At 66.3% G+C, this 57671-nt stretch carries 51 protein-coding genes and 1 tRNA gene (1 of these 52 running past the window's edge); 27 read left to right on the top strand and 25 right to left on the bottom strand.

Annotated features, from left to right (window positions below):
- The 4 genes in view from lysX to A5707_RS03740 are tightly spaced (at most 52 nt apart) and all read left to right on the top strand, a layout consistent with a single transcriptional unit that may run on beyond the window.
- Positions 1-929, top strand: the 3' portion of a protein-coding gene (lysX, locus tag A5707_RS03755) for a bifunctional lysylphosphatidylglycerol synthetase/lysine--tRNA ligase LysX (RefSeq protein WP_065013167.1). The gene continues 2395 nt to the left of window position 1, outside the view; only the last 929 of its 3324 coding nucleotides appear in the window; its start codon lies off the left edge, out of view; the stop codon is at positions 927-929.
- Between the two features lie 52 nt (positions 930-981).
- Positions 982-2415, top strand: coding sequence for an alpha/beta hydrolase (locus tag A5707_RS03750; protein ID WP_232000616.1), 1434 nt, complete (start codon positions 982-984; stop codon positions 2413-2415).
- Between the two features lie 9 nt (positions 2416-2424).
- Positions 2425-2841: a DUF6653 family protein gene (locus A5707_RS03745; RefSeq protein WP_331713113.1), complete on the top strand. Its 417-nt coding sequence runs from the start codon at positions 2425-2427 to the stop codon at positions 2839-2841.
- Between the two features lie 9 nt (positions 2842-2850).
- On the top strand, positions 2851-3069 hold the full coding sequence (locus tag A5707_RS03740; RefSeq protein WP_065013166.1) for a hypothetical protein: 219 nt from the start codon (positions 2851-2853) through the stop codon (positions 3067-3069).
- Here A5707_RS03740 and uvrA read toward each other — a convergent pair.
- A complete protein-coding gene (uvrA, locus tag A5707_RS03735) occupies positions 3066-5966 on the bottom strand; it encodes an excinuclease ABC subunit UvrA (protein ID WP_065013202.1) in 2901 nt (966 codons plus the stop codon). The two genes, A5707_RS03740 and uvrA, sit on opposite strands and share 4 nt — an antisense overlap.
- Before the next feature lie 91 nt (positions 5967-6057).
- Here uvrA and A5707_RS03730 point away from each other — a divergent pair, with 91 nt between their 5' ends.
- The 3 genes from A5707_RS03730 to lnt are packed head-to-tail and all read left to right on the top strand — an operon-like array spanning position 6058 to position 9748.
- Complete coding sequence (locus A5707_RS03730; protein ID WP_065013203.1) at positions 6058-6735, top strand: MBL fold metallo-hydrolase; 678 nt, start codon at positions 6058-6060, stop codon at positions 6733-6735.
- A 41-nt stretch (positions 6736-6776) separates the two neighbouring features.
- Complete coding sequence (locus A5707_RS03725) at positions 6777-8288, top strand: Hsp70 family protein (protein WP_065013165.1); 1512 nt, start codon at positions 6777-6779, stop codon at positions 8286-8288.
- Positions 8289-8320: 32 nt separating this feature from the next.
- Complete coding sequence (gene lnt, locus A5707_RS03720; protein ID WP_065013201.1) at positions 8321-9748, top strand: apolipoprotein N-acyltransferase; 1428 nt, start codon at positions 8321-8323, stop codon at positions 9746-9748.
- A gap of 6 nt (positions 9749-9754) precedes the next feature.
- On the opposite strand, the gene A5707_RS03715 is transcribed toward lnt, so the two are convergent.
- From A5707_RS03715 to A5707_RS03705, 3 genes are read right to left on the bottom strand one after another with little or no spacing between them, the layout of a single operon-like run.
- Complete coding sequence (locus A5707_RS03715) at positions 9755-10228, bottom strand: nuclear transport factor 2 family protein (RefSeq protein ID WP_082969226.1); 474 nt, start codon at positions 10226-10228, stop codon at positions 9755-9757.
- Positions 10225-11013 (bottom strand): SDR family NAD(P)-dependent oxidoreductase, encoded by a 789-nt coding sequence (locus A5707_RS03710; RefSeq protein ID WP_065013199.1) that lies wholly within the window; start codon positions 11011-11013, stop codon positions 10225-10227. Before A5707_RS03710 ends, A5707_RS03715 begins: the two co-directional genes overlap by 4 nt.
- Before the next feature lie 16 nt (positions 11014-11029).
- Complete coding sequence (locus A5707_RS03705; protein ID WP_065013164.1) at positions 11030-11476, bottom strand: universal stress protein; 447 nt, start codon at positions 11474-11476, stop codon at positions 11030-11032.
- Positions 11477-11821: 345 nt separating this feature from the next.
- On the opposite strand from A5707_RS03705, the gene A5707_RS03700 reads away from it, so the two are divergent.
- Positions 11822-13192 carry a DUF2254 domain-containing protein gene (locus tag A5707_RS03700; protein ID WP_065013198.1) on the top strand — a complete coding sequence of 457 codons (1371 nt, stop codon included), beginning with the start codon at positions 11822-11824 and terminating at the stop codon, positions 13190-13192.
- On the opposite strand, the gene A5707_RS03695 is transcribed toward A5707_RS03700, so the two are convergent.
- From A5707_RS03695 to uvrB, 3 genes are read right to left on the bottom strand one after another with little or no spacing between them, the layout of a single operon-like run.
- Positions 13189-14058: an SCO6745 family protein gene (locus tag A5707_RS03695; protein ID WP_065013163.1), complete on the bottom strand. Its 870-nt coding sequence runs from the start codon at positions 14056-14058 to the stop codon at positions 13189-13191. The two genes, A5707_RS03700 and A5707_RS03695, sit on opposite strands and share 4 nt — an antisense overlap.
- 10 nt (positions 14059-14068) lie before the next feature.
- Entirely contained in the window at positions 14069-15490 is a 1422-nt protein-coding gene (locus tag A5707_RS03690) for an MFS transporter (RefSeq protein ID WP_065013162.1), read from the bottom strand.
- Complete coding sequence (uvrB, locus tag A5707_RS03685; protein WP_065013161.1) at positions 15487-17655, bottom strand: excinuclease ABC subunit UvrB; 2169 nt, start codon at positions 17653-17655, stop codon at positions 15487-15489. Before uvrB ends, A5707_RS03690 begins: the two co-directional genes overlap by 4 nt.
- A gap of 124 nt (positions 17656-17779) precedes the next feature.
- On the opposite strand from uvrB, the gene A5707_RS03680 reads away from it, so the two are divergent.
- The 5 genes from A5707_RS03680 to A5707_RS03660 are packed head-to-tail and all read left to right on the top strand — an operon-like array spanning position 17780 to position 21349.
- Positions 17780-18220, top strand: a complete 441-nt coding sequence (locus tag A5707_RS03680; RefSeq protein WP_197495237.1) for a DUF402 domain-containing protein — start codon at positions 17780-17782, stop codon at positions 18218-18220.
- A 49-nt stretch (positions 18221-18269) separates the two neighbouring features.
- Complete coding sequence (gene ligD, locus A5707_RS03675) at positions 18270-19259, top strand: non-homologous end-joining DNA ligase (protein ID WP_065013160.1); 990 nt, start codon at positions 18270-18272, stop codon at positions 19257-19259.
- Positions 19259-20149: a non-homologous end-joining DNA ligase gene (gene ligD, locus A5707_RS03670; protein ID WP_065013159.1), complete on the top strand. Its 891-nt coding sequence runs from the start codon at positions 19259-19261 to the stop codon at positions 20147-20149. The genes ligD (A5707_RS03675) and ligD (A5707_RS03670) overlap by 1 nt, the downstream gene beginning before the upstream one ends.
- Positions 20142-20921: an Fpg/Nei family DNA glycosylase gene (locus A5707_RS03665; protein WP_065013158.1), complete on the top strand. Its 780-nt coding sequence runs from the start codon at positions 20142-20144 to the stop codon at positions 20919-20921. Before ligD (A5707_RS03670) ends, A5707_RS03665 begins: the two co-directional genes overlap by 8 nt.
- 14 nt (positions 20922-20935) lie before the next feature.
- On the top strand, positions 20936-21349 hold the full coding sequence (locus tag A5707_RS03660; protein WP_065013157.1) for a hypothetical protein: 414 nt from the start codon (positions 20936-20938) through the stop codon (positions 21347-21349).
- Here the strand turns inward: A5707_RS03660 and coaE are convergent.
- The 3 genes from coaE to polA form a co-directional block, all read right to left on the bottom strand.
- Positions 21342-22559: a dephospho-CoA kinase gene (gene coaE, locus A5707_RS03655; RefSeq protein WP_065013156.1), complete on the bottom strand. Its 1218-nt coding sequence runs from the start codon at positions 22557-22559 to the stop codon at positions 21342-21344. The two genes, A5707_RS03660 and coaE, sit on opposite strands and share 8 nt — an antisense overlap.
- 5 nt (positions 22560-22564) lie before the next feature.
- On the bottom strand, positions 22565-24001 hold the full coding sequence (gene rpsA, locus A5707_RS03650; RefSeq protein ID WP_065013155.1) for a 30S ribosomal protein S1: 1437 nt from the start codon (positions 23999-24001) through the stop codon (positions 22565-22567).
- 108 nt (positions 24002-24109) lie between these two features.
- Positions 24110-26773 carry a DNA polymerase I gene (gene polA / locus A5707_RS03645; protein ID WP_156657540.1) on the bottom strand — a complete coding sequence of 888 codons (2664 nt, stop codon included), beginning with the start codon at positions 26771-26773 and terminating at the stop codon, positions 24110-24112.
- 164 nt (positions 26774-26937) lie between these two features.
- Here polA and A5707_RS03640 point away from each other — a divergent pair, with 164 nt between their 5' ends.
- Entirely contained in the window at positions 26938-27378 is a 441-nt protein-coding gene (locus A5707_RS03640; protein ID WP_065013153.1) for a Zn-ribbon domain-containing OB-fold protein, read from the top strand.
- Entirely contained in the window at positions 27375-28577 is a 1203-nt protein-coding gene (locus A5707_RS03635) for a lipid-transfer protein (protein WP_197495235.1), read from the top strand. The genes A5707_RS03640 and A5707_RS03635 overlap by 4 nt, the downstream gene beginning before the upstream one ends.
- A gap of 76 nt (positions 28578-28653) precedes the next feature.
- Here the strand turns inward: A5707_RS03635 and A5707_RS03630 are convergent, their stop codons facing one another.
- Positions 28654-29289, bottom strand: a complete 636-nt coding sequence (locus A5707_RS03630) for an ANTAR domain-containing response regulator (RefSeq protein WP_065013152.1) — start codon at positions 29287-29289, stop codon at positions 28654-28656.
- A gap of 112 nt (positions 29290-29401) precedes the next feature.
- Here A5707_RS03630 and A5707_RS03625 point away from each other — a divergent pair.
- Positions 29402-29475: transfer RNA gene (locus A5707_RS03625), tRNA-Leu, on the top strand.
- A gap of 3 nt (positions 29476-29478) precedes the next feature.
- Here A5707_RS03625 and A5707_RS03620 read toward each other — a convergent pair.
- A complete protein-coding gene (locus A5707_RS03620; RefSeq protein WP_065013151.1) occupies positions 29479-30315 on the bottom strand; it encodes an alpha/beta fold hydrolase in 837 nt (278 codons plus the stop codon).
- Positions 30316-30375: 60 nt separating this feature from the next.
- Here A5707_RS03620 and A5707_RS03615 point away from each other — a divergent pair, with 60 nt between their 5' ends.
- The 9 genes from A5707_RS03615 (at position 30376) to A5707_RS03575 (ending at position 40038) form a co-directional block, all read left to right on the top strand.
- Positions 30376-31005, top strand: coding sequence for a TetR/AcrR family transcriptional regulator (locus A5707_RS03615; RefSeq protein WP_065013150.1), 630 nt, complete (start codon positions 30376-30378; stop codon positions 31003-31005).
- Positions 31005-31511: a DUF488 family protein gene (locus A5707_RS03610; protein WP_065013149.1), complete on the top strand. Its 507-nt coding sequence runs from the start codon at positions 31005-31007 to the stop codon at positions 31509-31511. The genes A5707_RS03615 and A5707_RS03610 overlap by 1 nt, the downstream gene beginning before the upstream one ends.
- A 23-nt stretch (positions 31512-31534) precedes the next feature.
- Positions 31535-32866 carry an adenylate/guanylate cyclase domain-containing protein gene (locus A5707_RS03605; protein ID WP_065013148.1) on the top strand — a complete coding sequence of 444 codons (1332 nt, stop codon included), beginning with the start codon at positions 31535-31537 and terminating at the stop codon, positions 32864-32866.
- A 23-nt stretch (positions 32867-32889) separates the two neighbouring features.
- Positions 32890-33525 (top strand): HdeD family acid-resistance protein, encoded by a 636-nt coding sequence (locus A5707_RS03600; protein WP_419866384.1) that lies wholly within the window; start codon positions 32890-32892, stop codon positions 33523-33525.
- Between the two features lie 110 nt (positions 33526-33635).
- A complete protein-coding gene (locus A5707_RS03595; RefSeq protein WP_065013147.1) occupies positions 33636-35093 on the top strand; it encodes a cytochrome ubiquinol oxidase subunit I in 1458 nt (485 codons plus the stop codon).
- 14 nt (positions 35094-35107) lie between these two features.
- Complete coding sequence (gene cydB / locus A5707_RS03590; RefSeq protein ID WP_065013146.1) at positions 35108-36148, top strand: cytochrome d ubiquinol oxidase subunit II; 1041 nt, start codon at positions 35108-35110, stop codon at positions 36146-36148.
- Between the two features lie 53 nt (positions 36149-36201).
- Positions 36202-37815: a thiol reductant ABC exporter subunit CydD gene (cydD, locus tag A5707_RS03585; RefSeq protein ID WP_082969229.1), complete on the top strand. Its 1614-nt coding sequence runs from the start codon at positions 36202-36204 to the stop codon at positions 37813-37815.
- A complete protein-coding gene (gene cydC / locus A5707_RS03580; protein ID WP_065013194.1) occupies positions 37802-39466 on the top strand; it encodes a thiol reductant ABC exporter subunit CydC in 1665 nt (554 codons plus the stop codon). The genes cydD and cydC overlap by 14 nt, the downstream gene beginning before the upstream one ends.
- A 35-nt stretch (positions 39467-39501) precedes the next feature.
- Positions 39502-40038, top strand: a complete 537-nt coding sequence (locus tag A5707_RS03575) for a DUF4190 domain-containing protein (protein WP_065013144.1) — start codon at positions 39502-39504, stop codon at positions 40036-40038.
- Between the two features lie 3 nt (positions 40039-40041).
- Here A5707_RS03575 and A5707_RS03570 read toward each other — a convergent pair whose 3' ends face one another.
- From A5707_RS03570 to A5707_RS03520, 11 genes are all read right to left on the bottom strand, one after another.
- The gene (locus tag A5707_RS03570; protein WP_065013143.1) at positions 40042-41439 is read right to left on the bottom strand and encodes a bifunctional lysylphosphatidylglycerol flippase/synthetase MprF; all 1398 of its coding nucleotides are present in this window, start codon (positions 41437-41439) and stop codon (positions 40042-40044) included.
- Positions 41440-41575: 136 nt separating this feature from the next.
- Entirely contained in the window at positions 41576-42418 is an 843-nt protein-coding gene (locus A5707_RS03565; RefSeq protein ID WP_065013193.1) for an acyl-CoA thioesterase II, read from the bottom strand.
- 42 nt (positions 42419-42460) lie between these two features.
- Positions 42461-43879 carry a pyruvate kinase gene (gene pyk / locus A5707_RS03560; RefSeq protein ID WP_065013142.1) on the bottom strand — a complete coding sequence of 473 codons (1419 nt, stop codon included), beginning with the start codon at positions 43877-43879 and terminating at the stop codon, positions 42461-42463.
- Positions 43880-43908: 29 nt separating this feature from the next.
- Positions 43909-44295, bottom strand: a complete 387-nt coding sequence (locus A5707_RS03555; RefSeq protein ID WP_065013141.1) for a DUF2752 domain-containing protein — start codon at positions 44293-44295, stop codon at positions 43909-43911.
- The gene (locus A5707_RS03550; protein WP_156657531.1) at positions 44285-44680 is read right to left on the bottom strand and encodes an NINE protein; all 396 of its coding nucleotides are present in this window, start codon (positions 44678-44680) and stop codon (positions 44285-44287) included. Before A5707_RS03550 ends, A5707_RS03555 begins: the two co-directional genes overlap by 11 nt.
- A gap of 27 nt (positions 44681-44707) precedes the next feature.
- Complete coding sequence (locus A5707_RS03545; RefSeq protein WP_065013140.1) at positions 44708-46282, bottom strand: prolipoprotein diacylglyceryl transferase; 1575 nt, start codon at positions 46280-46282, stop codon at positions 44708-44710.
- Positions 46279-47091 carry a tryptophan synthase subunit alpha gene (gene trpA / locus A5707_RS03540; RefSeq protein ID WP_065013139.1) on the bottom strand — a complete coding sequence of 271 codons (813 nt, stop codon included), beginning with the start codon at positions 47089-47091 and terminating at the stop codon, positions 46279-46281. Before trpA ends, A5707_RS03545 begins: the two co-directional genes overlap by 4 nt.
- On the bottom strand, positions 47088-48347 hold the full coding sequence (gene trpB / locus A5707_RS03535) for a tryptophan synthase subunit beta (RefSeq protein WP_065013138.1): 1260 nt from the start codon (positions 48345-48347) through the stop codon (positions 47088-47090). The genes trpA and trpB overlap by 4 nt, the downstream gene beginning before the upstream one ends.
- Before the next feature lie 28 nt (positions 48348-48375).
- Complete coding sequence (gene trpC, locus A5707_RS03530; protein ID WP_065013137.1) at positions 48376-49194, bottom strand: indole-3-glycerol phosphate synthase TrpC; 819 nt, start codon at positions 49192-49194, stop codon at positions 48376-48378.
- A gap of 80 nt (positions 49195-49274) precedes the next feature.
- On the bottom strand, positions 49275-49889 hold the full coding sequence (locus A5707_RS03525; RefSeq protein ID WP_065013136.1) for a TIGR02234 family membrane protein: 615 nt from the start codon (positions 49887-49889) through the stop codon (positions 49275-49277).
- A complete protein-coding gene (locus A5707_RS03520; protein ID WP_065013135.1) occupies positions 49882-51417 on the bottom strand; it encodes an anthranilate synthase component I in 1536 nt (511 codons plus the stop codon). Before A5707_RS03520 ends, A5707_RS03525 begins: the two co-directional genes overlap by 8 nt.
- 125 nt (positions 51418-51542) lie before the next feature.
- Between A5707_RS03520 and A5707_RS03515 the strand changes: the two genes are divergently transcribed.
- Both A5707_RS03515 and A5707_RS03510 read left to right on the top strand, forming a co-directional pair.
- Positions 51543-52007, top strand: coding sequence for a peroxiredoxin (locus A5707_RS03515; RefSeq protein WP_065013134.1), 465 nt, complete (start codon positions 51543-51545; stop codon positions 52005-52007).
- Positions 52008-52078: 71 nt separating this feature from the next.
- Positions 52079-53374, top strand: a complete 1296-nt coding sequence (locus A5707_RS03510) for a serine hydrolase domain-containing protein (RefSeq protein ID WP_065013133.1) — start codon at positions 52079-52081, stop codon at positions 53372-53374.
- 1 nt (position 53375) lies between these two features.
- Here A5707_RS03510 and A5707_RS03505 read toward each other — a convergent pair whose 3' ends face one another.
- The gene (locus A5707_RS03505; protein ID WP_065013191.1) at positions 53376-54935 is read right to left on the bottom strand and encodes an HNH endonuclease signature motif containing protein; all 1560 of its coding nucleotides are present in this window, start codon (positions 54933-54935) and stop codon (positions 53376-53378) included.
- A 195-nt stretch (positions 54936-55130) separates the two neighbouring features.
- On the bottom strand, positions 55131-57671 hold a 2541-nt coding region (locus tag A5707_RS03500; protein ID WP_156657529.1), incomplete at its 5' end, for an SDR family NAD(P)-dependent oxidoreductase.

Below are 57671 nucleotides of genomic sequence, written 5' to 3'. Positions count from 1 at the left end.
GGTTCCTTGAAGTCGAAACCCCGATTCTGCAACAGATCCACGGCGGCGCGACGGCGCGACCGTTCGTCACGCATATCAACGCCTACGACTTGGACTTGTACTTGCGCATCGCGCCGGAGCTGTACCTCAAGCGGCTGTGTGTCGGCGGTGTCGAGCGGGTGTTCGAGCTGGGTCGGGCATTTCGCAACGAGGGGGTCGACTTCAGCCACAATCCGGAATTCACCTTGCTCGAGGCCTACCAGGCGCACGCCGACTATTTGGTGTGGGTCGATGGCTGCCGGGAACTGATTCAGAACGCCGCGGCAGCGGCCAACGGTGCGCCGGTGGTGATGCGACCGCGGCCCGGCGACGCCGACGGCAACCTGGAACCGGTCGACATCTCCGGGGTGTGGCCGGTGAAGACCGTGCATGAGGCGGTCTCGGAGGCGCTCGGTGAGCAAGTCGACACCGGGACGGATCTGGCGACGCTGCACAAACTGTGTGATGCCGCCGGCATCCCATACCGGCCCCGCTGGGATGCCGGTGCGGTGGTGCTGGAACTGTACGAGCAGCTGGTCGAGGCGCGTACCGAACTGCCGACCTTCTACACGGATTTCCCGACGTCGGTGTCCCCGCTGACCCGGCCGCATCGCAGTAAGGCCGGGGTCGCCGAGCGTTGGGATCTGGTGGCCTGGGGCGTCGAGCTGGGCACCGCCTACAGCGAGTTGACGGATCCGCTGGAACAGCGGCGTCGGCTGCGGGCGCAGTCTCTGCTGGCCGCCGGCGGGGACCCGGAGGCGATGGAGCTCGACGAGGATTTCCTGCAGGCGATGGAGTACGCGATGCCGCCCACCGGTGGCCTGGGGATGGGTGTCGACCGGGTGGTCATGCTCGTCACCGGCCGCAGCATCCGTGAGACGCTGCCCTTTCCGTTGGCTAAACCGCGTTGATTTCGGCGCGTTTCACAGCCGGCGCTCAGAATCGCAGATCAGAATAGGTCTTGTGTCTGCATCGACGGCGATCGTCGCCGCGCCGCTGCTGGTGGGCCACCACACGTCGTTGATGCATGGCTGGGTTCCGATCACCGTGCAGGCCGTCGCTGCGGTTGTCCTGGTGCTGGCGGTCGGCTGGCGATCGCGCCGCTGGCGGCTGGTATGGCTTCCCGTGGCAGCCGCGGTCGGAATCGCAGTGACGTGTTGGGCGTACTGGCAGATCGCCGACGACGGTCTGGCCGGTGAACCGGCGCCCCGCACGCTGTGGATGTGGATTGCGTTGACCGGTGTCGCCGCCGCCGTGCTGTTGTTGGGGTGGCCGGGCGCGCGCTGGTGGCGACGGGCCGTGTCGGTGTTGGCCGTGCCGCTGTGCCTGGCCAGTTCGGCGCTGACGCTCAACGAGTGGGTGGGCTATTTCCCCACGGTGCAGACGGCGTGGAACCAGCTCACCGCCGGTCCGCTGCCCGACCAGACCGACGCTGCCACCGTCACCGCGATGGCCGGTAAGGGTGTCCGACCTCCGCGCGGCAGCGTGGTGCAAGTGACGATTCCCGCCGATGCGTCGCACTTCAAGCATCGTGGCGAGTTGGTATATCTGCCGCCGGCCTGGTTCACCTCGGACCCGCCCCCGCAGCTGCCGACCGTGATGATGATCGGCGGCGAGTTCAACACCCCAGCCGACTGGCTGCGGGCCGGCAACGCGGTCAAGACGATCGACGACTTCGCCGCCACCCATGACGGCAACGCGCCGGTGCTGGTGTTCGTCGACTCCGGCGGGGCATTCAACAACGACACCGAATGCGTCAACGGCAGCCGCGGCAATGCTGCCGACCATCTCACCGAAGATGTTGTGCCCTATATGGTCTCGCGTTTCGGAGTCAGTCCCGAGCGGACGAAGTGGGGCATCGTGGGCTGGTCGATGGGCGGCACCTGTGCGGTGGACCTGACAGTGATGCACCCCGACATGTTCAGCACCTTCGTCGACATCGCCGGGGACCTCGCCCCGAATACGGGCACCAAGGCGCAGACGATTGCCCGACTGTTCGGTGGCAGCTCCCAGGCCTGGGCCGCTTTCGACCCGACCACGGTGATCACCAGACATGGGCGCTACAGCGGGGTTTCGGGCTGGTTCGCGGTCAACTCTACCGGCCCGTCGACCTCACACACTGTCACAGTGGCCGACACCGGCACGACAGGCACAGACCACCGAGGCGGCACGGCCAAACTCAGTGACACCGCGGCGGCTGCTGATTCTCTTTGCACGCTCGGGCGCGCCCACGGTATCGACTGCGCGGTGGTCGCTCAGCCGGGCAAGCACGATTGGCCGTTCGCGGGCCGGGTCTTCACCACGGCCCTGCCCTGGCTGGCCGGTCAACTCGGCACGCCGGGAGTGCCGCGCATCGCGTTGCCGGCCCCGCCAGGACCGCACGCCGGCGGCCGATAACCTCGCCTGATGACATCGATCGCACGCATCCGCCGCGCGATATTCGCGCGGCACAGCAATCCGTGGAGCGCATGGACCCGTTGGGCGAGCACACCGCTGGTCTTGCTGCCGGTGTGGACCCGCAAGTGGAGCCATGCGGCAGCGGTCGGGCTGTGGTTTGCGGTCAACCCGGTGGTGTTCCCGGAACCGGTCGACCAGAGCAACTGGGCTACTCGCGCCATGCTGGGCGAGGAGCTGTGGATCACCCACCGGCCTAAGGACAGCGCCGCGGTGGTGAGCGCCGCGACGTCGGTTGCCACTGTCGTTGCGATCGTCGCCGCGCGTCGCCGCCGCCTCGTCGCAGCGGCAACGGCGACCGCGGTCGCGATGGCGCTGACGATGGTGTACTGGCAGCAGATGGTGCGCTACCTCGACCGCGGCAGGTAGCCTGGCGCCATGCCCGACCCGGATTACGACGACTCCGGTACGCCGACGTTCGAATCGGTTCGCGAGAAGATCGAGACCCGCTACCAAACATCCGCCGGCGCAGCCGAACTGGACGCTGAAAGCGCCGAGGGCCGCAGCGTCGACGAGCAGTACCGGGAGCGGGAACAGGCGGCGGCTGAGCGACTGGCCGAAATCCGCGCGTCGATGCGCAAGGACACACGTCGTTAGGCGCTGACGCGGCGCCGCCGTCGTGGTGCCGGAGTGGCCGGCACGCCGAGCGTCTCAGCCAAAAACTTGCCGGTATAACTCTCCGGCACCGCGGCGATGTCTTCGGGCGTTCCCTCGGCCACGACCGTCCCACCCTCGGCGCCGCCCTCCGGCCCCATGTCGATGATCCAGTCCGACGTCTTGATCACGTCCAGGTTGTGCTCGATGACGATCACCGTATTGCCTTTGTCGACAAGGCCGTTGATGACACCCAGGAGTTTGCGGATGTCGTCGAAATGCAAACCGGTGGTGGGCTCGTCGAGGATGTAGACCGTGCGCCCGGTCGAACGCTTCTGCAACTCGGAGGCCAGCTTGACCCGCTGCGCCTCGCCGCCGGACAGGGTCGGCGCGGGCTGGCCGAGCCGCACATAGCCGAGCCCGACGTCGACCAGCGTGCGTAGATAGCGGTGGATCCCGGTGATCGGCTCGAAGAACTCCGCGGCCTCCTCGATGGACATGTCCAGCACTTCGGAGATGGTCTTGCCCTTGTAATGCACCTCGAGGGTTTCCCGGTTGTAGCGGGCGCCTTGGCACACCTCGCACGGCACGTAGACGTCGGGCAAAAAGTTCATCTCGATCTTGATGGTGCCGTCACCCGAACACGCCTCGCAGCGGCCACCTTTGACGTTGAACGAGAACCGCCCGGGTTGGTAGCCGCGGACTTTGGCCTCGGTGGTGGCCGCAAATAGGGTGCGGATCTTGTCGAACACCCCGGTGTAGGTGGCCGGATTGGAGCGGGGGGTGCGCCCGATCGGCGACTGGTCGACCCGCACCAGTTTGTCGACGTGGTCCAGCCCGGTGACCCGGGTGTGCCGGCCCGGAACCTGGCGGGCGCCGTTGAGTTTGTTGGCCAGCACCGCGGCCAGGATGTCGTTGACCAGCGTCGACTTGCCGGAACCGGAAACTCCGGTCACCGAGGTGAGCACACCGAGCGGGAACGCCACGTCGATCTCACGCAGGTTGTGCTCGCGCGCACCGACGACGGTCAGCCGTCGTCGCTTATCGACGGGACGCCGGATCGCCGGTGCCTCAATGCTTTCCGCGCCGGACAGGTAGGCTCCGGTGATCGATTTCTTGTTGCGCAGCAGCTCGGCGTAGGTCCCGCTGTGCACAATCTGGCCGCCGTGCTCACCGGCCGCCGGGCCGATGTCGACGATCCAGTCGGCATGCGCGATGGTGTCCTGGTCGTGTTCGACCACGATCAGCGTGTTACCCAAAGCCCGTAACCGGGTCAGGGTTTCGATGAGCCGACGGTTGTCGCGTTGATGCAGCCCGATCGACGGCTCGTCGAGTACGTACAGCACGCCCACCAGCCCGGAGCCGATCTGGGTGGCCAGCCGGATGCGTTGCGCCTCACCGCCGGACAGCGTGGCCGCCGCCCGCGACAGCGACAGGTATTCCAATCCGACGTCGAGCAGAAAGCCCAGCCGCGACTGGATCTCCTTGAGCACCTGCCCCGCGATGGCTTGCTCGCGCTGGCCCAGGGTGAGCGCGTTCAAGAAGTCCGCGCAGTCGGAGATCGACAGTTCACAGACCTCGGCGATGGATTTCTTGCCGCGATTCCCCGCGGCCAGGGTGACCGCCAGGATTTCCGGCTTCAACCGCGTGCCGTCGCACTCCGGGCACGGAATGTCCCGCATGAAGCCCTCGTAGCGCTCCTTCATCATCTCGGACTCGGTCTGGTCCATCTTGCGCTGCAGGAACGCGAGCACGCCTTCGAAGTCGGCGTAGTAGGAGCGGGTGCGGCCGTAGCGGTTGCGGTAGCGCACGTGCACCTGCTCGTCGCAGCCTTCCAGAATTGCCTTGCGCGCCTTGGCCGGCAGCTTGCGCCACGGGGTGTCGACGTCGAAGCCCATGGTGTCGCCCAGGCCGGCCATCATCCGGGTGAAGTACTCGGCGGTGTGGCCCATCGACCACGGCGCCACCGCGCCCTCGGCCAGCGTGAGTTCGGGGTCGGGCACCACCAGGTCGGGATCGACCTCCTTGCGGATGCCCAGCCCGCTGCATTCCGGGCAAGCCCCGTATGGCGAGTTGAAGGAGAACGACCGCGGTTCCAGGTCGTCGACGGCCAGCGAATGTCCGTTGGGACACGCCAGCTTCTCGGAGAACCGCTGTTCGCGGTTGTGGGCGTCATGTTCGTGATCGACAAACTCCAGCACCACGATGCCGTCGGCCAGGTTCAACGCGGTTTCCACCGAATCGGTGAGCCGTTGCTTGGCGCTGGCTTTGACGGTGAGGCGGTCCACCACCACCTCGATGTCGTGCTTCTCCTGCTTCTTCAGCTTCGGTGGCTCGGTCAGCGGGTGCACCACACCGTCGACGCGGACCCGGCTGTACCCCTGGGAGTTGAGTTTTTCGAACAGGTCGACGAACTCGCCCTTGCGGGTACGCACCACCGGGGCCAGCACCTGGAATCGGGTGCCCTCGGGCATCGCGAGCACCTGGTCGACGATTTGCTGTGGGGTCTGGCGGGCGATTCGTTCGCCGCAGACAGGGCAGTGCGGGGTGCCGGCGCGGGCGTACAGCAGCCGCAGGTAGTCATACACCTCGGTGATGGTGCCGACTGTCGACCGCGGGTTGCGGTTGGTCGACTTCTGGTCGATGGACACCGCCGGTGACAGGCCTTCGATGAAGTCGACGTCGGGTTTGTCCATCTGGCCCAGGAATTGACGCGCGTAGGCCGACAACGACTCCACGTAGCGCCGCTGCCCCTCGGCGAAGATCGTGTCGAACGCCAGCGAAGACTTTCCCGAACCGGACAGGCCGGTGAAGACGATCAACGCGTCGCGCGGCAAATCAAGATCAACACTGCGGAGGTTGTGCTCACGCGCACCCTTGACGATCAGGCGGTCAGCCAACGCGTTCCTTTCCAACGACTCATCACACACGTCGTTTTCCATGCTATGTGCCGGTACCGACAAGCAACTCCCGACCAGTACCGTGACCGGTATGACCACCCTCGACGACAACTACACCGGGCACGTCGAACCGGGCTCCGCCGCCCGTCGCACCCTGCCGGGCGCGACGATCGTCAAGACGTCGGTCGGCCCCATGGACAACAACGCCTACCTGGTGACGTGTTCCGAGACCGGCGAAACGCTGCTGATCGACGCCGCCAACGACGCCGAGATCCTGGTCGACCTGGTGCGACGCTACGCCCCCACGGTGTCGCTGATCGTGACCAGCCACCAGCACTTCGACCACTGGCAGGCGCTGAAAGCCCTGGCCGACGCCACCGGCGCCCCGACGGCCGCGCACGAGATCGACGCCGATCCGCTGCCGGTCAAACCGGATCGTCTGCTCGCCGGCGGCGACACGGTGCAGATCGGCAAGCTGACCTTCGACGTCATTCATTTGCGGGGCCACACCCCCGGCTCGATCGCGTTGGCGCTCGACGGCCCCGCCGTCGGCGGCGCCACTCAACTGTTCACCGGCGACTGCCTGTTCCCCGGCGGAGTCGGCAAAACCTGGCAGCCGGGCGACTTCACCCAGCTGCTCGACGACGTAACGACCCGGGTGTTCGACGTCTACGACGACGCCACCGTCGTCTACCCCGGCCACGGCGACGACACCACGCTCGGTGCCGAGCGGCCCAACCTCGCCGAGTGGCGCGAGCGCGGCTGGTAAAAGCGCCGCGAAACGCGCTGCACCGCCTACACTCTGGCGAGATGAGGGTGGGCATCGACTTCGGCACAACGCACACGGTCGCGGCAGTCGTCGACCGGGGCAACTACCCGGTGGCGTCGTTCGACGGTGTGGACACCTGGCCGTCGGTGATCGCCGCCCACGAGTCCGGGGAACTGCGCTTCGGCCTGGACGCCGCCGCGGTGCGCCACGAACCGGGCTGGTCGCTGCTGCGATCGTTCAAACGGCTGCTCAACGACGCCGGGCCGCGGACAACGGTGCAACTGGCCGGTCGCCCCCACCGGGTGGCCGACCTGTTCGCGGGACTGCTCGCCCAGTTCAAGAGGGATCTGCAGCACCGCTCCAACGTCGACCTGGCCCCCGGCGAGCGGATCGAGGCCGCGGTCAGCGTGCCGGCCAATGCGTCGAGCGCCCAACGGTTTTTAACCCTGGACGCCTTTGCCCAAGCCGGCTTCGAGGTCATCGCCTTGCTCAACGAGCCCTCGGCGGCCGGCTTCGAGTATGCGCACCGATATCGCTCGACGATCAGCGCCAAACGCGAGTATGTGCTGATCTACGACTTGGGCGGCGGCACGTTCGACGCGTCGCTGCTGAGGATGACGGGCCGGCTCAACGAGGTCGTCACCAGCGAAGGCATCCAGCGCCTTGGCGGCGACGACTTCGACGCGGAGATCCTCACGCTGGTCCGCAACGGCGCCAAACTCCGCAACCTCGACGCCGCAGCGCAGGACCTGCTGCTCGAGGAGTGCGCGGCGCGCAAAGAAGCCGTCGGCCCGAACACCCGCCGCTTTCTGGTCGACCTCGACGCGGTCGGCAAGCCGCCGTTCTCGTGTCCGATCGACGACGTCTACGCGGCTTGTTCACCGCTCGTCGCCAAGACCATCGACGTCCTCGGGCATGTGTTGCACGGCGCACAGTGGTCCGAGGTGGCGGGCATCTACGTGGTGGGCGGGGCCGGCAGTTTCCCGCTGATCGCCCGGATGCTGCGCGCCGACCGCAATGAAAAGTTCGACGAGAAACGGGTCAAACGCTCACCGCACCCCTTCGCCGCGACCGCGATCGGACTGGCCGTCTTCCTCGACAGAGAAGCGGGATTCGCGCTGTCCGAACGGCTTTCGCGGCACTTCGGGGTCTTCCGGGAGGCGCATGCGGGCGCCGACGTCAGTTTCGACCCGATCGTGCCCAAGGGCGTGCAATTGCCCGCCGACGGCCAGCCTCCCCTGGTGGTCACCCGAAGCTATCGGGCCGCGCACAACATCGGGCATTTCCGGTTCGTGGAATGCAGTCGGCTGCGCGACGGCCGCCCCGACGGCGACGTGATGCCCTACGACTCGGTGTTCTTCCCGTTCGACCCGGACCTGCACGACGACCACGACCTCGGACACCGGCCGGTGCGCCGGCGCGACGACGGGCCCGATGTCGAGGAGCGCTACATCGTCACGCCGGGCGGAGCTGTCGAGGTCACCTTGTCGACGCAACCGGACCGGCTGACCCGAACCTTCCGGCTGACGCGGCACGCCCTCGCCAGCGCGTGACCTTCCGTCGCTTGCGGGGGTACGCGGCGGCGTTGGTTCTCGGCGCGCTGCCGGCGCTTGCCTTCCCGGCGCCGTCCTGGTGGTGCCTGGCCTGGTTCGGTGTGGTTCCGCTGTTGCTCGTCGTGCGGGCCGCACCGACTCCGGCCGACGGCGCGGTACGGGCGTGGTGCGGCCTGGCCGGCTATGTGCTGGCCACGCAGTACTGGCTGCTGCCCAGCAGCGGTCCCCTGCTGCTACTGCTGGCCGCCGGACTCGGCGCGTTGTGGCTGCCGTGGGGTTTTGCCGCCCACCGGCTCTTGGCCCCGCCCGGCACGGTGCATCGACCGCTGGCGGCCATGGTCGTGTTGCCCAGCGCCTGGGTGGCGGCCGAGGCGGTGCGGTCGTGGCCCGCGCTGGGCGGTCCGTGGGCCGCGCTGGGTGCGTCACAGTGGAACCAGCCCGTCACGTTGGCGTCGGCCTCGCTCGGCGGGATGTGGCTGACCAGCTTTCTGGTGGTCGCCGTCAATACCGGTATCGCCGGGGCAATTGTGCACCGGAGGCGCGCCATCCCGATGGTCGCCGCGGCGGCGGTGTGTGCAGGTGTCGGGCCAGTCAGCTTCGTACTCGAAGCGCCGACCGCCGGCAGCCCCACAGCCCGGGTGGCGCTGGTGCAGCCCGGCGTGATCGACGACTCGACCGCCCGAGCGGCGGCCAGTGCGGCGCTCACTCGCACGCTGGTAGGTCAACGACCGGATGTGGTCGTGTGGGGCGAAAGCAGCGTCGGAGTGGATCCCGCCGACCACCCGGACACCATGCAGGAGCTGACGGACCTGTCCCGGCGGGTGGGTGCGGACCTGCTCGTCAACGTCGACGCCCGCGCGCCGACCGGCGGCATCTACAAGTCGTCTCTGTTGATCGGGCCGCACGGCGCACTGGGCGGCTACCGCAAAACCCGGCTGGTGCCGTTCGGCGAATACGTGCCGCTGCGTTCGCTGCTGGGGCCGATCACCGGGCACACCAAGGCCGCCGGCGAGGACCGGCACCGCGGCAGCGACCAGGTGGTGCTGCACGCTGGCGACCTGGCACTCGGACCGCTGATCAGTTTCGAGGCAGCGTTTCCCGACCTGCCCCGCCGCGAGGTGGAACTCGGGGCGCAGCTGCTCGTCTACCAAAGTTCGACCTCGACATTTCAAGGGAGTTGGGCCCAACCGCAATTGGCGGCGATGGTCGCGGTACGCGCCGCCGAAGTCGGCCGCCCGGCGGTACACGCCGGATTGTCGGGCGACAGCGCTGCATTCGACGCGCGCGGCCGCAGGCTTGCCTGGTGCCCGTCGAGTTACCGCGGCGCGGTGGTCGTCACTGTTCCGCTCGACGCGCGCGACACCGCCTACCAGCGGCTGGGCGACTGGGTTCTGGTGCTGGCGTTCACCGTCCTCGCCGGCACCGGTGCGCTGGCTGTCGTGCGCGCTCGCCGCCGCTGAGCCGGTTCAGTGGCGCAGCAACGCCCGCGCCTCCTCCGAGCCGTCGAGCGCTCGGGTCATGCGCTTGACGATCTGCCAGCCCGACGCCGCCCGTCGCAGCGTGATCCGGTTGGCCCCGGCTCGCCACACCCGGTAGCCGCTGCCGTCATCGCTGCGGCGAACCAGGATCGACTCGCACACCGCAACGGCATCGTCGCCGTCGACGTCGACGTGGACCGGGCCCAGGAAGTGTGCCGAACCGCCCCGAATCAGGCCTTGATGGGCCGACGAGCGGACCATGTCGGCGACGTCGGCGCGGCTGCGCATGTGCCAACCTTCGACGTCGTATTCACCGTCCTCGGCCCATAACTCGGCCACCGCATCGGCGTCGCCGGCGTCGACCAACGGGCCGTAGGAGGCCAGCAGCCGGCTGATCGCCAGCTCGTCCTCCACCCGGCGCAGCCGCTGCTCCAAGGCGGCCAGTCGCTCCTCGGCGGTCACGAGCCCATCAGCCGCTGCATCGTTCGGTGCGCGCCCAGCACCGCCGCAGCCCGGTCGGGGTCACTGCGCATGGCCACAATCTCCTCGTTTCCGCTGACCACACGCACAGGTCCGCGCGACAGCCACTCCAGCCCCTCGCGCGCGACGTCGGCAGGATCGGACACGGTCATGCCGGGAACATCGAAATTCAGGCCCACCCGTTCCATCGCCGGTGTCCGGGTCACGCCCAGCACCAACTCCAGCACGTCGACGCCGTGCTCGCGAAGCTCCAGCCAGAGCCCTTCAGCGAAGATGCGTCCGAATGCCTTGACACCGCCGTAGACCGTGTGCCGCACCGAGCCCAGGTAGCCAGCGAGCGATCCGATCAACACAATGCCGCCCCGCCCGCGGGCGCGCATCGGCTGCCCGTAGTGGTGAATGAGCGCCAGCGGTGTGGAGAGGTTGAGATCGATGACGCGCTGGAACTCCGCCAGATCGCCGTCGAGGAACTCGCGGCTGTGCGTGTTGGCGCCGGCGTTGAGGATCAACAACCCGACGTCGAGGCCCGCGGTTGCCTCGGCGATGCGGACGCTGGCAGCGGTGTCACTCAGATCGATCGGCACAGTGCGGACCTCGTGGCCGTACCGGCGGCAGCGCTCAGCGGTCTCGGCCAACGGGTCGGGCTTGCGGGCAATCAGCACCAGGTTCAGACCCGCTTCGGCCAGCAACCGGGCGAATTCGGCGCCAACACCTTCCGAGCCGCCCGCGATGACCGCCCACGGGCCGTATTTGGCGGAATCGATCACGAACGCAGGAGGCAACTCACGTGGTGGTGTGCACGATCAAGACGTCGACTTTGGCCCGACGCGAGACGTTGGCCGGCACCGAGCCCAGCAGCCGGCCGGCGATCGTGTTCAGGCCGACATTGCCGACCACCAAGAGGTCGGCTTTGACCTCCTCGGCGAGGCCGACCAGCGCGTCGACCGGGGCGCCGACGACCGATCGCTCCTCGATGTTCTGCGCGCCCGCGGCGTTCGCCCGCTCCTTGGCTTCGCGCAGGATCGCATAGATCGGGGCGCTGCCCGCCACCTTGTAGCTTTCGTCCTTCAGGGCGTCGGCCGCGCGCGGGTCCTCGTGCTGGGGCAGGTAGGCCGTCGCGATGATCAACTGCGCGTTCGCCCCGGCGGCGATGGTGCCTGCGCGGTCCACCGCGCGCAGCGACGAGTCCGAGCCGTCGGTTCCTACCACCACGGTCCGATAGGCGCTCATTTACCCTCCCAGGTGTCGGTTGCTACGCCAACCCAAGACAGTATCGCTTTGCCGGATCAGATGGTTGATTTGCGACACACCGAATGGGCGGCGCCCACGGGCGTGCGGTCGACGCTGTGAGCGCCACTGTAATCGACGCAGACCCCCCACGGATGAAATTCCTTGCCCGGCAAAAGGGTTGTTGACGCGCTGCACCACGGGTAATCCCCATCACCAAAGGAGTCTTAGGGTGACAGACATCATGGCTGCAGCGCTAGTCGAGGAGTCCGCGACGCAGACCCGGCGCTCGGGCACGCCGAGCGCTGGCAATGCCGCTTCGCTGCGTGGCCTCAGGTCGGCGTGCTGATGGGTAAACCGTTGCTGCGTAGAGCTTTTCGTATCCGAGCTGATCGGGGGTTGCGCGGGTCCGCGGCGGCCTACCGGTTCCGGGAGAGCCTATTCCTGTTGCCCGTCGTCATTGTGATCGGCGGCATCGTCCTGGCCCTCGTCACCGGGACGGTCGACAACGCGTTGGGCGCCCAGACGCGGGTGCCGTTGACGATGGCGATGGACATCGATGTCGCCACCTGGCTCTTGAGCACCATCGCCGGCGCGACGATCACCACCGCGGGCGTCATCTTCTCGCTGACCATCGTGAGCCTGCAGCTGGCGAGCTCGCAGCTGTCGCCCCGGGTGATGCGGTCGTTCATCCGGGACCGGCTCAGCCAGGTCGTCATCGGACTGCTGGTGGCGACGTTCGTGTACTGCGTGCTCACGCTGCCACGCATCAACGGTCATGCCATGCAGCTGGCGCCGCGGGTGTCGGTGACGGTGGCCGTCGTGCTGACCATCGTCACGGTGATCACGATCATCGCGCACCTCGACCACCTCGCCCACCGCTTGGAGGTGGGCCGAGTGGTGCGCGACATCGCAGCGGAGGGCCGGGCGGTGATCGACGCTGTCGCGGACACTGCCCGACGCGAGCAACCAGCACCCGATGTCGACATGACGCCGCCTGCGGAGTCGTTGCGAGTCAGCTCGCGCGTCGACGGTTGGGTGAGCCGAATCGACACCGACCGGCTGCTGGCCACGGTGCCCGAGCGGACGACAGTGCGGCTCGACACCCGGGTGGGTGCCTACGTGCATCAGGGTGAACCGCTGGTGACCGTGTGGCCGTCTCCGGCGCGGGCGGACCGGGTTCGACGCCGGCTGGCCGCCGCGATCGCGGTGACCGGCGGCCGGACCATGCAACAGGACGTCGACTTCTCGTTTCGGCAATTGGTCGACATCGGGCTACGGGCGCTCAGCGCCGCGATCAACGACCCGACCACCGCGGTGGAGGCCACCCTGCGGGTCGGCAGCCTGCTTCGCCGACTGCTCGTCGCCCCGCCGCTGGGGCGGGCGATATCCGGGCCAGGAGGTCGAATTCTGTTGCGGCCCTGGGAACTCGACCCCGAGGAGTACATCGCGCACGGATTCGACCAACTACGTCACGTCGCGCCGACGCAGCCGTTGGTCGCAGCGACGATCCTTCGCGTGCTGCGGATGTTGATCGCTCACGTCGACGATGCCGGCCGAGCGGAACTGGTGCCGGCTTTGCGCAAGCAAATCGACATGCTGCTCGGGTCACTCGACGAAACTCCGGGGCTTCACGCCGATGACCTGGCTCGGTTACATGCCATCGGTGCCGATACCACCGATCCGGCCGATCACAGCCACCGCCGCTTGACGCCTTAGCGGTGCTCGCCGTGACGGGGGCCGAACAGCCCGCTGGGAAACACGTCGGCGGATTGGACCGCCGTACGGATCATTGTGGCGAAGCTGACCAGTTGGTCAGCCTGGTCGGCGGTCACCGTCCGCCACGGCGCGTATCCCAGCTCGTCGGTGAGATCCTCGATGGCGGACCGCAACTCGGTGCCGGCCGACGCCAGCTCACCGGCACTGCCCAGAATGCCTCGTGACATCAGGTCCTGTGTCGCGGCATCCCATTGATCGACGCTCCACCCGCGCATCCGCCGCGCATAGTCGGCGTTGAAGCCGATTCCCGTTGCGGTATGGGTGATCAACGCGTGCAGACCGCTGAGGCCGTTGGCCACCAACGCGGCGATATGCCCGTCGCCGCGGTATTCCCGCAACAACGTGATCGCGTGCCACAACTGGGCGATCGGGCTATCGGGCCAGGGCAGCTCGGCGTGCCCGGCGTACAACGGTCGGCCATCGGCGTTGGGGATCGCTTCCGCGATGGCCCGCAGCAATGCCGCCGCATGCGCCAATTCCGTGGATTGCGTGAGCTTCTCACCGAGCACCCGCGGCAACGCCGTCGCAACGATCTGGTAGCGCACCTTGGTCACCGTCGCCGGCGATGCCAGCTCCCAGGCGGCCGGAATGGCGCTGGCGACCAATTCGGGGTTGAAGTTATAGAACGTGGCCGCAACGACATTCGCTGAAACCGCGCCCATCGCCGCGGATCGGCCGGCGAAGTAGTGCGTCCGGAAGTCCATGCCCAGCTCGCCGAACTTCTCGTTGGCCTCGGGCAGGAAGTAGACGACGGAGTGCAATGCGTCCAGGGAGCGGGTCAGTCGTCCGGCGGCGAAGGCGTCCACGGTGCTGAGACTAGCCCGGCGCCGCCGCCGTGCAGCGGTGTCCCCGGGTGGCCCGATAGGAGGCCAGCACTCCGACTGCGGCCAGCACCGTGAACACTGCGAACAGCCAGCGCGCCGCCATGACCGCGCCGCCCTCGGTGCTGTTGACCACCACGCCGGCCAACCCCGCGCCGAAAGCTCCGGAAATCAGTTGCACCGTGTTGATCGCCGCTGCTGCGGCACCGCCCTCGGCCGGATCGTCGACGCAGTCCATCGCCCAGGCCGACAGGTGCGGCCACGCCACCCCGATACCACTGCCGGTGATCAGCAGGGCCAATGCCCACAGCACGACGACGCCGACCGGGGCGTTGTCGACTTGGGTGACCGCACCCAACCCCAAGCCCACCGCCGTGATCAGCGGGGCAGCCGCAACCACGCGAGCAATGACGCGGACGCTTTTCAGTGATGCACTGGCGATCTCGCTGACCGTCCATCCGACGGCCAGTGCCGCGCCCAGAAAGCCGGCCGCTACCGGAACCAGGTGGGCCAGCCGTTGACCGAACAACGGCACGTACATGTCGACCATCGCGGCGCCCATCAGCAGCGCCATAGTCAGATAGATCCATTTCAGCGGACCCGATCCGAACGCGCTGCGCGGCAACACCGCGGCGGCCATCCGCCGATCGACCACCACGAAGCCCGCGACCAGCAGCACGCTGACGGCCAGCAACGCGACGGTGGCGAGGTTGTTGTGCGGGATCTCCGCGACGCTGATCGCCAGCGCCGCAGCACCGAGCAGCAACAGCGACCACACCGGCACTTTGAGGGCGGGCGGGCGCTGGCTCTGGTCGACCCGGCGCGCCGACAATACGGCGGGGACCAGCGCGCCCATCGCCGCGGTCAGCACCGCGACCGCGCCGAACGCCCAGCGCCACTGCCCGAACTGAGCGAAGATGCCACCCATCGCCGGGCCGACCACCGTCGCGACACCCCACATCGCCGAGACCAGCGCCGAGGCGCGGGTCCACAGCGCCCGCGGCAGGGCCGAGTTGATCACCGCGTAACCCAGTCCGGCCAGCAGGCCTCCCGCCGCGCCCTGCACAGTGCGGCCCGCCAGCAGGACTTCCATGGTGGGAGCCGCCGCGCACACCACGCTGCCGATGCCGAACACGACCACCCCCAGCAGGTAGGACGCGCGGGCGCCGAACCGCTGCAGCGAGGCGTAGACCGTGGTGGCGGCCACGACCGAACCCACGAGGTACAGCGTGGTCACCCAGGCGTAGAGCCGCTCACCGCCGATGTCGGCGACGGTGCTGGGCAACAGGCTGATCGTCAGGAACTCGTTGGTGGCGCACAGCGCCACCCCGCCGGCCAGCAACGTTGACGTCCCCAGGTATCTGCGGCCCAGTAGCGCACGCCAACTGCCGGCGGCCTCGATGGCAGGTGAGCTCACTTGAGACCGGCAGCGTCCATACCGCGCAGCTCTTTCTTCAGGTCGGCAATCTCGTCGCGGAACCGCGCCGCCAGCTCGAACTGCAGATCGCGGGCGGCGGCCATCATCTGTGCGGTGAGGTCCTTGATCAGATCGGCCAGCTCGGCGCGCGGCATGTTGGCGGTGTCGCGGCCCTCGACGATGCCGGCACTGACCACCCGGCCTGGTTCGCCCTGCGCGCGCCGACCGCGAGAAATGCTGCGTCCGGAACCCATTTCGACGGTGTCAGAGTCGTCGGCCTCCCGGTACACCTGGTCGAGAATGTCGGCGATCTTCTTGCGCAGCGGTTGCGGATCGATGCCGTTGGCCTCGTTGTAGGCGATCTGCTTGGCGCGCCGCCGCTCGGTCTCGTCGATGGCCTCTTTCATCGAATCGGTCATCGTGTCCGCGTACATATGCACCTCGCCGGACACGTTGCGGGCCGCGCGGCCGATGGTCTGGATCAGGCTTCGCGACGAGCGCAGGAAGCCCTCCTTGTCGGCGTCGAGGATCGACACCAGCGATACCTCCGGCAGGTCCAGGCCCTCACGCAACAGGTTGATGCCGACCAGCACGTCGTAGTCGCCGAGGCGCAGCTGGCGCAGCAGCTCGACCCGGCGCAGCGTGTCGACCTCGGAGTGCAGATAGCGCACCCGGATGCCCATCTCCAGCAGATAGTCGGTGAGGTCCTCGGCCATCTTCTTGGTCAGCGTCGTCACCAGCACCCGCTGGTCGGCCTCGGTGCGTTTGCGGATCTCGCCGATCAGGTCATCGATCTGGCCCTTGGTCGGTTTGACCACGACCTTCGGGTCGACCAGCCCGGTAGGCCGAATCACCTGCTCGACGAACTCCCCGCCGGACTGGCTGAGCTCGTAGGGGCCCGGGGTGGCCGACAGATACACCGTCTGCCCGATCCGCGACGCGAATTCCTCCCAGGTCAGCGGGCGGTTGTCGACGGCTGACGGCAACCGGAAACCGTAGTCGACCAGGTTGCGTTTGCGCGAGATGTCGCCTTCGTACATGCCGCCGATTTGCGGCACGGTCACATGCGACTCGTCGATGACCAGCAGGAAATCCTCGGGGAAGTAGTCCAGCAGCGTCGCCGGCGCCGAGCCGGCGGGGCGGGCATCGATATGCCGCGAATAGTTTTCGATGCCGGAACAGAACCCGACTTGGCGCATCATCTCGATGTCGTAGTTGGTGCGCATCCGCAGCCGTTGAGCCTCCAGCAGCTTGCCCTGACCTTCCAGTTCGGCCAGCCGCTCGGCCAGCTCCTCCTCGATGGTGGAGATCGCGTGTGCCATCCGCTCCGGGCCGGCGACATAGTGGGTGGCTGGGAAGATCCGCAGCGAGTCGACCTTGCGGATCACCTCGCCGGTCAGCGGGTGCAGGTAGTACAGCGCCTCGATCTCGTCGCCGAAGTATTCGATGCGGACCGCCAGCTCCTCGTAGGAGGGGATGATCTCGACGGTGTCGCCACGCACCCGGAACGAGCCGCGGGTGAAGGACAGATCGTTGCGGGTGTACTGCACATCTACCAGCAGCCGCAGCAGACCGTCCCGGGGAACCTCGTTGCCCACCCGCAGTTCGACGGAGCGGTCGAGGTAGGACTGCGGCGTGCCCAGCCCGTAGATGCACGACACTGACGCCACCACCACCACGTCGCGCCGCGACAGCAGCGCCGACGTGGCGGAGTGCCGCAGCCGCTCCACGTCGTCGTTGATCGAGCTGTCCTTCTCGATGTAGGTGTCGGTTTGCGCGATGTAGGCCTCGGGCTGGTAGTAGTCGTAGTACGATACGAAGTACTCGACCGCGTTGTGCGGCAACATTTCTCGAAGCTCATTGGCCAACTGCGCGGCCAGCGTCTTGTTGGGCGCCATCACCAGGGTGGGCCGCTGCAGCCGCTCGATCAGCCACGCGGTGGTGGCCGACTTGCCGGTGCCGGTGGCGCCGAGCAGCACCACGTCGCGCTCCCCCGCCTGGATCCGCCGCTCCAACTCGTCGATGGCGGCCGGCTGGTCTCCGGCCGGCGCGTGCGGGCTGACCACCTCGAAGCGGCCGCCGGTACGCACCAACCCCTCCACCGCCTCTTCGGCCGGGCGGTACTCCGAGTGCGCGACCACCGGATGTTCGGTAGCAAAAGCCATATCAAAAGCCTAGAACGAGATGCCGACAACGATCGTTCCCGCGGCTACAGTCACTGCTATCCATCCGCCCAAGCACGAGACGTTCGACCTGGTAGCCCGCACCAACACCGATCCAAAGGGCATCGTGCGGGCCGTCGACCAGTACACCGTGTGCCCGTGGGGCCTGTATATGGCGCGGCCCACCCCCGGCCGCGCCCAATTTCACTACCTCGAATCGTGGCTGCTGCCCTCGCTGGGCGTGCGTGCCAGCGTCTTCCATTTCAATCCGGGCCACGAACGCGACCACGACTACTACCTGGACATCGGCGAATACACCCCCGGCCCGGCCATCTGGCGCTCCGAAGACCGCTATCTCGACCTGGAGATCCGGACCGGTGTCGCGGTGCAGCTTGCCGACGTCGACGAGTTACTGGTCGCTGTACGACACAACCTGCTGAGCCCTGATGCCGCCGAACAGGCGGTGCGACGCGCCGTAACCGCCGTCGACGGGCTGTCGCGGCACGGCTACGACTTGAACCGCTGGCTGACCAGCCAGGGCATGACGCTCCACTGGCGTGACGCGTAGTACACGATCGAGCCGGGTACCTCCCCCACATGGCCCTCAGCGAGTCGTCGTGATCGAGTTGCCGGGCGAGCTTCGCGGGGTGTTGCGAGACGAGCCGGTGCCCAGCTGGCGGACGCCTACTCTGGCCACCCTTACCGACCGGCGGTTTTCAGATCCGCGCTGGATCTTCGAGCGGAAATTCGACGGCGAACGTTGCCTGGCGTTTCGCGACGGCGACCGGGTGCGGCTGCTGTCGCGCAACCGGCAGTCGCTCAACGGAACCTATCCCGAGCTGGTGGACGCCCTTGCCGCCCAGCCGACATCCCGCTTCGTCGTCGACGGCGAAGTGGTGGCGTTCGAAGGACGGCGCACCAGCTTCGCCCGCTTGCAGGGCCGGTTGGGCATCACCAACCCCCAACAGGCCAGGACCACCGGCATTCCGGTCTACTACTACATTTTCGACCTGCTGCACCTGGATGGGCAGCGCACTACCGAGCTGCCATTGACCTGGCGTAAGCGACTGCTGCGGAACGCTTTTCAATACAGCGACCCGCTGCGGTTCACGCCACACCGGGTGAAGAACGGTGAGGCCGCATACCAGGCTGCCTGCGCCCGCGGCGACGAGGGAGTGATCGCCAAGCTGGCCGACGCGCCCTATGCGGGTCGCCGATCGGCGGACTGGCTGAAGTTCAAATGCGTCCGCGATCAAGAGTTCGTGATCGGCGGCTACACCGCACCGAAGGGCAGCCGAGTCGGGCTGGGCGCGTTGCTGGTGGGCTACTACGACGGCGCTGAGCTGGCCTACGCCGGCAAAGTCGGGACCGGGTTCGACGACGCGACGCTGCGCAGCCTGCACAAGCGGTTGTCGGCCATCGAGCGGGACACGTCGCCGTTCACCCGCGGCCGGGTCCGAGAACTCAAAACGCATTGGGTACGACCAACACTCGTCGCCGAGGTGGGGTTCACCGAGTGGACCCGCGAGGGCAAACTGCGCCATCCCCGCTACATCGGGCTGCGGACCGACAAGGCCGCCGACGAGGTGGTGCGGGAGACCCGCTGATGCCACGCATCGACGTCGCGATCACCCACCCGGACCGGGTGCTGTTTCCCGCCGACGGGATCACCAAAGGCGATCTCGTCGACTACTACTGCCAAGTGGCCGATGTGATGCTGCCGCACCTGCGGGACAGACCGTTGACGTTGCAGCGGTTCCCACGTGGCATCGATGAAAGCGGGTTCGTCCAGCAAGACTTCGCTGACTCGATGCCGGCGTGGATGAGCTCTGCGGAGGTCGCCAAAGAGGGTGGCAGTGTGGTGCATCCGGTGGCTCACCGACCAGAAGCGCTGGCATGGCTGGCCAACCAGAACTGCATCACCCTGCACGCCTGGCAGTCGCGACGGGACCGCCTGGATAGGCCGGACCGACTGGTATTCGACTTCGATCCGTCCGGCAACGATTTCGCGGTGGTGCGGGCGACGGCCCGCGCAACCGCCGATGTGCTGGCCGACCTCGGTCTGGCAACTTACGTGCAAACGACCGGATCGCGCGGTCTGCATGTCGTCGTGCCGTTGCGCGCAGACGCTGACTTTGATGCGGTTCGGCAATTCGCCCGCGACGTCGCCGACATCGTCGTGGCCGACGATCCGGCGCACCGCACGCTTGAGGCCCGCAAGAGCAAGCGCGGCGAACGGGTATACCTCGATATCATGCGAAATGCCTACGCACAGACCGCGGTCGCGCCGTATTCGGTGCGGGCCCGCCCGGGTGCGCCGGTGGCCACGCCGCTGGAATGGGACGAACTGGACGGCCGGGGTATGCGACCCGACCGGTTCACGCTGCGCGACGTCCCCAAACGACTGGCCGGGCAAGGCGATCCGTGGACCGATATGCGCCGGCATGCGCGTTCGCTGACCGGCCCGTTGCAGCGCTTGGCCAAACGCCGTGCCTGAACTGCCCGATGTGGAGGGTTTTCGCCGCGAACTGGCCGGCACGCTACCAGGCCGTCGGGTGCACCACGTCGAAGTGCGCGACCCGGGCATTCTGCGCAACACCACTGCCCGGGCACTGGAGCGGGCGTTGAAAGGCCGTCGCTTCGCAGCGCCGTGCCGGCACGGCAAGTGGCTGATCCTGCCGACTGATGGCCCGACACTCATGATTCACAGCGGTATGACCGGACATCCATACTATGCGCCTGACGGCGCCAAGGCGGAAGGCCAAGAGCGACTGGTGGTCTCGCTGGACCGCGGCGAGCTGCGCTACCTCGACCAGCGCAAGTTGCGCGGAGTCTGGTTGGCCGACTGCGACGAGGACGTCGCCAACGTGATGGGTTCGCTGGGCCCAGATGCCATGGACATCAACCTGGCGGAATTTCGCGCCATATTGGCGGGCCGGCGTGGTGGGTTGAAAGCGACACTGTTGGATCAGTCCGTGATCGCCGGACTCGGCAATCTGCTCGTCGACGAAATCTGCTGGCGGACACGGCTGCCTCCGTCTCGACCGGTCACCGCGCTTGATGCTGACGAAATCAAGCAGCTGCACACCGCCATGCGGCGGGTGCTGCGAACCGCGATACGGCACGGTTGCGTGCCCGGTTTGCCGCGGTGGCTGACCGGTGTGCGCGACGAACCGGATCCAAGCTGTCCGCGCTGCGGCACGCGGCTGGTTCGCGGTAAGGTCGGCGGCCGAACGTCAGTGTGGTGCCCGCACTGCCAGCCCCGGTAGTAATCTCTGCAGTCATGAGCTCCACCACGCGTAAAGCCATGACGTTCGGCATTTCTGTGGCCGCAGCGGCGGCGTCGCAGTTAACTCCCCCGGCCGCGATGGCCGACCTGCACAACGTCACCTACATCGCCCGAGTCGACGGGGTGGCCCCCGGCGCGCAGGCCACCTTCCAGATCCATGACAACGAGACCAGCAGCTCGGGCCTGGGCTCCATGCCCGGCAACACATTCGAGGCCAATACGGTGCTGGCCGACCCCGCGAAGGCCGGCATGCAGGTGTCGATCCGCTGGCCGTATTCGGCGAATGTGCACTGCGAGGTCGACGTGGACGACAACGTCGCCGCACAGGTCGACCAGTTCGTCCGGCCCACGCCGGGCAATGCCGACCCGATGAACGGAGTGCTGTCCTGCGGCGCGCCGCTCAGCTAGGCCGCCACTTAACCGCATCGGCCCACTGCCAGGCCCGCCGGTAGCCCTCGGCGAACCAGGGCTCCTTCGCGTCGGCGTAGGACGCGCTGGTCGGATGCTCTTGGGCGGCGATTTGGCGCTTGGCGGCCAGATAGCTGGTTTGCTCGTCGGGATTGGCCGTGAGCCAGTCGACGAATAACAGCGCGAACTGCTGGTTGGGCCAGCCGTCGACCCGCAGATGGATGTAGGTCGGCCGCCCCGGATCTGCTGAGCCGTGAATCCGCTTGTGCCACATAACCGCATCGTCACTGTGATCGTAGTTTTCCACGGTGCTTCGAGCGTCGGGTTTGACGGTGTCGCCGACAGTGTTGGCGATCCTCGGGTATCCCATCGGGAGCAGCGTCTGGGCGAGTTCATCGGCGACTGCTAATGATTCGACGGTGACCTGGATGTCGATGACGTCCTTGGCGTCGAGTCCCGGAACCGCGGTCGATCCGATGTGGTCGACGCGCAACGCCTTTGCGCCGCACGCCGCTTCGATGCGGGCGATGATACGTCGGGCCTGGGCGGGCCACGTCGGGTCGGCCGGCGCGAGGCGCGCCGGTGCACGGACCACTTCTCCGGCGCTCAGATTGCGGGCGAACGGCAGAATTCGGTGATTCCACACCTCGGATGCACGCTCGGCCAGTGCCTCCGGCGTACTCGAGTTGTCCAGCCAGACGTCGGCGACGGCGCGTCGCTGCTCGTCGGTGGCTTGGGCGGCGATGCGGGCGCGGGCGTCGGAGTCGGCCATGCCGCGTTGTTCGACCAGCCGCTGAAGCCGGAGTTCGGCGTCCGCGTACACCACGACGACCAGCGGGAACAGCGGCGCCATCCCGGACTCCACCAGCAGCGGAATGTCTTCGACGATGACCGAGTCTTCGGGAACGGCCGCGATGATCTCCTCGCGGCGCCTGCCCACCAGCGGGTGGACGATGCCATTGAGGACCGAGCGGGATGCGTCGTCCTGAAATGCCTTGGCTGCCAATGCCGGCCGGTCCAGTGCACCGTCGGGCAGCAGAATGTCCTCACCGAACGCGTCGACGAGCGCCGAGAGCCCTTCGGTGCCCGGCTCCACCACCTCGCGGGCGATGACGTCGGCATCGACGATGACTCCGCCGCATTCCCCGAAAGTCGCAGTGACCGCCGATTTACCGGCGCCGATCCCTCCGGTCAGCCCGATCCGAAGCATTCGGGCTAGGCGCTGCCGGCGAGCTTCTCCCGCAGCGCCGCAAGCTGCGCGTCGCTGGCCAGTGAGCCGCCCTGCTGCTCTTCGGACGGCGCACCGTTGGCCGGTGCATGCTCGGCCTCGGCGTGCTCGGCAGCAGCGAACTTCTCCATCTGCGCGGTGTGCATCTTGTGCCGGCGCTCGGCCTCGGCGTACCGGGCCTCCCACTCCTGGCGTTGCGCGTCGAAGCCCTCGAGCCACTCGTTCGTCTCGGAATCGAAGCCCTCGGGGAAGATGTAGTTGCCCTGGTCGTCGTAGCTGTCGGCCATGCCGTACTTGGCCGGGTCGAACTCTTCGGTGTAGTCCTCGTTGGCCTGCTTGAGCGACAACGAAATCCGGCGGCGCTCCAGGTCGATGTCGATGACCTTGACCATCGCGTCGTCGCCGACGGCGACCACCTGGTCGGGCACCTCGACGTGGCGCTCGGCCAGCTCGGAGATGTGCACCAGACCTTCGATGCCCTCTTCGACACGGACGAACGCCCCGAACGGTACGAGCTTGGTGACCTTGCCCGGCACGATCTGGCCGATGGCGTGGGTGCGGGCGAAGTGCCGCCACGGGTCTTCCTGAGTTGCCTTGAGCGACAACGACACCCGCTCGCGGTCCATGTCGACGTCGAGCACCTCGACGGTGACCTCGTCGCCGACCTGGACCACCTCGGACGGGTGGTCGATGTGCTTCCAGGACAGCTCGGAGACGTGCACCAGACCGTCCACACCGCCGAGATCGACGAACGCGCCGAAGTTGACGATGGAGGAGACGACGCCCTTGCGGATGGCACCCTTTTGCAGCTGGTTGAGGAACTCGCTGCGCACCTCGGACTGGGTCTGCTCCAGCCAGGCCCGGCGGGACAGCACCACGTTGTTGCGGTTCTTGTCCAGCTCGATGATCTTGGCTTCGATCTCCTTACCGATGTACGGCTGCAGATCGCGAACGCGGCGCATCTCGACCAGCGAGGCGGGCAGGAAGCCCCGCAGACCGATGTCGAGGATCAGGCCGCCCTTGACGACCTCGATGACGGTGCCCTTGACCGCCTCGTCCTTCTCTTTGAGCGCCTCGATCGTGCCCCAGGCGCGCTCGTACTGGGCGCGCTTCTTGGACAGGATCAGCCGACCCTCTTTGTCCTCCTTGGTGAGGACCAGGGCCTCGACCTCGTCGCCGACGGACACCACCTCATTGGGGTCGACGTCGTGCTTGATGGACAGTTCGCGGGACGGGATGACGCCTTCGGTCTTGTAGCCGATGTCGAGCAGGACCTCGTCCCGGTCGACTTTGACGATGGTCCCTTCGACGATGTCGCCATCGTTGAAGTATTTGATTGTTTTGTCGATGGCGGCGAGAAAATCCTCGCTCGAGCCGATGTCGTTGACGGCTACTTGGGGCGAGGTGACGGTGGGACTCGGCATATGGTGGGTTGCTCCGGACAGGTTTGGTCGTAGGGACAGGTCGCTAAAAAAGATCGTGTACCCGTCGAGGCTACTCGACTTGCTACATGCTGGCCAAACTCGCCCTGCTCAGTGCGCCGCCGCGTCCCAGCTGCGGCCGTAGCCCAGGGATACCTCCAGCGGCACGTCAAGCGGGTAGGCGCCGCACATTTGGTCGCGCACCAGGGCTTCCAACTGCTCCCGCTCCCCGTCGGCGACCTCGAACAGCAGTTCGTCGTGCACCTGCAGCAACATCCGTGATGCGAGGCCGGCGTCCGTGAGCGCTTTGTCGACGTGAATCATCGCCACTTTGATGATGTCGGCGGCACTGCCCTGGATCGGCGCGTTGAGCGCGGCCCGCTCGGCGGCCTCGCGCACCTGACGATTGCTGCTGTCCAGTTCGGGCAGGTAGCGCCGGCGGCCGAGCACCGTGGAGGTATAGCCGTCCTTGCGAGCCTGGTCGACAACCGCCATCAGGTAGTCGCGCACGCCGCCGAACCGGGCGAAGTAGGCGTCCATCTGGTCTTTGGCCTCTTCGGTGGAGATTTTCAGCTGTTGCGACAGGCCGTAGGCGCTCAGCCCGTAGGCCAGCCCGTACGACATGGCTTTGACTCGCCGGCGCAGCTCGCCGGTGACCTCGTCGATCGGAACTCCGAAGGCCCGGGATGCGACGAAGGAGTGCAGATCCTCGCCAGTTCGGAACGCCTCGATGAGCCCGGCGTCCTGGGAGAGGTGAGCCATGATGCGCATCTCGATCTGGCTGTAGTCGGCGGTCATCAGCTCGCCGTAGCCGGTTCCGACGATGAACGCGTCGCGGATCTCGCGGCCGGCGTCGGTGCGGATCGGAATGTTCTGCAGGTTGGGCTCGGTCGACGACAGACGCCCCGTTGCCGCGATGGTTTGGTTGAACGTGGTGTGAATGCGCCCGTCGGCGGCAACCGAATTCAGCAGCCCGTCGACGGTGACTTTCAGCCGGGTCACGTCGCGGTGGGCCAGCAGATGCTGCAGGAACGGGTGTCCGGTCTTGTCGAACAGCGATTGCAGCGCATCGGCGTCGGTGGTGTAGCCGGTCTTGGTGCGCTTGGTTTTCGGCATCTCCAGTTCGTCGAACAGCACTACTTGCAGCTGTTTTGGTGAGCCGAGGTTGATCTGTTTGCCGATCACCGCGTACGCCGCTTCGGCGGCATCGCGGATCTGGTCGCCGAATTGGCTTTGCAGCGCGCTCAATTGGTCCAGGTCGACGGCGATGCCTGCGGCCTCCATGCCGGCCAGCACGCCTTGGACGGGAAGTTCCATGTCGGCCAACAGGGCTTGCGAGTCAATGCGGGCCAGCTCGGCGTCGAGCGCGTCAGCCAGATCGATAACAGCGCGGGCCCGCAGGATCGCGGTCTGGATAGCCTGCCCGTCGACGCCGTCGGTGTCATCCAGCAGCGAAAGTTGCTGCTGCTCAGGGGTTTCCGCGCGCAGTTCGCGACGCAGATAACGCAGCGACAGGTCGTCGAGGGTGAAGCTACGCTGCCCGGGCCGGACGAGGTAGGCGGCCAGCGCGGTGTCGGAAGTGACGCCGTTGAGTGTCCAGCCGCGCCCAGCCAGGTCGTGGATAGCCAGCTTGGCCTCGTGCAGCGCCTTGGGTTTGTCGTGGTCGGCGAGCCAGCTGGCCAGCGCGGCCTCGTCTTCGGGTGTCAGTGTGGCGGTGTCGATGTAGCCGCCGTCGCCGTCGGCGGCAGCGATGGCCAGCGCGGTGGTGTCGCCGTCGTAGGCGACGTGTGAGCCGACCACGGTAAGGCCGCACCGGCGCCCGTCGCCGGCGTGCCCGGCCAGCCACTGTCCGACGGTGCCGGGTTCCAGGGCGCCGCCGCGCACGTCGAACCCCTCATCCACCTCGGGTTCGACGGCGGCCAGGGTTTCGAAGAGCCGGTCCCGCAACACCCGGAACTCCAGCTGGTCGAAGAGCTGATGAATCTGGTCGCGATCCCACGGCTGCATCCGCAGCGTGTCGGGAGTCTGGGCCAGCGGCACGTCTTTCACCAGGTCGGTGAGCTCGCGGTTGCGCACCACGCCGGCCAGGTGTGCGCGTAGCGCGTCGCCGACCTTGCCTCTGACGCTGTCGACGTTGTCGACCAGGGACTGCAACGACCCGTATTCGACGATCCACTTCGACGCCGTTTTCTCCCCCACTCCGGGGATCCCCGGCAGGTTGTCGCTGGGGTCCCCGCGCAAAGCCGCGAAGTCGGGATACTGCTTGGGTGTCAAGCCGTATTTTTCGACCACGGCTTCGGGGGTGAAGCGGGTCAACTCGCTGACGCCCTTGCGTGGGTAAAGCACCGTGACGTGGTCGCTGACCAGTTGCAGCGAGTCGCGGTCACCGGTGACCACCAGAACGCGGTAGCCCTCGTTTTCGGCCTGGGTGGCCAACGTGGCGATCAAATCGTCGGCTTCGAAGCCCGCCTCGGCGAGCACGGTAATGCCCAGTGCGGCAAGAACTTCCTTGGTGACGTCGATCTGGCCGTGAAATTCGTCGGGAGTCGTCGAGCGGTTGGCCTTGTATTCCGGGTAGCGCTCGGAGCGAAAGGTCTGCCGCGACACGTCGAACGCGGCCGCCACATGAGTCGGCGACTCGTCGCGCAACAGATTGATCAGCATCGCGGTGAACCCGTAGACCGCGTTAGTGGTCAGCCCACCGGCGGTCTTGAAGTTTTCCGCCGGCAGCGCGTAGAACGCCCGGAACGCCAGCGAATTGCCGTCCAGCAGCATCAACGTCGGCTTGTCGTCAGCGGCCGGACCGGCCGGTGCCTTCCTGCTCGCGGTCTTCGCTGGGCTCACGGCCTCAACTCTAGGCACCCGGTCCGACGCCGCGCCCGCCGCCGTAAAACTGCAACACGTTTCAGTTTTGCCGTGGTTGTCGGTACGCTGGCTCGGTGCCAACAGCTATCCGTCAAGAGCCGGCAATCGACGGCTGGTTCGCCACCGACGCGTCCGGGGCGCCCCATCTGATCGGCGCCAAGTGCCCGCAGTGCGGCACCTATGTGTTCCCGCCCCGAGCCAACAACTGCCCCAACCCGGCGTGTGACAGCGACGTTCTCGAACCTGTCGCGTTGTCGCGGCGCGGCAAGGTGTGGAGCTACACCGAAAACCGCTATCCGCCGCCGCCGCCCTACCCGGCGGCCGACCCGTTCGAACCGTTTGCGATCGCCGCGGTGGAATTGGCCGACGAGGGTCTGATCGTGCTTGCCAAGGTCGTCGAGGGCACGCTGGCCGCCGACCTGAAGGTGGGCATGGAGATGGAACTGACGACGATGCCGCTATTCACCGACGACGAGGGCGTGCAGCGCCTGACCTACGCCTGGAGGATCCCGTGACCACGCCTGACCCGGTGTACATCCTGGGTGCGGGCATGCATCCCTGGGGCAAATGGGGCAACGACTTCACCGAATACGGTGTGGTTGCCGCCCGAGCCGCCCTGGCGGAGGCCGGCCTGGATTGGCGGCAAATCCAATTGGTCGCTGGTGCCGACACCATCCGCAACGGCTACCCCGGCTTCATCGCCGGCTCGACGTTCGCCCAGAAGCTGGGCTGGAACGGGGTGCCGGTGTCGTCGTCGTATGCCGCCTGCGCCAGCGGATCTCAGGCCCTGCAGAGCGCCCGGGCGCAAATTCTGGCCGGGTTCTGCGACGTCGCGCTGGTGATCGGCGCGGACACCACGCCGAAGGGCGCGTTCGCGCCGGTCGGCGGCGAACGCAAGAACGACCCGGACTGGCAGCGGTTCCATCTGATCGGGGCGATGAACCCAGTGTACTTCGCACTGCTGGCCCGCCGCCGGATGGATCTCTACGGCGCGACGGCCGAGGACTTCGCCCAAGTGAAGGTCAAGAACTCGCGGCACGGTCTGCAGAATCCGAATGCTCGCTACCGCAAGGAATCCTCGGTCGAGGATGTGCTGGCCAGCCCGGTGGTCGCCGATCCGCTGCGCCAGCTCGACATCTGCGCCACTTCCGACGGTGCGGCGGCGGTGATCGTGGCCAGCGCCAAGTTCGCCCGCGAGCACCTGGGCTCGCTCGACGGCGTGCCGTCGGTGCGTGCGGTCAGCACGGTAACTCCGCGTTATCCGCAGCATCTGCCTGAATTGCCGGACATTGCAACGGATTCCACTGCGGTGGTGCCCGCGCCGGAGCGGGTGTTCAAGGACCAGATCCTCGACGCCGCCTATGCCGAAGCCGGCATCGGGCCGGAAGACGTCAGCCTGGCCGAGGTGTACGACCTGTCCACGGCGCTGGAGCTGGACTGGTATGAGCACCTGGGCCTGTGCGCCAAGGGCGAGGCAGAGGAGTTGCTGCGCAGCGGGGCGACGACGATCGGTGGTCGCGTGCCGGTCAATCCGTCGGGCGGGCTGGCCTGCTTCGGCGAGGCCATCCCGGCGCAGGCGATCGCCCAGGTCTGCGAGCTCACCTGGCAGTTGCGCGGCCAGGCCACCGGCCGCCAGGTCGAGGGCGCAACGGTCGGAATCACCGCGAACCAGGGCCTGTTCGGCCACGGCTCCTCGGTAATCGTGGCGCGCTGAGCGTTTCTTCGCGAGCGTGCGCGTCCCCGGCCGACACGCCGGCCACATCACCGGGTTTACGCACGCTCGCGGGTCGTCAGGGCTCGGAGTGGCCAGTCTTTTCACTGGGCGAATCGAGGGTTTCCAGCACGACTTCGGCTACCTTGCGCATCGTCGTGCGCCGGTCCATGGCGGCCCGCTGAATCCACTTGAACGCCTCCGGCTCGCTCATGCCCTGCTTGGCTTGCAGCAGGCCCTTGGCTCGCTCGACGAGCTTGCGGGTTTCCAGCCGGTCGGACAGCGTCGCCACTTCGCGTTCCAGGGCGCTGATCTCGCTGAATCGACTTAGCGCCAACTCGATTGCCGGAACCAGATCGCTGGCCGTGAACGGCTTTACCAGGTAGGCCATCGCCCCGGCGTCACGGGCTCGCTCGACCAGGTCGCGCTGGCTGAAGGCGGTCAGCACCACGATCGGCGCGATCCGTTTGGCGGCGATCTCCGAAGCGGCGTCGATGCCGTCGCGGCGCGGCATCTTCACGTCCATGATCACCAGGTCGGGCTGGAGCTGTTCGGCCAACTCGACCGCTTCCTGGCCGTCGCCGGCCTCGCCGACGATGTCGTAGCCCTCTTCGCGCAACATCTCGGCCAGGTCGAGCCGGATAAGCGCCTCGTCCTCGGCGATCAGCACCCGGCGCGGAGCGGGAGCATCAACATTCGTCGTTGAGCCGGTCATGACGACATTCTGTCGCGGGCCGCTGTGAGCGACGACCGCGGGGTTGTGAGCAGAGGCAGCTGCCCCAATCCTCTATGGTGGGATGCCGGCGGCGTTACTGCCTGCCGCAGATGCCCTCGTATCCCAACTGGCAGAGGAAACGGATTCAAAACCCGTACAGTGTGAGTTCGAATCTCACCGAGGGCACCGTCACGTCCGACGCACAGCCGGCGTTCTTTCCAAAAGACCGAGCAGCGCCGTCGTCACCTCGTTCGGTCGTTCTTCCATGACGTAGTGATCAGCCTCGCCGAGCCGCGTCAGGGTGGCGTGTGGGATGCGCTCGGCCAGCTCGCGCGCGGTGTCCAACGGAATGTATGGATCGCGGTCGCCCCAGATGATCGCCGTCGGGCAGCTGATGTTCGGGAGCCCATCTGCAAGCCGAGGTATCCGCGGCAGGTGATAGTGCGCGAAGAACTCGACAAATGTCCTTCTGCCGCGCGCGTCGTCCATCCACCCGAGATATTCGTTTTCCAACATTGCGTCGAAGCAGCCGAGTCGTCGGTAGCGACGCAGCGCGTAGTGGTGAATGCGACGCAGCGGCAGCCGCGTGAGCAGACCGGGCGCGTGCGCGGCCGCCCAGCACTGCGCGAGGGAGAACCGGTAGAACCAAGGCCGAAAAACACTGTGCCCCCGCGTGTTCAGCAGCGCCAAGCGCTGCACCCGCTCGGGATATCGCAGGACGTAGCCAAGCCCGAGGAACCCGCCATAGTCGTGCGCGACGAGATTGAAGCGCTCAATCCCCAACGCCTGCACCAACTGCTCGATTCTTGCTACTTCCGCGTCGTAGCTGGGCGGCGTCGGCGGCGGTTCGGAGCGGCCGAAGCCGGGCCAATCGGGGGCAATGACCCGGTGGTTCACCGCTAACTCCGGAATCTGATGACGCCAGCACGACGAGCTCTGCGGATAGCCGTGCAGCAGCAGGACGGCTTCCCCGCTGCCCTGGTCAATGACGTGCACCCGTCGACCGTCGATCTCACATGAGGTCATTTTGTACAAAGTAGTATAAAATAAGGTCCGATACCAGCATTGCTTGCGGATTGGTACAAAATGCCGACATCGGAACCCAAGCCCCGGGGCCGCCCCCGTTCCTATGACCCTGAGCTAGCGCTGGCCCGTGCGCGCGACACCTTCTGGGGGGCTGGATACGCGGGCACTTCGCTCGACGAGCTCGCCAGCGGGATGGGCATGAACCGCCCGAGCATCTACGCCGCGTTCGGCGACAAGGAAGCGCTGTATCTCCAGGCCGTGGCACGGTATGCGGACGACAGCCGGGCGGCGCTGGCGCACGAGCTCGCTCAACCACGCCCGCTCGCCGACGGGCTGCGCGCGGTCTATGAGGGTGCGACGCGCTGGTATCTGGCCGGCGACGACGGGCCGCGAGGGTGTTTTCTGATCGGCACCGCAGTCACCGAGGCACGCCATAACGAAAAGGTCCGTGTGGTCATCGAGTCGACCTTCGAGGCGTTCACCCAGCTCTTCACCGACCGCTTCGAGCAGGCCGAGCGCGACGGCGAGCTGGCACCACTGGCCCCCGCTGCGTTGGCGCACCTGGCCACCGGCACGCTCAATACGCTGGCGCTGCGGACCCGCACCGGTGCGACACCCGACGTCATCAACGCGATCATCGACGCGGCCGTGCAAGTTAGCTGTGCGGCCGACCAGGGCACCCAGGCCTAGTGCTGTTCACCATCGGCCACGGTGCCAAAACCGCCGAGGAGCTGACCGCGGCGCTGCGGCAACACGACATCAGCCTGCTGGTCGATGTTCGCAGCTTTCCGGGCTCGCGCCGCAACCCCGATGTGTCCAAGCAGGTCATGCCGGACTGGCTGGGCGAGGCGGGGATCGACTACCGCCACGAGGCCGATCTGGGCGGGCGCCGCAAACCCCCGACCACGCCGATTCCGCGAGATCGGTGGTGGGAAAACCAGTCCTTCGCCAACTACGCCGCTCACACCCGTACACCGGCGTTTCGCGCCGCATATCAGCAACTGCTGCAAGACGCCGAGACCCGCAATGTCGCGATCATGTGCGGGGAACCGACCTGGTGGCGTTGTCACCGGCGGATGATCGCCGACCTGGCCACCCGCGATGGACGGCTGGTGCAGCACATCATGCCCAATGGGTCACTTTCCGAACATCACTTGTCGGAGTGGTTGACCGAGGAATTTCCCGAGGAGTTCTGAGCGGAGGTTGTTAGGCTTTTGGCGTGGCGGCTAAGAAGTGCGGCGTGCCGCCGGCAATGACAGCAGGCGCGTCGCGATCGCCGAACTGCGTGGCAGCAGCGCGGGCCGAATCGCGCGCCCGCGTCCAGCACTACGTCGATAGCGCCGCACGGCGAATCCGGGTGCTCAACATCAACACCATGCTCGCGATGTTCGTGAGCGGGGGCTTCGGGATTCTTGAGCTCTTGACCGTGCCCGGCGCGTGGCGCACCGCCGCGATCAATGTGGCGGCCGCCGTCATCTTTGCGCTGATTCCGCTGCTGCACCGCTTCGGGGAACTGGTTGCGCCACTTACCTTTATCTGCACGGCATATGTGTCGATATTCATCGTCTGCTGGGACGTGGGCACTGCTTCGGGCTTGCAGTTCTACTTCCTGGTGGCAGCCTGCCTGGTGGTGCTCCAACTCGGCATCGAGCACATCATCCTGGCCTCGGCGCTGGCAGCTCTGGCCGCCGGTCTGGTGATCACTTTGGAATTCTTGGTTCCACGCGACACCGGAATTCAGCCGCACTGGGCGCAGTCAATGGGTTTCGTCGTCACCACGGTCTCCGCTTGCGTGATGGTGGTGGTGACACTGGCCTACGCGCTGCGCGAAATCGGCCGGGCCGAAGCAGCGATGGAAGTCGAATACGACCGCTCTGAGGCGCTGCTGGCCAACATCATGCCGGCCAGCATCGCGGCCCGCTTGAAGGACCCGGCCCGCAACGTGATCGCCGACAAATACGACGAGGCTTCAGTTCTGTTCGCCGACATAGCCGGTTTCACCGAGCGGGCCAGTGATAGCGCCCCAGTGGACGTCATCCGCTTCCTTAACCGGCTTTACAGCGACTTCGATGCGCTGGTCGATAAGTACGGGCTGGAGAAAATCAAGGTCAGCGGCGACTGCTACATGGTGGTCAGCGGGGTGCCGTGGCCGCGTCGCGATCACGTGGAGGCGTTGGCACAACTCGCGTTGGATATGGCCAGCGCGGTCGCCGACCTCAAAGATCCGCATGGCTGCCCAGTCCCGATGCGCATCGGTTTGGCCACCGGCCCGGTGGTGGCGGGCATCGTCGGCTCCCGCCGCTTCTTCTATGACGTGTGGGGCGACGCGGTCAACGTCGCGTCCCGGATGGAGTCGACCGATTCCGTGGGGCGGATCCAAGTTCCCGACGCGGTTTACCAGCGGTTGAAAAATGACTTCGTGCTCGAGGAGCGCGGCGAGGTCGAGGTCAAGGGCAAAGGCGTGATGCGCACCTGGTATCTCGCCGGCCGTAAGCCTGCTGCCGGTTTGGACGGCACACACGCTGAGGCACCCCAGACCGCAAAGGTCTGACGCCCCGTAAAGCCGGCACTGGAATGGCGACGATGTGGGAGAATTCGCACATGCAACCTACCGCCGTCCCAAACTTGTTGCCGCATTTGTGGAAGTCCACGTTGGTCTCGGGCATTCTGGCGCTGGCCCTTGGCATTTTGGTGCTGCTGCTACCGGGAGACTCCATCCTCATCGCCGCTGTCCTTTTCGGGATTTATCTTCTCGTCACCGGGATCGCGCAGGTGATCTTTGCGTTCAGCCTGCACATCTCGGCCGGCGGGCGAGTACTCCTATTCATCAGCGGGGCTGCATCGCTCGTCCTCGCGGTGTTGTGCTTCCGGCACTTCGGTGAAGGCTATGCGATTTTGTTGTTGGCGATCTGGATTGGCGTCGGCTTCATTTTTCGCGGTGTGGCAACGGCGATTTCAGCTATCAGCGATCCCGTCCTGCCCGGTCGTGGCTGGCAGATCTTCCTTGGTGTGATCAGCCTTCTGGCCGGCATCGTCGTCATCGCATCGCCCTTCGAATCGCTGTGGATCCTGACACTGGTCGTCGGCATCTGGCTGATCGTCATCGGCGTATTTGAGATCGTCTCGTCGTTCGGTATCCGCAGCGCATCCAAAGCACTCAACCGCGGGATTGGCCAACCCATCTCCAGTGAGCCGTCCGGAGCGATCTGACCAGCACATCGTGACCTTCACGACAGTGGTAGCTCATCACGCACGCAGCTACTACACTGCGTCGTAGTTGGTCGTAGCGGGACCCGCTCCGCAGTGTGGGGAGTTGCCAGATGGACGTCGTCGACGTATCGCGGTGGCAGTTCGGGATCACCACCGTCTACCACTTCATCTTCGTGCCGCTCACGATCGGCCTGGCGCCGCTGATCGCGGTCATGCAGACGGTCTGGGTCGTCACGGACAACGTCGCCTGGTATCGGCTCACCAAGTTCTTCGGCAAGCTGTTTTTGATCAACTTCGCGCTTGGCGTCGCGACCGGGATCGTGCAGGAATTCCAGTTCGGGATGAATTGGAGTGAGTACTCCCGCTTCGTCGGCGACGTCTTCGGCGCGCCCTTGGCCATGGAAGGTCTGGCCGCATTCTTTTTCGAATCCACGTTCATCGGGTTGTGGATCTTCGGGTGGAGCAGGCTGCCCAGGTTGGTGCACCTGGCATGCATCTGGATTGTCGCGATCTCCGTCAACGTGTCCGCGTTCTTCATCATTGCGGCCAACTCGTTCATGCAGCACCCAGTCGGCGCGCACTATAACCCGGAGACCAAACGTGCCGAGCTGGACAGCATTATGGCTCTCTTCACGAACAACACTGCCCAGGCAGCGGTCTCACATGCGGTCACCGGCGCGTTGCTGACCGGTGGAACGTTCGTCGCAGCGGTGTGCGCGTGGTGGATGGTTCGCTCGCACAACGGAACAGCCACAGAGGATGCGCGCACCATGTACCGCCCCGCGACGATCATGGGGTGCTGGGTCGCGCTTGCGGCGGCGGCCGGATTGTTCGTCACCGGTGACGTGCAAGGCAAGTTGATGTTCCATCAACAGCCGATGAAAATGGCGTCGGCAGAATCGTTGTGCGACACCGCCACCGACCCCGACTTCTCCATCCTGACCGTCGGCCGGCAAAACAACTGCGACGCTCTGACCCGCGTCATCGAGGTGCCGTACGTGCTGCCGTTTTTGGCCAAGGGTCGATTCAACGACGTGACGTTGCACGGCGTCCGCGATATTCAGCGCGACTACCAAGACCGGTTTGGCGCAGGTGACTACCGGCCCAACCTGTTCGTCACCTACTGGTCGTTCCGCGCGATGATCGGCTTTCTGGCGATCCCGCTGCTGTTCGCGCTGACCGCCTTGTGGGTGACCCGCCGCGGCCGGATCCCCGATCAGCGGTGGTTCTCGTGGCTGGCGTTATTGACCATTCCTGCACCGTTTTTGGCCAACAGCGCCGGCTGGGTGTTCACCGAGATGGGCCGCCAGCCCTGGATCGTCGTGCCTAACCCCACCGGCGACCAACAGGTCCGCCTTACCGTTGCCGAAGGCGTGTCAAACCATGCGCCTGGGATGGTCGTCACCTCGTTGGTGACGTTCACTCTTGTTTATGCGGTGCTGGCGGTCATCTGGTTCTTTTTGCTGAAACGCTATGTGGTGGAAGGACCGCAGGAACACGACGCCGAACCGGCGCCGCCGAGCCCACCCGACGCCGACGAGGTGGCGCCGCTGTCATTTGCGTACTAGGGAGGAGTTGACCTGTGGCACTTCACCAACTGTGGTTCGGCTTGCTCGCAGTGTTGTTCCTCGGATTTTTCATCCTCGAGGGTTTCGACTTCGGTGTGGGCATGCTCATGGAGCCACTCGCCCGCCTGGGCAGCGGCGACCCGGAGATAAACAGGCGCACCGCACTCAACACCATCGGTCCGGTATGGGATGGCAACGAGGTGTGGCTGATCACCGCCGGCGGTGCGATGTTCGCCGCGTTCCCAGGCTGGTATGCCACCGTGTTCTCCGCGCTTTACCTGCCGCTGCTGGCGATCCTGTTCGGCATGATCCTGCGTGCAGTAGCCATCGAGTGGCGCGGCAAGATTGACGACACCCAGTGGCGCGGCTGGGCCGACTTCGGGATCGCGGCCGGCTCCTGGCTGCCCGCAGTGCTCTGGGGCGTGGCATTCGCGATCCTGGTCCGCGGCCTTCCGGTGGACGCCAACCACCACGTTCACCTGTCGATCACCGATGTGCTGAACGCCTATACGGTGCTGGGCGGGTTGGCGACGGCGGGCCTGTTCATGTTCTACGGCGCGCTGTTCATCGCGCTGAAAACGTCGGGCGCGATCCGCGACGACGCGTTGCGGATCGCGGGGTGGCTGTCGCTGCCGGTGACGGCGCTGGTTGGCGGCTTCGGGATTTGGACGCAACTGGCTCACGGTAAAAGCTGGACGTGGCTGGTGTTGGCCGCCGCGGTTGTCGCGCAGTTGGCAGCGGTGGTATTGGCGGCCGGCCGCAAACGTGAAGGTTGGGCGTTCTTCTGCGCCAGCCTGGTCGTCGCCGCAGTGGTGGTGTTGCTGTTCGGCGTGTTGTATCCGAACCTGGTGCCGTCGACACTGAACCCGCAGTGGAGCGTGACGATCGAGAACGCGTCCTCCACCCCGTACACGTTGAAGATCATGACGTGGGCTGCGGTGATCTTTGCGCCGCTGGCGATGGTGTATCAAGCGTGGACGTATTGGGTTTTCCGCCAGCGCATTTCGACTGACCGGATACCACCGGCGATCGGGCTGGTGAGGCGAGCATCCTGAGCACGAGCAGTCGGGCACCGCTGGACCCGCGATTGTGGCGGAGGTCCGCCCCGCTGCGCAGCTTCCTTGCGGCGACCGTGTGCTGCGGTGTGGTGATCTCCGCCTGCGCGATCGGCTCGGCGATCATGCTGGCGCACATCGTCGCTCGGGTAATCACCGACCCGACCGGACGCAGCCTCGTGCAGTGGGCGCCGGCGCTGTCGATCCTGTCCGCGTTGTGGGCGCTTCGGACTGCAGCGCACTGGCTTCAGGCACGGCTGGGCCAACGCGGGGCCAGCGCGGTGATCGCCGACCTCAGCGGTCAGGTTCTCACGGCGGTGACGGCGCGAGAACCCAGACAACAAGCAGAGCAGCGCGACGCCGCCGCAGTGGTGGTGACGCGCGGGCTGGACGGTTTGCGCCCTTACTTCACCGCATATCTGCCCGCGTTGCTGCTGGCAGCCATCCTGACCCCGGCCAGCGTGATCGTGCTGGGAGCCTACGATCTCAAATCAGCGGTGGTAGTGCTGATCACGCTGCCACTCATTCCGATCTTCATGGTGTTGATCGGCCTGGCCACCGCCGACCGCTCGGCGGCGGCTCTGGCCGCGATGACCACGCTGCAAGCCCGGCTGCTGGATCTGATCGCGGGGATTCCCACCCTGCGCGCTCTCGGACGTGCCAGCGGCCCCGAGCACCGCATTGCCGAACTCGGTGCAGCTCACCGACGTTCGGCGATGGCTACGCTGAGGATCGCTTTCCTCTCCGCGTTGGTGTTGGAGCTGCTGGCCATGCTCGGCGTGGCTGTCGTCGCCGTCAGCATCGGGCTCCGGCTGGTGTTCGGTGAAATCAGCCTCACCGCGGCGTTGACGGTGTTGCTGTTGGTGCCCGACGTGTACTGGCCCCTGCGGCGCATTGGCGTCGAGTTCCACGCCGCCCAGGACGGTCGCGCCGCGGCCGACAAGGCCTTCGCGATGATCGAGAGATCCGCGGCCGCGGTGCATGGAACGCGCACGGTGATCGCCCGCGGTGCGTCGATCAGGCTCGAGGATCTCAGTGTTGCGGGTCGTGACGGCTTAGCGCCGCGCGCACTCAGCGCCGTGATCGAGCCCGGTCAGGTGACCGTGCTGGCCGGGGCCAACGGGGTCGGCAAAAGCACCACGTTGCAGGTGATCGCGGGTCTCACCACGCCCACGTCGGGCCGGGTCACCGTGGCTGGTACCGACGTCACCGATTTGGACCCGTCGGCATGGTGGCGGCAAGTGTCCTGGCTGGCGCAGCGCCCAGTACTGGTCCCTGGCACCATCTCCGACAACCTGGCGCTGTTCGGCCGCCTGCCGGATGGTGAGAGCGCCTGCGCCGCATCGGGGTTCGATGCGGTGTTGGCGGATCTGCCTGACGGTCCGGACACGGTGATTGGACGCGGCGGCGTCGGCCTGTCGTTGGGACAGCGGCAGCGCCTCGGCCTGGCCCGTGCGCTGGGGTCGGTGGCGCCGGTGTTGCTGCTCGACGAGCCCACCGCCCACCTCGACGCTGCCACCGAAGCCACGGTGTTGCGGGCCATCGTCGAAAGAGCCCGCGCCGGTGCGACCGTGGTGGTCGTCGGACATCGCCAGCAGGTCGTCGGCATCGGCGACCGAGTCATCGAGGTCAGTCGAGAAAGGAATGTGGATCATGCCCGCGTCTGATCCACTTCGGACCGCGATACGGCTGCTGCGCCCACGCTGGGCGCGGCTGCTGCTGGCCATCGCACTCGGTGCGCTTTCGTTGACCAGCGCGTTGGCGCTGGCCGGGGTGTCGGCCTGGCTGATCACCCGTGCCTGGCAGATGCCGCCCGTGCTGGATCTGTCGGTCGCCGTGGTGGCGGTGCGGACACTCGCGATTTCCCGTGGGGTACTGCATTATTGCGAGCGGCTGGCCAGCCATGACACCGCACTGCGCGCTGCGGGAACCGCCCGCACCCAGATCTATCATCGCCTGGCGCACGGACCGGCAGAAGCCGCGGCCCGGCTGCACAGCGGCGAACTGGTTGCCCGGGTGGGCGCCGATGTCGACCAGTTGGGCGACGCGCTGGTCCGCGCGGTGCTGCCGATCAGCGTCGCGGCAGTGCTGGCCGTGGCGGCGACGGCAGTCGTCGCGGTCATCTCCGTACTTGCCGCCGCGATTATGGCGTTCTGTCTGCTCCTCGTTGGTGTGGTTGCACCCTGGTTGGCTGCACGCGCGGCGACAGCTCAGGAAACCCTGGCGCGGCAGCATTATTCGGACCGGAACGTGTCAGCGATGCTAGCCCTGGAGCACGCGGCTGAGCTGCGCGTCGGGGGCACTCTGTCCGGCGTTATCGCGGAGTCTCAGCGGCGCCAGCGTGATTGGGGCGTCGCCGTTGACTCCGCGGCGAGACCGGCCGCCGTCGCCGAGGCGATGCCGACCGCCGCGATCGGAGTCAGTGTGCTCGGCGCTGCGGTGGCAGGTATCGGCATGGCCACCACCGTCGCCCCGACGACACTGGCCATTTTGATGTTGTTGCCGTTGTCGGCCTTCGAGGCCACGCTTGCACTACCGGCCGCCGCCGTCCAATTGACGCGGTCACGGCTGGCCGCGCGACGATTGCTCGACCTGCTCCCCTCAGCGCCGCCGATTATCCGGGCCACCGAGGTTGCGCCGCCGGCTTCGACGGCGGGGCGACTCGTTGCGGTGGGCGTGCGTAGCGGTCACCCGGGCTCGTGCGCGCCGCCCCCCTGGACTATTGATCTTGCGCGGGGTGCCAGACTGGCCGTCACCGGCGCCAGCGGCTCCGGCAAGACGACGCTGCTGATGACGCTTGCCGGCTTGCTGCCGTCGTTGCACGGGGACGTCACCCTCGACGGTGTGCCCCTCGGCAGCATCGCTGAGCCTGAATTACGCTCTGCGATCGGCTTTTTCGCTGAGGATGCGCACATCTTCGCGACGACTGTGCGGGACAACTTGCTGGTCGCGCGGGGAGACTGCCGAGATGACGAGCTGGCCGCGGTCCTGCGGCAGGTCGGCCTCGACGGCTGGGTAACCAGCCTGCCCGATGGTTTGGCGACGGTACTGGCCGGCGGAGCACAGGCGCTTTCAGCGGGGCAACGCAGGCGACTGTTGCTGGCCCGGGCCATGATCTCACCGGCACGAATCGTACTGCTCGACGAACCGACCGAACATCTCGATGCCGCTGATGCCGAACCGCTTCTGCGTGCTCTGCTTGATCCCACCAGCGGGCTCATCGATCAACAGCGATCCGTCGTGGTGGCCACCCACCACCTGCCTGAGGCCATGCACTGTGCCGAACTGACCGTTGGCGATGGCAGGTACCCTGGCTGAGAGTCGTCCACGCCGCCCGATCCGGAAAGCGAGCCATGACCGAATTCCCCGACGGACCGTCGGAGAGGCCCGAAACGCCGGAGAAGAGTACGGAAACCGGAACGCCGTACCAATATCCATATCAGCCCGGCGGCTATCTGCCACCCGGCCACACGTATTTCGGTTATCCAGCGCCCCCTGTCACGCCACGAAACGGGCTCGGCGTTGTCGCGCTGGTGGTGGCGATCGTCGGGTTGGCGATGGTGTGGTCGGTCTTCGGCGGCGTCATCCTCGGAATCGCTGCGGTGGCCGTCGGGTTTTTCGGGTGGTCGCGGGCAAAACGCGGCCAGGCCAACAACGGTGGGGTGGCAATCGCCGGTATCGCGCTGGGTGTGGTGGCGATCGTCGTCGGCTTGGCCTTCATTCCGATCTGGCTGACTCTGTGGAAAGACGTCGGCGGCGACACCTACTTCGACTGCCTGGAGAACGCCGGCTCGAACCGAATCCGCCAGCAGCAGTGCGCGGATCAGTTCCGGGAAAAGGTCCAGAACCACATCAGCGGCACGCTGACAACTCCCCCGCCCACCCCGTAGGTTTCAAAGCCGCCGTCGTCGCGGCATGAACTCGAGCGACATCAGCACGTAGAGCAGCGGAACCACTTGAGTCAATCTCACCAGCGCATAGCGCCGATCGCCCAGCGAACGGAACTTGCGCAAATAGCGGTACAGCGATTCGAGCGCAATCAGCGGGTCACCAAGGTGAATCAGCCGGTAGAAAATGCTCTGCGTCCGTGAGCGATGCTTTTCGTCGAAGATCTCCGGGAACGCAGCGAACGCCAGCGATAGCCGTTGTGCCCCAGCCTCTTTCGCGGCATTGACCATGTCTACACTGAGCCGCTCGTCGATTCCGTTGGGGGACCCGCGTCGACGCCACGGCACGTCGAGAGACAGGTCGCTTCCGCCGCCGGCAACAGCGTAGCGGTGGAAACCTTGCACACGCCCCGCGGCGTCCCTGGCGACGATCAACTGCACCCCTGGATAGCGGCCTTCCAACGCACCGTCGAGCGCCATCGAAAACCCGCGCTCCGTGTGGGCGCCACTGGGCGACGCTTTCAGCACTTCGGTCAGTTCGGCGAGTTGCTGCGCATCGAGGTTCTGTTCACACAGGATTTCGGTGGTGATACCGAAATTGTGGGTGCGCTTGACGGCCTGGCGCAGATTACGGAACTTACGGCCGACCATTTCGAAGTTGCGCACGTCGATAACGACATCCCGACCGATCGGCACGGCCCGCAACGACTGCCCCAGGGCGGCTGAGTTGCTCCATAACCCGAGTTTGCGCTCGCTGCAACACAACACCACAATCCGCCAACCACGGGTGTGACACATGGCCGCGAAATCGCTGACCAGTTCCGGAAATTGCGCTTCGTCACCGATCGGGTCACCGCTGACGACCGCATATCCGATGCGGGTGCAGTACGCCAGCGCCGCCTTACCGTCCGAACTGAAATGGTGGCACTTGCCCACCTGCATGGCGAACGGCGCGAGTGGATCGCCGGCGGTCGCTTGGATCAGCGCCCATACCCTGGGCAGGTCCGCCGGTTGCGGGCGCGCCGACGTCGGCCACATCAGCGCTAGCCCCGTCCCGGCGACCAGCAGGTGACCGAGCAGATCAAAGGACAGCACGTGCGCGGCGATGCCGGCGAACAACATGAAGACCGCAACCGCTGCATGCTTGGCCGTCACGGGACGGCCGAGGAAGATGCCACGGGCGATCAGCGTGACTGCGGCCAGCACTGTCAGCGACCAGGCCAGCCGGCCCGCAGGCTCCCAGTCGGCCTGCAAGTGTTCGCGCACAACGATCGCAATCAGCCAGCACGTCGCGCCGAGCAGGGCAAACGCGCCGATCCAGCGGGCCGCTGGCGAATCGACGTGTACGACGACCCGCTCGCTTGGGCGGACGCTGGGGGCGACGCCGACCGACGACTGGTTCACACACACCTCCGGTTGCTCTACGTCGCCGTTCCGGTCTAGGTGTTAGTACCCAGAACGCTACGCTTCGACGCCGATTGCTGTACTGGTCTGGCGCGCGTCGCAATCAGATCGTTGCCGTGTGCCGCCGCTCGGTTTGTTATCCGCGTGAGCTGGGGAAATATTTCACGACGCCTTCCTGCACCACGGTGGCGACGGGCTGTCCGGAGCGATCGAAGAAATAGCCGGTGCCCAACCCACGGGAATCTGTCGCCACCGGCGACGACGTGGAGTACAGCACCCAGTCGTCGAAATTGACCTGGCGGTGAAACCACACGGAGTGATTGACGGTGGCGGCAAATATGCGGTCGAATCCCCACGACAACCCATGCGTGGTGATGATCGAGTCCAGCACCGTGGTGTCCGAGCAGTACAGCATTGTCGCGGTGTGCAGGGTGGGATTGTCGGGCAGCTTGCCGTCGGCTTTCACCCAGACGCGGTTGTAGTCGAGCCGTTCTCCCTTGTCGCGCATTACCCACGACGGGTCGTTGGTGTAGCGCCACTCGATGGGTTGCAGCGCGTTGACGAACAACGGAACTTTGTCTTCGTAGCCGCGCAGCAGTTCTTTGACCGGTGTCAAAGCGTCTGGTTGGGCGACATCGGGCGGTTCGATGTTGTGCTCGAGGCCGCGTCCGCCGGACAGGTACGAGATCATTGCGGTCGCCAGCAAAGTGCCGTTCTGTGTCACATCGATGCGGCGGTTGGCGAAGCGGCGTTCGTCGCGCAACCGCAGTACCCGGAATTCGATGTCCTTGTCGGTGTCGCCGCCGTTGACGAAGTGAACGGAGAACGCGTTGGCCGGCAAATCGCGGGTCAGGGTGCGACTGGCCGCGACGAACGATTGCGCCATGAGCTGGCCGCCGAAGGTTCGAGGCGGATTCTTGCTGGCGTGCGATCCGATGAAGACATCGTCGGCCACGCAGCGAAGATCCAGGATCGCCATCAACTCGTCGAAGTCGGTCACCGCTGAAGCCTAATTGCCCGGCTAGACGTCGTCCTCGCCGATGCGGTGCACATGGATCAAGTTGGTGGAGCCGACAGTGCCGGGCGGGGCGCCGGCGACGATGACGACGAGATCACCGCGTTTGTAGCGGCCGAGATCGAGTAACGCTTTGTCGACCAGGCGGATCATCGCGTCGGTGGACTGCATGGTCGGAACGATGAATGTCTCGGTGCCCCAGGTCATCGCAAGCTGGCTGCGCACCTCGGGCAGTGGCGTGAAGGCCAGCAGCGGCAGCGGGGTGTGCAAACGGGCCAGCCGCCGCACAGTGTCTCCGGACTGGGTGAACGCGACCAGGGCTTTGGCGTCGAGCCGCTCGCCGATGTCGCGAGCGGCATAAGAGATCACGCCGCGTTTGGTGCGGGGCACGTGGGTCAGCGGCGGCGCGGCTGTCGAATTCTCTTCGACGGCGCAGACAATTCGTGCCATCGTCTGGACTGCGGCCAGCGGGTGCTTGCCGACGGCGGTTTCCCCGGACAGCATCAACGCGTCGGCGCCGTCCAGCACAGCGTTGGCGACGTCGGACGCCTCGGCCCGGGTGGGGCGTGAGTTCTCGATCATCGAGTCGAGCATTTGCGTGGCGACGATGACGGGTTTCGCGTTCTCCCGGGCCATTTGGATGGCCCGCTTCTGCACGAGCGGGACCTCTTCGAGCGGCAGCTCTACACCTAAGTCACCGCGGGCCACCATCACGGCGTCGAAGGCCAGTACCACCGCTTCCAGATTGTCGATGGCTTCCGGCTTCTCGAGTTTGGCGATCACCGGCACCCGACGCCCGACCCGGTCCATCACCTCGTGCACCAGTTCGACATCGGACGGCGATCGCACGAACGACAGCGCCACCATGTCGACACCCAGGTCCAGCGCGAACTCCAGATCCTCAACGTCCTTGTCGGACAAGGCAGGAGCCGACACGTTCATCCCCGGCAGCGACATTCCCTTGTTGTTGCTTACCGGCCCACCTTCGGTGACAGTGCAGACCACGTCGTCGCCGTCGATGTCTTCGACCACCAAGCCGACCTTGCCGTCGTCAATCAGAACCCGGTCGCCCGGGACCGCGTCTTGGGCCAACTGCTTGTAGGCCGTTGACACTCGGTCGTGACTGCCGGGGCAGTCGGCGACGGTGATCCGCACTGTTTCGCCGTTCGCCCAGTAGGTGGGGCCGTCGGCGAACCGGCCCAATCGGATCTTCGGGCCTTGGAGGTCGGCCAGCACTCCGACGGCGCGACCGGTGGCATCCGAGGCGGCTCGAACGCGTTCGTAAGCGGCCTTGTGGTCGCTGTAGTCGCCGTGGCTGAAGTTCATTCGGGCGACGTCCATTCCAGCCTCGACCAGCGCTCTGACCGACTCGTCAGTGTTACTGGCCGGGCCGAGAGTACAGACGATCTTGCCGCGCCTCGTCACGACGACACAGCATAGTCGCGGTGGCCGACCTACCCGGTAACGAGCGTCGGAACCAGCGGGAAACCAGGCAGGTTGCGCAGTACGGCCCACGCGACTGTGGCGACCGACACGGTGATGACCGCGGGCAACGGCAGTACGGCTTTGTGGCGGCGGCGGCGGAGGAGAATCCACGCCGCCAGCATTGGCATGCCGATGAGCACAAACACGTTGTCGGCGACTGCGGCGACGAGGTCGGCGTGGAGGAGGTCGTGCGTCATGCGAAGGCCTCCACACAGCGGGCAGTTCCAGCCGGTGAGTAGCCGGAACGGGCAGGAGGGGTAGATCGAATTCTGCTGATGCGGATCGACCAGCCCGACGTACGCGACGGCGGCTACCAGCAGCGCGCCAGAACCGATTACACCTCGGCTAAGTTCCATCACGCAGTGGGCGGCCCTGCGGGTCGCGCACTTTGTCGGTGAGCATTAGCACGGCGTCGACGACGCCCCAGATGACTGCGCCGAGGCCACAGGTCACCAGGCCCACAATCATCTGGGCAATGCCCAATCCGGTCTGTCCGATGTAGATGCGACCGACGCCGACGATGCCGACCAGCCCGATCAGCTGGAGAAGGCCGGCCACGACCTTCGATTTGTCCGACAGCGGCTCGCCGGTCAGCGGGTGCCGGCCGTAGGGCGCCGCGGGGTCAGCGACGTTGCCCGGCGGATACGGCGGGTAGGGCTGTGGTGGCGGCGGCGAATAGGGCGGATAGCCCGGTGGCTGCGGACGCGATTCGCCAGAAGGGTCGGTCACGTCCTTCAGCATGCCAGTTCCGCCGGCGATTGCGGGTCCTTATCGTGCCGACCTGCGCCTTAGCCTGCTCAACCGCGACCTCCACCCCGTCGGGGTGGGACTGGCCGGCTCAGCCATATCCGGCACAGGTTCTTCGGCTTCCTCGGCGGCGACGTCGGCCGACTCGGGCTCTTCTTCCTCTTCGGCCTCAGGCTCCTCCGCCTCGGCCTCTTCTTCCTCTTCGGCCTCGGGCTCTTCGGCTTCTATGTCCTCCGGTTCGGTCTCGGCCTCTGCGTCCTCTGCTTCAGCCTCGGTCTCGTCAAGCTCAGGCTCTTCAACGTCGGTCTCAGCCTCCGCTTCCTCGACCTCGCCAAGCTCAGGCTCCTCAACGTCGGTCTCAGCCTCGGCTTCCGCGGCCACTGCAGGCTCGGACTCCTCCGCTTCGGGCTCCTCCGCCTCGACCTCGGACTCGGGCTCCGGCTCAGCCTCGGCTTCCTCGACCTCTTCAGCCTCGGCTTCTTCCGCGTCAGACTCTGGCAACTCAGCGTCAGCCGCTACCTCCGTCACGGCGGCGTCGGCTTCAGCTTCTTCGGCTGCTGCCGCGACCGCCTCCGCCTCTTCGGTCGGCTGTGCCGCCGTATCGAGTTCCTCGGCCCCGACCGCTTCCGCTTCAGCCGCAGGCGCCGGCTCTACGGAATCAACCGGCTCCGAGATATCCGCCGCCGGTGCGGCCGTCGATGCGGATCCCACGGGTGCAAGCTCGGCAGCCGTTGCAGCGGGCACCGCCAAATCCTCGCGGCCCTTGGGGGCCAGAATGAGATAGACCACGGCGCCGATGAAGACGAAAGTCGCTGTGAAGGAGTTGATTCGAATCCCGGCGATATGGGTGGCGATGTCGTCGCGCAGCAGCTCGACGCAGAACCTTCCAAAGCAATACCCGGCGACATACAGCGCGAACAGCCGACCATGGCCGATCCTGAACCGCCGATCGAGATAAATGAGCGCGACGAATACCAGGACGTTCCAGAGCAATTCGTAAAGAAACGTCGGATGCACAATCATCGCGAGCTCGCCGGTCGACACCCCGTCGAGGGAGTGCACGTCGGTGAAGCCCGCCGGGTCCTGGCGATAGAAGATCTCCAAGCCCCACGGCAGCGTGGTCTCCCGGCCGTAGAGCTCCTGGTTGAAGTAGTTTCCGAGCCGACCGATTGCCTGCGCCAACACAATTCCTGGCGCGACCGCATCAGCGAAGGCGGGAAGTGGGATACCGCGATGTCGGCAGCCTATCCACGCACCGACGCCGCCCAGCGCTACTGCGCCCCAAATCCCCAATCCGCCGTCCCAAATTCGGAAAGCGGCGCCCAAGCCCGCGCCAGCCTCACCGAAATATGTCCGCCAATCGGTAGCCAGATGATAGAGGCGACCACCGATCAGCCCGGAAGGTACGGCCCACAGCGCGATGTCGTAGATGACCCCGCGCTCCCCGCCCCGAGCCACCCACCGCCGATCACCGATCACCAGCGCGGCCACGATGCCAATGATGATGAACAGCGCATAGGCCCGAATCGGGACGGGCCCCAGGTGCCACACTCCTCGTGGTGGACTCGGAAAATACGCAAGCACGGTTGTCGTCATGATGTGGAAATCCTTTGGCGCACACCTGCAGCAAGCTCTTCGGTCAGCGCGCGGAGCGCGGCGACGCCGTCGGACAGCGCCGACACCAACGCCGAGCCGACGATGACCCCGTCAGCGTATCCGGCGATTTGCGCCGCCTGCTCAGCCGACCGCACACCCAGGCCCACGCCGACAGGTATGTCGGAAACCGCTCGTACCCGGTGCACCAACTCGGGTGCGGCCTGCGACACCGCGTTACGGGCGCCAGTGACACCCATGGTGGACGCGGCGTAGACAAACCCGCGCGATGCATCGACCGTCGCCGCCAACCGTTGCGGCGTCGACGACGGCGCAACGAGGAAGATCCGATCCAAGCGGTGCTCCTCAGAGGCGGCCAACCACTCGTCGGCCTCGTCTGGGATGAGGTCCGGCGTAATCAAGCCGTGGCCGCCTGCCGCGGCGAGGTCCCGCGCGAACGCATCAATCCCATAGCGCAGTACCGGGTTCCAGTAGGTCATGACGACCGCGCGACCACCGGCGGCGCTGATGGCCTCCACGGCGGCCAAGGTGTCGCGCACCCGTACGCCACCGCGAAGCGCGGCCTCGGAAGCCGTCGCGATCGTCGGCCCGTCCATACCCGGATCCGAATACGGAACGCCGACTTCCACCAAGTCGCAGCCCGATTCGACCAACGCGGTCATCGCGCTGACCGATGCGGGGACGTCGGGGTATCCGGTGGGCAGATAACCAATCAGCGCTGCCCGGTTATCCCGTCGACATGAGCTGAAAAGATCTCCCAGCCGGCTTGTTTCGCTCTGCTCCACGGTCACCCGCGGTCCTCCAGCAGACCGAACCACTTCGCGGCGGTTTCGACGTCTTTGTCGCCGCGGCCAGACAAATTCACCACGATGACCGCTCCCCTGCCCAACTCGACACCGAGTTTGAGCGCGCCTGCCACCGCATGCGCAGACTCGATGGCTGGGATGATGCCCTCGGTGCGGCAAAGCAGACTGAACGCGTCCATTGCCTCGGTGTCGGTGATCGGCCGATACTCTGCGCGGCCGATTTCTTTGAGCCACGCGTGTTCCGGGCCGACCCCGGGATAGTCCAGGCCTGCCGAAATCGAGTGTGACTCAATGGTTTGGCCGTCTTCGTCTTGCAACAAATACGAGAACGACCCCTGGAACGCTCCCGGTGACCCGCCGGTGAATGTTGCGGCATGGCGTCCGGTTTCGACGCCGTCGCCGGCGGCTTCGAAGCCGATCAGCCGAACACCGGGGTCGTCGAGGAACGCATGGAAAATCCCGATGGCGTTGGATCCGCCTCCGACGCACGCCGTGACGGCGTCGGGCAACCGGCCCGCCTGGTCCTGAATCTGCACGCGCGTTTCGAGTCCGATGACCCGCTGGAAATCGCGCACCATGGTCGGAAACGGATGCGGTCCCGCGGCGGTGCCGAAGCAGTAGTAGGTGTTGTCGGCATTGGTGACCCAATCCCGGAAAGCCTCATTGATCGCATCTTTGAGAGTTTTGGACCCGGATTCCACCGACACCACTTCGGCGCCCAGCAACCGCATCCGGGCCACGTTGAGCGCTTGGCGCGCCGTATCGACCGCGCCCATATAAATGACACAGTCCAGACCGAGCAGCGCGCACGCTGTGGCGGTGGCCACGCCGTGCTGGCCGGCCCCGGTCTCGGCGATAACGCGGGTTTTACCCATTTGGCGGGCCAGCAATGCCTGCCCGAGCACGTTGTTGATCTTGTGAGAACCAGTGTGGTTCAGGTCTTCTCGCTTGAGAAAGATCCGCGCACCGTCAGCATGGTCGGACAGGCGTGTCGCTTCGTACAGCGGAGACGGCCGGCCGGTGTAGTGTGCCTGCAACTTGTCGAGGGCATCGAGGAATCCCTGATCGGTGCGGGCCTTGTCGTAGGCGGCGGTGACCTCTTCGATCACCGCCATCAGCGCCTCGGCGACGAATCGGCCGCCGTATGCGCCGAAATGCCCCCGTGAATCGGGGTCGTGGCTGGTCGGTTCGGCGATGGCCGCGCTGGAACGCGGGAGTTCCGGACCGGAAAAGTCTGCCATCACTCAATGTCCATGCGGACTAGCTGATCTAGCGGGCCGGCTTCGGGCAAGAGGGGTGCCTGCCCGCGGTGACCAAGTCGGCGACGGCGGCGCGGGGATCGCCACTGGTGACCAGACCCTCACCGACCAACACCGCGTCAGCACCGGCACCGGCGTAGGCCAGCAGATCGGCAGTGCCTCGCACACCGGATTCGGCGATTCTGATCACGTCGCTCGGTAGGCCAGGAGCAATGCGGGCGAAGCAATCCCGGTCGACTTTCAGCGTCATCAGATCGCGGGCATTCACCCCGATCACCCGGGCGCCGGCTTTGAGCGCACGGTCGGCTTCTTCCTCGGTGTGGACTTCGACCAGTGCAGTCATACCGAGCGACTCGGTGCGCTCCAACATCGACACCAGCGCCGACTGTTCGAGCGCGGCAACGATCAGCAGCAGCATGTCGGCGCCGTGGGCGCGCGCCTCGTGAATCTGGTAGGGCCCCACCACAAAATCTTTACGCAACACCGGCACCGACACAGCCGCACGCACCGCGTCGAGATCGGCCAGCGAACCATGGAATCGGCGCTGCTCGGTGAGCACGCTGATGATTCGCGCGCCGCCGTCTTCGTAGGTTCGGGCCAGCGCGGCCGGGTCGGCGATCGACGCCAGTTGGCCCGCCGACGGACTGGCACGTTTGACTTCGGCGATAACCGCGATTCCCGGCTCGCGAAGCGCGGCCATCACATCGAGCGGGGCTGGCATCGCCGCGGCGGCGGCTTTGATCTCGGGCAGACTCACGACGGCTTCGCGAGCGGCAACGTCGGCGCGGACTCCTTCGATGATGGAGTCGAGCACGGTTGCCGAACTCATACCTGTCGGTCCTTCCCCGCGGGCCCCGCAGATTTCGATGACGTTCACCGAAAGGGTAGCGGCCGTCAGCGCGCCGTCCGTCACCGACCCTCGGTGTCCGGGTCGTGTCGCGTCGGGTCGCGGCCCTCGTCGAGCGCATCCCAGATCATCCGCTCCGACATGTCCCCGTCGTGCTGCTCTGCTTGCGCTCGGCGGACCGCTGGCGCGACGTACTTTGTGGATCCTGCCGGGGCGGCCGACCGCATCAGTAATACCGCTCCGACCAGCGTGCATACCGCTGCCGCCAGGGTTATCGCCGCACCGGTGTGATACCGCTGGCTTCCGACCAGCGTGAGCAGGGAGATGTGCGCGAGGTCGGCTGCTCGCACCGCCACGTCCCGCACCGCCCATTGGCTGATGGCCAGGTAACCGATCGCCAGACTGGCCGCTGCGACCAACACGGCCACCATGCGCAGCGGCCAACCGCGCACGGCCACCGTCGCCACCGCGGTGACCAGCAGCAATACCGCCAGCGGCAGCAGCGCGGTCGACCACGACCCGCCGGAGAGGGTGATGGTCTTGGGTTGTCCGAGTCCGTCGAACGACTGGACAGCGACCCACGGCAGCCGCGAGGCCGCCCACAACCCCGCTGCCGCGATCACCAACAGCAGTTGGGCGATCCGGATTGTCAGCCGGCCCCGACCGGCGTCAGCCATCGCGGCCGGTGTCGGGGGCGGAGAGCGTCTCCGCGGCGGCGATCGCGTTCAGCACCGCACGGGCCTTGTTCGTCGCCTCGGTGTGTTCGTAGGGGCCATTGGAGTCGGCCACCACTCCGCCGCCGGCCTGCACGTAGGCGGTGCCGTCGCGCATCAGCGCGGTGCGGATCGCGATCGCGAAGTCGGCGTTGCCGGCGAAGTCGAGGTAGCCGATCACGCCGCCGTATAGGCCGCGTCGGGTCATCTCCACCTCCTCGATCAGCTCCATCGCACGCACCTTCGGCGCGCCGGACAGCGTGCCTGCCGGGAAGCAAGCGGTCACCGCGTCCAGCGCGGAGCGGCCCTCGGCGAGCAGCCCGGTCACCGTGGAGACCAGGTGCATGACGTGGCTGTAGCGCTCGATGTGGCTGTAGTCCTCGACGCGCACGGTGCCGGGCACGCAGACTCGGCCCAGATCGTTGCGGCCCAAATCGACCAGCATCAGGTGTTCGGCGCGCTCCTTGTCGTCGTGCAGCAGTTCCTTTTCCAGCAGCTGGTCTTCTTCCTCGGTCTGGCCGCGCCACCGGGTCCCGGCGATCGGATGAGTTGTCGCCCACTGGTCGTGCACGGTGACCAATGCCTCGGGGCTGGAGCCTACGATCGAAAATGCTGTTCCGCCAGCGTCATTCGGCACGTGCAGCAGATACATGTAGGGGCTCGGGTTGGATACCCGCAGCATCCGGTAGACGTCGATCGGTGCGACGTCGGTGTCCATCTCGAAGCGCTGCGACGGCACCACTTGAAACGCTTCGCCGCGCTCGATTTCCCCGACCAGACGCTCGACGATCCCGCCGTACTCCTCCACGGTGCGCTGGGCCCGGTGCCGCGGCTCGGGTCTGGTGAACGTGGCCACGGTCGAAGGTAGCGGCTGACTCAGCGCCGCGGTCATCACGTCGAGCCGAGCGATCGCGTCGTCGTAAGCCCAGTCCACCCGCTCGTCGGTGCCGTTCCAGTTGACCGCGTTGGCGATCAGCGTGATGGTGCCCTCATGGTGGTCGACGGCGGCCAGATCGGTGGCCAGCAGCAGCAACATGTCGGGTAGTTGCAAGTCGTCGGTGGCCAATGCGGGCAGGCGTTCGAGCCGTCGCACCAGGTCATAGGCGAAGAATCCCACCATCCCGCCCGAAAGCGGCGGCAGTCCGGGCAGCGCCGCAGTAGCCAACAACTCGAGGGTGGCATGCAGGGCTGTCAACGGATCACCGCCGGTGGGAGCGTCCTGGGGCACTGTGCCCAGCCACGCGGCTTCGCCGTCGCGCACAGTCAACGCCGAGGGCGCGCCGGCGCCAATGAACGACCACCGCGACCACGACCGACCGTTCTCGGCCGACTCCAGCAGGAAGGTTCCCGGCCGGTTGTCCGCCAGCTTGCGGTAGGCCGACAGCGGCGTCTCGGCGTCGGCCAACACCTTGCGTGTCACCGGGACTACCCGGTGCTCGGCTGCGAGCGCGCGGAAGTCCTCACGTGAGGTGGTGGCGAGGTCGGCATGCACCCCGTCATCCTCCCAGATGGGGGTGGGCGGCTCGCGAACGTAACGTGGCTGCGCCTTTTCACTTACGAAATCGCGGTGGCGTTACGCTCGCGGCAGATGGCCAGGCGAGGCGTAGCGTGTCGGCCATGAAAACCGGTGACACCGTGACCGACTTCGAGCTTCCCGACCAGACCGGAGCGCCGCGCACGTTGAGTGCTCTGCTTGCCGATGGGCCCGTGGTGCTGTTCTTCTATCCAGCAGCGATGACGCCGGGTTGTACCCGCGAGGCGTGCCACTTCCGTGATGTGGCCGGCGAGTTCGCCGCCGTCGGCGCGCAGCGGGTCGGCATCAGCACCGACGCGGTGGACAAGCAGGCCAAGTTCGCCGACGCGCACAGCTTCGACTACCCGTTGCTGTCGGATGCCGATGGAGCGGTCGCTGCGCAGTTCGGGGTCAAGCGCGGGCTGCTGGGCAAGCTGATGCCGGTGAAGCGCACGACGTTTGTCATCGACACCGATCACAGGGTCCTCGATGTGATCGGCAGTGAGTTCAACTTCAACTCACATGCCGACAAGGCGCTGGCGACGCTGCGGGGACGGTCGTCGGCATAGCCCGGATGCCGAACTGACGAATATCTCGATTCCGCGGGCGGGGCTGTCAGTGCGGGAGCATCGTTGATGGCGTGACCCAGCAGTCGCTCCTGCGCGCCAACGACGGCCTGCCGCGCGGCGTGCAGGGTGCCGCCGATCCGCGTTTCGGAGCCGTCATCCGGTTATTCGCGCAGCTGTTCCCCGGGCGCCGCTTCGGCGGCGGCGCGCTATCGGTGTACATCGACGGGCGGCCGGTCGTCGATGTGTGGACCGGGTGGTCCGACCGAGCCGGCGAGGTGCGCTGGACGGCCGATACCGGGGCGATGGTGTTCTCTGCGACCAAGGGAGTGGCCGCCACCGTCATCCACCGCCTCGTCGACCGCGGACTGCTGTCCTACGACGCACCAGTCGCCGAGTATTGGCCGGAGTTCGGCGCCAACGGCAAATCCGGCATCACCATTCGCGACGTACTGCGGCATCGCACCGGACTGTCGCACCTCAACGGCGTCAGCAAAACCGAGTTGATGGATCACCACCTGATGGAGGAACGACTGGCCGCCGCTCCGGTCGATCATCTACACGGGCTGCCCGCCTACCACGCGTTGACCTACGGCTGGCTGCTGTCCGGGCTGGCCCGATCTGTGACCGGTCTGGGAATGCGCGAACTCTTCCGGACCGAGGTGGCGCGTCCGCTCGACACCGACGGAGTTCACCTCGGCCGCCCGCCAGCCGACGCACCCACCCAGGTGGCGCAGATCCTGGCGCCGCAAAGCGGACAGGCCAATCCGATCGTCAACTTCGTGGCACCCAGGGTCGCCGGGCTACGGTTTTCCGGAGTCTTGGGCGCAATGTATTTCCCGGGCATGAAATCTTTTGTGCAAGGCGATATCCCATTCCTCGACGGCGAAGTGCCTGCAGCCAACGGCGTCGTGACCGGCCGTGGGTTGGCCAAGATGTATGCCGCACTGGCCAACAACGGGCGCGCCGACGGCGCCGAGCTCCTCTCCGGCGAGTTGGCGCGCGGGCTGGCCGGTCGACCGAGGGTGCTGCCCGATCTGAATATGTTCGTGCCCATGCCATTCCACCTCGGTTATCACGAATCGCCGATCCCCGGACTGCTCAAGGGATTCGGGCATATCGGGTTGGGCGGGACACTCGGCTGGGCCGATCCGGACACCGGCAGTGCGTTCGGTTATGTCCACAACCGACTGCTGACGCCAATGGTCTTCGACATGGCCTCGTTCGCGGGCTTGGCGCGGCCGATGCGCAATGCGATCACCGCGGCACGCCACACCGGACCGATGGAGGTGCCTCACTTCGGTGCGCCCTTCCCCGCACCCGGTCGTCGGCGCGCCAGCAAGCGCAAGGCAGCGGCGGGACGGCGCTGACCTAAAAGGGTGGCGGCTGGTTGCGTTCTTCGACGTGGGCGTCGTTGAGTACGCGCTCTGCGTCGATACGCCGCGCGCGGTCCTGCTCACGAGTTCGTCGCCGCACCGGCATCATGACACCACGGCCGCTGTGGCACTGATTCGGCCTTGGCGCAGCAGGCAATTCGCCCGTCGGCACGCATAAGCTCGGAAACAGCAGGCGACTGCCCGGATAGGTGGTGTACTGGTGACCGCTCGGCGACGTCCAGGTCACCGTGCCGTTCGGCAGCTGCTCATCGCGCCAACCATCGGGACCGGACCAGAACGTCTTCAACAAATGATGCTTTCTGCATAGAGTTTTCAAGTTCGACGGGTGAGTCGGCCCGAGCGGGTAGGGCACCGTGTGGTCGACGTCGCAAAATTCGGCTGGGCGATCGCAGTTAGGAAATCGACACGTCAAATCCCGGCAGCGCACAAAGCGCTCCAGCGCAGCCGACGGACGGTATCCCGATTCCGGTGCGGCGTCACCGGGATGCCGCACCGGCTGAAGCTTCGCGCCACCCCTGATTAACTCGGCCAATAGCGACGTCGGCACCACACCACCGCTGGTGATCAACGCAGGGGGCGCCTTGGCAGCCCGGCCACCCGGCGGCTCTGGCTCGGGATCCGGTGCCAGCGCCTCATGCAGCGGGGTCTGGCGTGTGATCGGTCGATGCTTGGGCTCACCTGAGAGGTGCGGGTCGGGCAGGCTGCTCACTGCCGACGCGTCGGCAACGACATGGACAACCACAGCGGCGGTCTGATCAGTGGGCTCGGCGGCCGCGGGGCAATCCGCATTCCCGCACGCACATGCCAGCCGATCGGCGTTGGCAGCCAGGGCACCCAATGCGTCAGCGCGGCGCTGGGCGATGGTGCGCGGATCGCCATCGCACACCTGGTGAGCCATCTGCATCAGCCGCCGATCCAGCACCGCGGCATCGGTGGCATACAACCGGCCCCAGAACGGCGCGGTTCCCGACTTCTCGTCGGCGGAGTCGATCACCACGTCACGGCTGCGCGCGTGGGCGCGGGTACGCCGCAACGCCCCGGGATCGTATTGATCGACAATCGCCTCGATGGCCTGCGCCGTCTTATTGACCGACATCGGCCCAAACCGCACCGCATCGTCGGCCAGCGTCTTGTCTACCAGTTGAAGCGCCTCGGAGTCCTTGATCAGGTCGGTGTGCCACACGATCGTCGCCGCCAACCGGGCACTGATCTTCCCGTCGAGAAACAAAGCTCCCACCCGTGGCAACCGGTCACGCAATGCCACAGCCAAATACATCCGGCTTGAGGCCATCCCGTGGCTAATGCCTTGTGCAGCAGCAACTTCAGCCGCCATAGAGTCCCAGTTGTCACACGACCATTGTCCGCATTCGGGAGATCCGCCCTCGACTCGCCGGGCCACCAGCTCGGCAATAGCGGCGAGCCCGCGCGCCGATGCCGCGGCCTCCACGCGCGCCCACTCGCCGATCGCGGCCACCACCAGCCCGTCGTCGGCACCCCCGAGCGCCTCCGGCTCCAGCAGCGATGCGTCGAACATGTGTGCGACATTACGCCGCGCCTCCGACACCGACGCGCCGCACAGCGCCGGTCTGTGGACAAACAGCCAACTGTGGACAAACCGGTTCGCGCCGCCGCCAACCATCGCGACCGGACCAGAAAGCCAAGAATCTTTCAAGAAGCGAGCCGCCAAGGCGCACCCTATGACGGCACTGGCAACGCGTCTGCCGCGGATTCAGTCACTAGCCGCGACGGGCTCTGCCTCCCCTAACTCCGATTCCGACTCGGGCAGTTGCCCTGCGAGATACTCGCCGAGCCCTCCGATTGTCGGATAGTCGAATACCGCGGTAGCGCTGATCGTGAAGGCGCCACCGAACTGGCTGTGCAACCGGTTCCGGAGTTCGACCGCCATCAAGGAATCCGTGCCCAAGTCGAGGAACCGGCTGGTTGCGGCGGGCGGCTGCGCGAGCCGCAGGAACTGCTGCACTTCGCGCTGCAGGAATTCGGTAATGAAACTGGCGCGCTGCGCTACCGGTATCTCCTGAAGTTGCCGGAGCAACTCACTGTCGCCGGTTGCCTCTGCGACAGCACTCGGCAACACGAGGTCGAGCATCGGTGGACGAGCGCCGCCCAGCAGCTTCGCGGCGCGCTGCCAGTTGGCCTTGATGACGGTTGCCTGTCCAGTTCCGTTGGCGACGACCTCGGCGAGCGCGGTCAGCGCGGCCGTGGGTTCCAGCGGAACCAGGCCTTGCGCACCGACGTTGGCGCGGGCAGCCTCCGAAGAAGCCATCCCGCCCTCGGCCCAGGGACCAAAGTTGATACCGGTCGCCGGCAAGCCTTGCGCCTTCCGCTCCGCGACCAGCCCGTCGAGCAGCGCATTGGCCGTCGAGTAATTGGCCTGGCCGGGTGAACCGAGCAGGCTGGACACCGAGGAGGACACAATGAAGAAGTCGAGATCGTCGTTTTTCGTCAACCGGTCTAAGTACCGGGCGCCGTATGCCTTGGGCGCCAACGTCGTCCGAAAACGCTCCAGGCTCTGCTGTGGCAGCAGCGCGTCGTCGAGCACGCCCGCCAAGTGGACAACTCCCGCCAGCGGAGGTAACTCCGCGCGGATCCGCTCCAGCAGTTTGATGACTTCTGACTCGTCACCGACATCGGCCGCGAACGTGTGGATACGGCACCGGTAGCGCTCAGTGATGTCCTCGATCGCCCGCTCTGTCACCGCATCGGGTGCGCGCCGGCTGCTCAGCACAATGTCGCCGGCTCCGAGTTGAGCCAGATACGACGCCGTGTGCAGACCGATCGCACCGAGCCCACCGGTGATCAGATAGCTCCGATCACCTTGCGGCTGTAGCGGCTTCGGCATCTGCAGCACAATCTTGCCGATATGCCGCGCTTGCTGCATGCGGCGAAACGCGGTCTTCGCCTCCGCCAGCGGGTAGATCTCGGTAGGTAGTGGCGTCCATTCGCCACTCGCCAACCCGGCCGATACCTCCTCCAGCAGGCCACGAATACGCTCAGGCTCTTCTACGCAGGCCCAGTCCAACGCGACGATCTCGTAGGCGATATCCGGACGGGCCGCCGCCATCTGCTCGCGTGTCCAGATGTCGCGCTTGGCGATCTCGACGAAACGGCCATTGCGGGCAGTGGCCCGTACGGTCGCTTCGATAAACCCATCGTTGGTCAGGCTGTTGAGCACCACGTCGACGCCAGCGCCGTCGGTGTCGGCCAGGATCTGGTCGGCGAAATCCGTACTGCGCGAGTCGTAGACATATTCCACACCCAGTTTGCGCAGCGTCGCGCGTTTGTAGGCGCTCGCCGTGGCGAAGACGACCGCGCCTTTCCGCTGCGCCATCTGGATGGCCGCCAATCCGACACCACCGCTCGCGGCGTGAATCAGCACCCGGTCACCGGGCTTCAGCTGCGCCCAGTCGAACGCAAGTCGGGTCGTGAGCGCTGCAGCAGGGATGGTGGCCGCTGCTACTGCGCTCAGCCCGTCAGGCAGCGGCGCCAGCAACTGAACCGGCACATTGAACCGGCTCGCGAAGGCACCCTGCATGAAGCCATAGACGCGTTGCCCCACCTCGAGTCCGGTGACGCCACTGCCTAACTGGGTGACCACGCCGGCGAAGTCGCCGCCCAGCGGTCCCGGATCGCCCGGGTAGAGGCCCAGCACATTGAGCACCTCCCGGAAGTTCAAGCCGCCGGCCTCCACCCGCACCTGCACACAGCCGTCGTCGGGCGGCGACGCTTCCGTCTCGATCAGCCGCAGGTTGTCGATTGCGCCGCGTTCGGTCGGTGACAGGACGTAATCGGTCCCACGCGGCACCGCGAGATGACCGCTGCGTGCCCATGGCAGCAACCGGGATGCCAACAGCTTTCCTTGCCGCAGTGCAAGTTCCGGCTCCTCGATCGGTGCACCGAGAAGACCGGCCAGCGAGTGCACGGCCTGCTCTGATCCGTCGCCATCGACCAGCCGGCAGCGCAGCGCCGGTTCTTCGTTGATGATGGTGCGCCCAAGTCCCCACAGCGCCGCCTGGACCGGATCGACCGGCTCGCCGGATTCGGTCGCCACGGCCCGTTCAGTGATGATCCACAGACCGCCGGGCAGTTTGATCACCTCATCGGCCTGCAGGGTGTGCACGGCGCTGAGCAGGTGCGCGATCTCGTTCTCCAGCCGCGCAGCACCCTCAGCGCTCGACTCGGCCGCACCCGGCCCGGCGCTGCGCCAGACGATGCCGGTGAACGGCTCGCCGCGCTCTCGGGCCTGCGCCAA

The sequence above is a fragment of the Mycobacterium kyorinense genome (genome assembly GCF_001672775.1).
Taxonomy (GTDB): domain Bacteria; phylum Actinomycetota; class Actinomycetes; order Mycobacteriales; family Mycobacteriaceae; genus Mycobacterium; species Mycobacterium kyorinense_A.
This window is presented reverse-complemented; position numbering and strand designations above follow the sequence as displayed.

Coding starts and splice junctions, on each gene's coding strand:
- A5707_RS03725 (WP_065013165.1), top strand. CDS start 6,777: ATGAGGGTGGGCATCGACTTCGGCACAACGCACACGGTCGCGGCAGTC.
- uvrB (WP_065013161.1), bottom strand. CDS start 17,655: ATGGCTTTTGCTACCGAACATCCGGTGGTCGCGCACTCGGAGTACCGC.
- A5707_RS03515 (WP_065013134.1), top strand. CDS start 51,543: ATGAAAACCGGTGACACCGTGACCGACTTCGAGCTTCCCGACCAGACC.
- polA (WP_156657540.1), bottom strand. CDS start 26,773: ATGCTGCTGGACGGCAATTCGCTGGCGTTCCGGGCGTTCTACGCGCTG.
- cydC (WP_065013194.1), top strand. CDS start 37,802: ATGCCCGCGTCTGATCCACTTCGGACCGCGATACGGCTGCTGCGCCCA.
- A5707_RS03745 (WP_331713113.1), top strand. CDS start 2,425: ATGACATCGATCGCACGCATCCGCCGCGCGATATTCGCGCGGCACAGC.
- A5707_RS03550 (WP_156657531.1), bottom strand. CDS start 44,680: ATGCTGAAGGACGTGACCGACCCTTCTGGCGAATCGCGTCCGCAGCCA.
- ligD (WP_065013159.1), top strand. CDS start 19,259: ATGCCACGCATCGACGTCGCGATCACCCACCCGGACCGGGTGCTGTTT.
- A5707_RS03740 (WP_065013166.1), top strand. CDS start 2,851: ATGCCCGACCCGGATTACGACGACTCCGGTACGCCGACGTTCGAATCG.
- A5707_RS03525 (WP_065013136.1), bottom strand. CDS start 49,889: ATGGCTGACGCCGGTCGGGGCCGGCTGACAATCCGGATCGCCCAACTG.
- A5707_RS03630 (WP_065013152.1), bottom strand. CDS start 29,289: ATGACCGGCTCAACGACGAATGTTGATGCTCCCGCTCCGCGCCGGGTG.
- rpsA (WP_065013155.1), bottom strand. CDS start 24,001: ATGCCGAGTCCCACCGTCACCTCGCCCCAAGTAGCCGTCAACGACATC.
- A5707_RS03565 (WP_065013193.1), bottom strand. CDS start 42,418: ATGGCGATCCTGGATCTTCGCTGCGTGGCCGACGATGTCTTCATCGGA.
- A5707_RS03505 (WP_065013191.1), bottom strand. CDS start 54,935: ATGTTCGACGCATCGCTGCTGGAGCCGGAGGCGCTCGGGGGTGCCGAC.
- A5707_RS03545 (WP_065013140.1), bottom strand. CDS start 46,282: ATGACGACAACCGTGCTTGCGTATTTTCCGAGTCCACCACGAGGAGTG.
- trpC (WP_065013137.1), bottom strand. CDS start 49,194: ATGAGTTCGGCAACCGTGCTCGACTCCATCATCGAAGGAGTCCGCGCC.
- A5707_RS03705 (WP_065013164.1), bottom strand. CDS start 11,476: ATGAGCGCCTATCGGACCGTGGTGGTAGGAACCGACGGCTCGGACTCG.
- A5707_RS03575 (WP_065013144.1), top strand. CDS start 39,502: ATGACCGAATTCCCCGACGGACCGTCGGAGAGGCCCGAAACGCCGGAG.
- coaE (WP_065013156.1), bottom strand. CDS start 22,559: ATGCTTCGGATCGGGCTGACCGGAGGGATCGGCGCCGGTAAATCGGCG.
- trpB (WP_065013138.1), bottom strand. CDS start 48,347: ATGGCAGACTTTTCCGGTCCGGAACTCCCGCGTTCCAGCGCGGCCATC.
- A5707_RS03660 (WP_065013157.1), top strand. CDS start 20,936: ATGAGCTCCACCACGCGTAAAGCCATGACGTTCGGCATTTCTGTGGCC.
- A5707_RS03555 (WP_065013141.1), bottom strand. CDS start 44,295: ATGGAACTTAGCCGAGGTGTAATCGGTTCTGGCGCGCTGCTGGTAGCC.
- A5707_RS03620 (WP_065013151.1), bottom strand. CDS start 30,315: ATGACCTCATGTGAGATCGACGGTCGACGGGTGCACGTCATTGACCAG.
- A5707_RS03595 (WP_065013147.1), top strand. CDS start 33,636: ATGGACGTCGTCGACGTATCGCGGTGGCAGTTCGGGATCACCACCGTC.
- A5707_RS03700 (WP_065013198.1), top strand. CDS start 11,822: ATGGGTAAACCGTTGCTGCGTAGAGCTTTTCGTATCCGAGCTGATCGG.
- A5707_RS03600 (WP_419866384.1), top strand. CDS start 32,890: ATGGCGACGATGTGGGAGAATTCGCACATGCAACCTACCGCCGTCCCA.
- A5707_RS03730 (WP_065013203.1), top strand. CDS start 6,058: ATGACCACCCTCGACGACAACTACACCGGGCACGTCGAACCGGGCTCC.
- A5707_RS03615 (WP_065013150.1), top strand. CDS start 30,376: ATGCCGACATCGGAACCCAAGCCCCGGGGCCGCCCCCGTTCCTATGAC.